Annotated in this window: 37 protein-coding genes, 9 tRNA genes and 6 rRNA genes (1 of these 52 only partly in view); all 52 read right to left on the reverse strand. The window is 36.8% G+C overall.

The genetic code is table 11. The annotated features are described in order from the left end of the window. Positions 1–917, reverse strand: a 23S ribosomal RNA gene (locus AAA453_RS13890); it reaches 2,009 nt to the left of the window's first position. Between the two features lie 195 nt (positions 918–1,112). Further along, positions 1,113–1,189, reverse strand: a tRNA-Ile gene (locus tag AAA453_RS13895). Between the two features lie 103 nt (positions 1,190–1,292). Continuing rightward, positions 1,293–2,845: ribosomal RNA gene (locus AAA453_RS13900) — 16S ribosomal RNA — on the reverse strand. A 250-nt stretch (positions 2,846–3,095) separates the two neighbouring features. Continuing rightward, a 5S ribosomal RNA gene (gene rrf / locus AAA453_RS13905) occupies positions 3,096–3,210 on the reverse strand. Between the two features lie 81 nt (positions 3,211–3,291). After that, positions 3,292–6,216, reverse strand: a 23S ribosomal RNA gene (locus AAA453_RS13910). A 289-nt stretch (positions 6,217–6,505) separates the two neighbouring features. Further along, positions 6,506–8,058, reverse strand: a 16S ribosomal RNA gene (locus AAA453_RS13915). 143 nt (positions 8,059–8,201) lie between these two features. Next, a tRNA-Ala gene (locus AAA453_RS13920) sits at positions 8,202–8,277 on the reverse strand. Positions 8,278–8,294: 17 nt separating this feature from the next. Further along, positions 8,295–8,368 (reverse strand) — tRNA-Pro (locus AAA453_RS13925). Positions 8,369–8,400: 32 nt separating this feature from the next. After that, positions 8,401–8,477 (reverse strand) — tRNA-Arg (locus AAA453_RS13930). A 17-nt stretch (positions 8,478–8,494) separates the two neighbouring features. Next, a tRNA-Leu gene (locus AAA453_RS13935) sits at positions 8,495–8,580 on the reverse strand. Between the two features lie 8 nt (positions 8,581–8,588). Continuing rightward, positions 8,589–8,663 (reverse strand) — tRNA-Gly (locus AAA453_RS13940). A 13-nt stretch (positions 8,664–8,676) separates the two neighbouring features. After that, positions 8,677–8,749 (reverse strand) — tRNA-Lys (locus AAA453_RS13945). Positions 8,750–8,755: 6 nt separating this feature from the next. Then, a tRNA-Thr gene (locus AAA453_RS13950) sits at positions 8,756–8,831 on the reverse strand. Between the two features lie 13 nt (positions 8,832–8,844). Then, positions 8,845–8,917 (reverse strand) — tRNA-Val (locus tag AAA453_RS13955). A gap of 18 nt (positions 8,918–8,935) precedes the next feature. After that, positions 8,936–9,050, reverse strand: a 5S ribosomal RNA gene (gene rrf / locus AAA453_RS13960). The 16S, 23S and 5S rRNA genes sit together here with 9 tRNA genes alongside, the layout of an rRNA operon. A gap of 520 nt (positions 9,051–9,570) precedes the next feature. After that, positions 9,571–11,058 (reverse strand): lysine--tRNA ligase, encoded by a 1,488-nt coding sequence (lysS, locus tag AAA453_RS13965; RefSeq protein WP_427705480.1) that lies wholly within the window; start codon positions 11,056–11,058, stop codon positions 9,571–9,573. 266 nt (positions 11,059–11,324) lie between these two features. Then, positions 11,325–11,804, reverse strand: a complete 480-nt coding sequence (gene folK, locus AAA453_RS13970) for a 2-amino-4-hydroxy-6-hydroxymethyldihydropteridine diphosphokinase (protein ID WP_427705482.1) — start codon at positions 11,802–11,804, stop codon at positions 11,325–11,327. Continuing rightward, positions 11,804–12,169: a dihydroneopterin aldolase gene (folB, locus tag AAA453_RS13975; RefSeq protein WP_427705485.1), complete on the reverse strand. Its 366-nt coding sequence runs from the start codon at positions 12,167–12,169 to the stop codon at positions 11,804–11,806. Before folB ends, folK begins: the two co-directional genes overlap by 1 nt. Next, a complete protein-coding gene (folP, locus tag AAA453_RS13980; protein WP_427705487.1) occupies positions 12,147–12,950 on the reverse strand; it encodes a dihydropteroate synthase in 804 nt (267 codons plus the stop codon). The genes folB and folP overlap by 23 nt, the downstream gene beginning before the upstream one ends. A 217-nt stretch (positions 12,951–13,167) precedes the next feature. Then, positions 13,168–14,100, reverse strand: a complete 933-nt coding sequence (cysK, locus tag AAA453_RS13985; protein WP_069818250.1) for a cysteine synthase A — start codon at positions 14,098–14,100, stop codon at positions 13,168–13,170. Positions 14,101–14,254: 154 nt separating this feature from the next. Continuing rightward, on the reverse strand, positions 14,255–15,136 hold the full coding sequence (gene hslO, locus AAA453_RS13990) for an Hsp33 family molecular chaperone HslO (RefSeq protein WP_069818251.1): 882 nt from the start codon (positions 15,134–15,136) through the stop codon (positions 14,255–14,257). A 220-nt stretch (positions 15,137–15,356) separates the two neighbouring features. Next, entirely contained in the window at positions 15,357–17,444 is a 2,088-nt protein-coding gene (gene ftsH, locus AAA453_RS13995) for an ATP-dependent zinc metalloprotease FtsH (RefSeq protein ID WP_427705490.1), read from the reverse strand. Positions 17,445–17,740: 296 nt separating this feature from the next. After that, positions 17,741–18,280: a hypoxanthine phosphoribosyltransferase gene (hpt, locus tag AAA453_RS14000; protein WP_002508753.1), complete on the reverse strand. Its 540-nt coding sequence runs from the start codon at positions 18,278–18,280 to the stop codon at positions 17,741–17,743. A gap of 4 nt (positions 18,281–18,284) precedes the next feature. Further along, positions 18,285–19,574 carry a tRNA lysidine(34) synthetase TilS gene (gene tilS, locus AAA453_RS14005; RefSeq protein ID WP_427705492.1) on the reverse strand — a complete coding sequence of 430 codons (1,290 nt, stop codon included), beginning with the start codon at positions 19,572–19,574 and terminating at the stop codon, positions 18,285–18,287. 212 nt (positions 19,575–19,786) lie between these two features. Continuing rightward, positions 19,787–20,185 (reverse strand): S1 domain-containing RNA-binding protein, encoded by a 399-nt coding sequence (locus AAA453_RS14010; RefSeq protein WP_002508751.1) that lies wholly within the window; start codon positions 20,183–20,185, stop codon positions 19,787–19,789. 99 nt (positions 20,186–20,284) lie between these two features. Further along, positions 20,285–20,683 carry an FtsB family cell division protein gene (locus AAA453_RS14015; protein WP_069818254.1) on the reverse strand — a complete coding sequence of 133 codons (399 nt, stop codon included), beginning with the start codon at positions 20,681–20,683 and terminating at the stop codon, positions 20,285–20,287. An 18-nt stretch (positions 20,684–20,701) separates the two neighbouring features. After that, positions 20,702–20,965, reverse strand: a complete 264-nt coding sequence (locus AAA453_RS14020) for an RNA-binding S4 domain-containing protein (protein ID WP_057511366.1) — start codon at positions 20,963–20,965, stop codon at positions 20,702–20,704. After that, complete coding sequence (locus AAA453_RS14025; protein ID WP_427705495.1) at positions 20,962–22,155, reverse strand: MazG nucleotide pyrophosphohydrolase domain-containing protein; 1,194 nt, start codon at positions 22,153–22,155, stop codon at positions 20,962–20,964. The genes AAA453_RS14020 and AAA453_RS14025 overlap by 4 nt, the downstream gene beginning before the upstream one ends. Further along, positions 22,155–23,702, reverse strand: coding sequence for an oligosaccharide flippase family protein (locus tag AAA453_RS14030; protein ID WP_427705498.1), 1,548 nt, complete (start codon positions 23,700–23,702; stop codon positions 22,155–22,157). The genes AAA453_RS14025 and AAA453_RS14030 overlap by 1 nt, the downstream gene beginning before the upstream one ends. Further along, a complete protein-coding gene (gene mfd / locus AAA453_RS14035) occupies positions 23,692–27,204 on the reverse strand; it encodes a transcription-repair coupling factor (protein WP_277575941.1) in 3,513 nt (1,170 codons plus the stop codon). Before mfd ends, AAA453_RS14030 begins: the two co-directional genes overlap by 11 nt. Then, a complete protein-coding gene (pth, locus tag AAA453_RS14040; RefSeq protein WP_427705501.1) occupies positions 27,201–27,773 on the reverse strand; it encodes an aminoacyl-tRNA hydrolase in 573 nt (190 codons plus the stop codon). Before pth ends, mfd begins: the two co-directional genes overlap by 4 nt. Before the next feature lie 207 nt (positions 27,774–27,980). Beyond that, positions 27,981–28,625 (reverse strand): 50S ribosomal protein L25/general stress protein Ctc, encoded by a 645-nt coding sequence (locus tag AAA453_RS14045; protein WP_069818259.1) that lies wholly within the window; start codon positions 28,623–28,625, stop codon positions 27,981–27,983. 128 nt (positions 28,626–28,753) lie between these two features. Further along, a complete protein-coding gene (locus AAA453_RS14050; protein WP_002508743.1) occupies positions 28,754–29,719 on the reverse strand; it encodes a ribose-phosphate diphosphokinase in 966 nt (321 codons plus the stop codon). Positions 29,720–29,872: 153 nt separating this feature from the next. Continuing rightward, positions 29,873–31,228, reverse strand: a complete 1,356-nt coding sequence (glmU, locus tag AAA453_RS14055; RefSeq protein ID WP_069818260.1) for a bifunctional UDP-N-acetylglucosamine diphosphorylase/glucosamine-1-phosphate N-acetyltransferase GlmU — start codon at positions 31,226–31,228, stop codon at positions 29,873–29,875. A 478-nt stretch (positions 31,229–31,706) separates the two neighbouring features. Continuing rightward, positions 31,707–32,015, reverse strand: a complete 309-nt coding sequence (gene spoVG / locus AAA453_RS14060) for a septation regulator SpoVG (protein ID WP_002508741.1) — start codon at positions 32,013–32,015, stop codon at positions 31,707–31,709. A gap of 65 nt (positions 32,016–32,080) precedes the next feature. Continuing rightward, complete coding sequence (locus tag AAA453_RS14065) at positions 32,081–32,455, reverse strand: RidA family protein (RefSeq protein WP_069818261.1); 375 nt, start codon at positions 32,453–32,455, stop codon at positions 32,081–32,083. 18 nt (positions 32,456–32,473) lie between these two features. Then, the gene (gene purR / locus AAA453_RS14070) at positions 32,474–33,298 is read right to left on the reverse strand and encodes a pur operon repressor (RefSeq protein ID WP_002508739.1); all 825 of its coding nucleotides are present in this window, start codon (positions 33,296–33,298) and stop codon (positions 32,474–32,476) included. 18 nt (positions 33,299–33,316) lie between these two features. Beyond that, positions 33,317–34,165, reverse strand: coding sequence for a 4-(cytidine 5'-diphospho)-2-C-methyl-D-erythritol kinase (ispE, locus tag AAA453_RS14075; protein WP_069818262.1), 849 nt, complete (start codon positions 34,163–34,165; stop codon positions 33,317–33,319). A gap of 344 nt (positions 34,166–34,509) precedes the next feature. Further along, positions 34,510–34,773: a biofilm formation stimulator Veg gene (veg, locus tag AAA453_RS14080; RefSeq protein ID WP_002508737.1), complete on the reverse strand. Its 264-nt coding sequence runs from the start codon at positions 34,771–34,773 to the stop codon at positions 34,510–34,512. 99 nt (positions 34,774–34,872) lie between these two features. Then, positions 34,873–35,763, reverse strand: a complete 891-nt coding sequence (rsmA, locus tag AAA453_RS14085; protein ID WP_069833241.1) for a 16S rRNA (adenine(1518)-N(6)/adenine(1519)-N(6))-dimethyltransferase RsmA — start codon at positions 35,761–35,763, stop codon at positions 34,873–34,875. A 3-nt stretch (positions 35,764–35,766) separates the two neighbouring features. After that, positions 35,767–36,315: a ribonuclease M5 gene (rnmV, locus tag AAA453_RS14090; RefSeq protein ID WP_069818264.1), complete on the reverse strand. Its 549-nt coding sequence runs from the start codon at positions 36,313–36,315 to the stop codon at positions 35,767–35,769. A gap of 138 nt (positions 36,316–36,453) precedes the next feature. Beyond that, entirely contained in the window at positions 36,454–37,227 is a 774-nt protein-coding gene (locus AAA453_RS14095) for a TatD family hydrolase (protein ID WP_069818265.1), read from the reverse strand. A 25-nt stretch (positions 37,228–37,252) separates the two neighbouring features. Beyond that, positions 37,253–39,235 (reverse strand): methionine--tRNA ligase, encoded by a 1,983-nt coding sequence (gene metG, locus AAA453_RS14100; RefSeq protein ID WP_069818266.1) that lies wholly within the window; start codon positions 39,233–39,235, stop codon positions 37,253–37,255. A 329-nt stretch (positions 39,236–39,564) separates the two neighbouring features. Beyond that, complete coding sequence (rsmI, locus tag AAA453_RS14105) at positions 39,565–40,407, reverse strand: 16S rRNA (cytidine(1402)-2'-O)-methyltransferase (RefSeq protein WP_069818267.1); 843 nt, start codon at positions 40,405–40,407, stop codon at positions 39,565–39,567. A 3-nt stretch (positions 40,408–40,410) separates the two neighbouring features. Further along, a complete protein-coding gene (locus AAA453_RS14110) occupies positions 40,411–40,659 on the reverse strand; it encodes a GIY-YIG nuclease family protein (RefSeq protein WP_002508731.1) in 249 nt (82 codons plus the stop codon). Next, positions 40,652–41,377 (reverse strand): tRNA1(Val) (adenine(37)-N6)-methyltransferase, encoded by a 726-nt coding sequence (locus AAA453_RS14115; protein WP_069818272.1) that lies wholly within the window; start codon positions 41,375–41,377, stop codon positions 40,652–40,654. Before AAA453_RS14115 ends, AAA453_RS14110 begins: the two co-directional genes overlap by 8 nt. 121 nt (positions 41,378–41,498) lie before the next feature. After that, positions 41,499–41,840 (reverse strand): DNA replication initiation control protein YabA, encoded by a 342-nt coding sequence (gene yabA, locus AAA453_RS14120; RefSeq protein ID WP_427705504.1) that lies wholly within the window; start codon positions 41,838–41,840, stop codon positions 41,499–41,501. A gap of 15 nt (positions 41,841–41,855) precedes the next feature. After that, entirely contained in the window at positions 41,856–42,659 is an 804-nt protein-coding gene (locus AAA453_RS14125; protein WP_069818268.1) for a PSP1 domain-containing protein, read from the reverse strand. Between the two features lie 2 nt (positions 42,660–42,661). Further along, positions 42,662–43,588: a DNA polymerase III subunit delta' C-terminal domain-containing protein gene (locus AAA453_RS14130; protein ID WP_069818269.1), complete on the reverse strand. Its 927-nt coding sequence runs from the start codon at positions 43,586–43,588 to the stop codon at positions 42,662–42,664. Positions 43,589–43,723: 135 nt separating this feature from the next. Further along, positions 43,724–44,053, reverse strand: coding sequence for a cyclic-di-AMP receptor (locus tag AAA453_RS14135; protein ID WP_002508726.1), 330 nt, complete (start codon positions 44,051–44,053; stop codon positions 43,724–43,726). 26 nt (positions 44,054–44,079) lie between these two features. Continuing rightward, a complete protein-coding gene (tmk, locus tag AAA453_RS14140) occupies positions 44,080–44,697 on the reverse strand; it encodes a dTMP kinase (protein ID WP_069818270.1) in 618 nt (205 codons plus the stop codon). Position 44,698: 1 nt separating this feature from the next. Next, positions 44,699–46,042, reverse strand: a complete 1,344-nt coding sequence (locus tag AAA453_RS14145) for a lysine decarboxylase (RefSeq protein ID WP_069818271.1) — start codon at positions 46,040–46,042, stop codon at positions 44,699–44,701. Between the last annotated feature and the right edge of the window lie 362 nt (positions 46,043–46,404).

Genomic DNA, 46,404 nt, shown 5'->3' on the forward strand with positions numbered 1-46,404 from the left:
AAACAGTGCTCTACCTCCAATAATCATTACTTAAGGCTAGCCCTAAAGCTATTTCGGAGAGAACCAGCTATCTCCAGGTTCGATTGGAATTTCTCCGCTACCCACAACTCATCCGCTCACTTTTCAACGTAAGTCGGTTCGGCCCTCCATTCAGTGTTACCTGAACTTCAGCCTGGTCATGGGTAGATCACCTGGTTTCGGGTCTACGACCAAATACTCAACGCCCTATTCAGACTCGCTTTCGCTACGGCTCCACATTAACTGCTTAACCTTGCATCAAATCGTAACTCGCCGGTTCATTCTACAAAAGGCACGCCATCACCCATTAACGGGCTCTGACTACTTGTAAGCACACGGTTTCAAGTTCTATTTCACTCCCCTTCCGGGGTACTTTTCACCTTTCCCTCACGGTACTGGTTCACTATCGGTCACTAGAGAGTATTTAGCCTTGGGAGATGGTCCTCCCGGATTCCGACGGAATTTCTCGTGTTCCGTCGTACTCAGGATCCACTCAAGAGTGAACAAACTTTCGACTACAGGATTATTACCTTCTTTGATTCATCTTTCCAGATGATTCGTCTAATTTGTTCTTTTGTAACTCCGTATAGAGTGTCCTACAACCCCAACAAGCAAGCTCGTTGGTTTGGGCTCTTCCCGTTTCGCTCGCCGCTACTCAGGGAATCGATTTTTCTTTCTCTTCCCGCGGGTACTAAGATGTTTCAGTTCCCCGCGTCTGCCTTCAGATATGCTATGTATTCACATATCGATAACACGACATAACTCGTGTTGGGTTTCCCCATTCGGAAATCTCTGGATCAAAGCTTACTTACAGCTCCCCAAAGCATATCGTCGTTAGTAACGTCCTTCGTAGGCTTCTAGTGCCAAGGCATCCACCGTGCGCCCTTAATAACTTAATCTTTTCGACCTTCAACACGAAAAAAATCGGTTGAAAACCTAAAATGTTATTAATCTGTGAGTGTTCTTTCGAACACTAGCGATTATTTCTATTTTTTTGAATTCAAGCTTTTTAAAACTCTAATTCACTCGGTTTTGCTTGGTAAAATCATAAATTTTACTTACATATCTAGTTTTCAATGTACAAAATAAAAAAATGGTGGGCCTAAGTGGACTCGAACCACCGACCTCACGCTTATCAGGCGTGCGCTCTAACCAGCTGAGCTATAGGCCCATTCATTTATAGAATACTCTAATGAGCATTCAAAACTGAATACAATATGTCAATGTTATTCTTTTTCATCTTCTCAAGGAAGATGTTCCGAATATATCCTTAGAAAGGAGGTGATCCAGCCGCACCTTCCGATACGGCTACCTTGTTACGACTTCACCCCAATCATTTGTCCCACCTTCGACGGCTAGCTCCATAAATGGTTACTCCACCGGCTTCGGGTGTTACAAACTCTCGTGGTGTGACGGGCGGTGTGTACAAGACCCGGGAACGTATTCACCGTAGCATGCTGATCTACGATTACTAGCGATTCCAGCTTCATGTAGTCGAGTTGCAGACTACAATCCGAACTGAGAACAACTTTATGGGATTTGCATGACCTCGCGGTTTAGCTGCCCTTTGTATTGTCCATTGTAGCACGTGTGTAGCCCAAATCATAAGGGGCATGATGATTTGACGTCATCCCCACCTTCCTCCGGTTTGTCACCGGCAGTCAACCTAGAGTGCCCAACTAAATGCCGGCAACTAAGTTTAAGGGTTGCGCTCGTTGCGGGACTTAACCCAACATCTCACGACACGAGCTGACGACAACCATGCACCACCTGTCACTTTGTCCCCCGAAGGGGAAGGCTCTATCTCTAGAGTTTTCAAAGGATGTCAAGATTTGGTAAGGTTCTTCGCGTTGCTTCGAATTAAACCACATGCTCCACCGCTTGTGCGGGTCCCCGTCAATTCCTTTGAGTTTCAACCTTGCGGTCGTACTCCCCAGGCGGAGTGCTTAATGCGTTAGCCGCAGCACTAAGGGGCGGAAACCCCCTAACACTTAGCACTCATCGTTTACGGCGTGGACTACCAGGGTATCTAATCCTGTTTGATCCCCACGCTTTCGCACATCAGCGTCAGTTACAGACCAGAAAGTCGCCTTCGCCACTGGTGTTCCTCCATATCTCTGCGCATTTCACCGCTACACATGGAATTCCACTTTCCTCTTCTGTACTCAAGTTTCCCAGTTTCCAATGACCCTCCACGGTTGAGCCGTGGGCTTTCACATCAGACTTAAGAAACCGCCTACGCGCGCTTTACGCCCAATAATTCCGGATAACGCTTGCCACCTACGTATTACCGCGGCTGCTGGCACGTAGTTAGCCGTGGCTTTCTGATTAGGTACCGTCAAGATGTGCACAGTTACTTACACATTTGTTCTTCCCTAATAACAGAGTTTTACGATCCGAAAACCTTCATCACTCACGCGGCGTTGCTCCGTCAGACTTTCGTCCATTGCGGAAGATTCCCTACTGCTGCCTCCCGTAGGAGTCTGGACCGTGTCTCAGTTCCAGTGTGGCCGATCACCCTCTCAGGTCGGCTACGTATCGTTGCCTTGGTAAGCCGTTACCTTACCAACTAGCTAATACGGCGCGGGTCCATCTATAAGTGATAGCAAAACCATCTTTTACTTTAGAACCATGCGGTTCCAAATGTTATCCGGCATTAGCTCCGGTTTCCCGAAGTTATTCCAGTCTTATAGGTAGGTTACCCACGTGTTACTCACCCGTCCGCCGCTAACTTCAAAGGAGCAAGCTCCTTATCCGTTCGCTCGACTTGCATGTATTAGGCACGCCGCCAGCGTTCATCCTGAGCCAGGATCAAACTCTCCATAAATGAATTATGATGTTTGATTAGCTCATAAAATACTAATTTGTGTGTTATCTCTAACACGTTTGAACCAACAATTTAATGTTGCGTTCGGAATTAACGTTGACATATTGCAATTCAGTTTTCAATGTTCATTTCTTAATCACAAGACTTAATTCTACAGGTTATGACTCATAAAGTCAAGAACTTTTTAAAATTAATTTTTGTTTTCTTTAATACTTCCATAAAAAAACGACCCAAAGGTCAAAATGGAATTGCCTGGCAACGTCCTACTCTTGCGGAACGTAAGTCCGACTACCATCGGCGCTAAGGAGCTTAACTACTGTGTTCGGCATGGGAACAGGTGTGACCTCCTTGCCATTGTCACCAGACAATGAACTGTATAAAAAATTATACATTCAAAACTAGATAGTAAGTAAAATTTGATAATGCCAAACAAAACACTTTTAAATTTGATTAAGTCTTCGATCGATTAGTATTCGTCAGCTCCACATATCGCTATGCTTCCACCTCGAACCTATTAACCTCATCATCTTTGAGGGATCTTATAACCGAAGTTGGGAAATCTCATCTTGAGGGGGGCTTCATGCTTAGATGCTTTCAGCACTTATCCCGTCCATACATAGCTACCCGGCGATGCCGTTGGCACGACAACTGGTACACCAGAGGTATGTCCATCCCGGTCCTCTCGTACTAAGGACAGCTCCTCTCAAATTTCCTGCGCCCACGACGGATAGGGACCGAACTGTCTCACGACGTTCTGAACCCGGCTCGCGTACCGCTTTAATGGGCGAACAGCCCAACCCTTGGGACCGACTACAGCCCCAGGATGCGATGAGCCGACATCGAGGTGCCAAACCTCCCCGTCGATGTGAACTCTTGGGGGAGATAAGCCTGTTATCCCCGGGGTAGCTTTTATCCGTTGAGCGATGGCCCTTCCATGCGGAACCACCGGATCACTAAGTCCGTCTTTCGACCCTGCTCGACTTGTAAGTCTCGCAGTCAAGCTTCCTTATGCCTTTACACTCTATGAATGATTTCCAACCATTCTGAGGAAACCTTTGAGCGCCTCCGTTACTCTTTAGGAGGCGACCGCCCCAGTCAAACTGTCCATCTGACACTGTCTCCCACCATGATAAATGGTGCGGGTTAGAAATCCAACACAGCAAGGGTAGTATCCCACCAACGCCTCGACGTAAGTCGGCGCTCACGTTTCAAAGGCTCCTACCTATCCTGTACAAGTTGTACCGAATTTCAATATCAGACTACAGTAAAGCTCCACGGGGTCTTTCCGTCCTGTCGCGGGTAACCCGCATCTTCACAGGTACTATGATTTCACCGAGTCTCTCGTTGAGACAGTGCCCAAATCGTTACGCCTTTCGTGCGGGTCGGAACTTACCCGACAAGGAATTTCGCTACCTTAGGACCGTTATAGTTACGGCCGCCGTTTACTGGGGCTTCGATTCGTAGCTTCGCCGAAGCTAACCACTCCTCTTAACCTTCCGAGCACCGGGCAGGCGTCAGCCCCTATACATCACCTTACGGTTTAGCAGAGACCTGTGTTTTTGATAAACAGTCGCTTGGGCCTATTCACTGCGGCTCTCCTGGGCGTTAACCCTAAAGAGCACCCCTTCTCCCGAAGTTACGGGGTCATTTTGCCGAGTTCCTTAACGAGAGTTCGCTCGCTCACCTTAGAATTCTCATCTTGACTACCTGTGTCGGTTTGCGGTACGGGCACCAAAATTCTAGCTAGAGGCTTTTCTTGGCAGTGTGAAATCAACGACTCGAGGAAACAATTTCCTCTCCCCATCACAACTTGACCTTAAGAGTGCCGGATTTGCCTAACACTCAGTCTCATTGCTTGGACGTACAATCCAATAGTACGCTTCGCCTATCCTACTGCGTCCCCCCATCGCTTAAAACGAAATTTGGTGGTACAGGAATATCAACCTGTTATCCATCGCCTACGCCTATCGGCCTCAGCTTAGGACCCGACTAACCCAGAGCGGACGAGCCTTCCTCTGGAAACCTTAGTCAATCGGTGGACGGGATTCTCACCCGTCTTTCGCTACTCACACCGGCATTCTCACTTCTAAGCGCTCCACATGTCCTTGCGATCATGCTTCAACGCCCTTAGAACGCTCTCCTACCACTGTCCTTACGGACAATCCACAGCTTCGGTAATATGTTTAGCCCCGGTACATTTTCGGCGCAGTGTCACTCGACTAGTGAGCTATTACGCACTCTTTAAATGATGGCTGCTTCTAAGCCAACATACTAGTTGTCTGGGCAACGCCACATCCTTTTCCACTTAACATATATTTTGGGACCTTAGCTGGTGGTCTGGGCTGTTTCCCTTTCGAACACGGACCTTATCACCCGCGTTCTAACTCCTAAGATAAAATTGATTGGCATTCGGAGTTTGTCTGAATTCGGTAACCCGATAAGGGCCCCTCGTCCAAACAGTGCTCTACCTCCAATAATCATTACTTAAGGCTAGCCCTAAAGCTATTTCGGAGAGAACCAGCTATCTCCAGGTTCGATTGGAATTTCTCCGCTACCCACAACTCATCCGCTCACTTTTCAACGTAAGTCGGTTCGGCCCTCCATTCAGTGTTACCTGAACTTCAGCCTGGTCATGGGTAGATCACCTGGTTTCGGGTCTACGACCAAATACTCAACGCCCTATTCAGACTCGCTTTCGCTACGGCTCCACATTAACTGCTTAACCTTGCATCAAATCGTAACTCGCCGGTTCATTCTACAAAAGGCACGCCATCACCCATTAACGGGCTCTGACTACTTGTAAGCACACGGTTTCAAGTTCTATTTCACTCCCCTTCCGGGGTACTTTTCACCTTTCCCTCACGGTACTGGTTCACTATCGGTCACTAGAGAGTATTTAGCCTTGGGAGATGGTCCTCCCGGATTCCGACGGAATTTCTCGTGTTCCGTCGTACTCAGGATCCACTCAAGAGTGAACAAACTTTCGACTACAGGATTATTACCTTCTTTGATTCATCTTTCCAGATGATTCGTCTAATTTGTTCTTTTGTAACTCCGTATAGAGTGTCCTACAACCCCAACAAGCAAGCTCGTTGGTTTGGGCTCTTCCCGTTTCGCTCGCCGCTACTCAGGGAATCGATTTTTCTTTCTCTTCCCGCGGGTACTAAGATGTTTCAGTTCCCCGCGTCTGCCTTCAGATATGCTATGTATTCACATATCGATAACACGACATAACTCGTGTTGGGTTTCCCCATTCGGAAATCTCTGGATCAAAGCTTACTTACAGCTCCCCAAAGCATATCGTCGTTAGTAACGTCCTTCGTAGGCTTCTAGTGCCAAGGCATCCACCGTGCGCCCTTAATAACTTAATCTTTTCGACCTTCAACACGAAAAAAATCGGTTGAAAACCTAAAATGTTATTAATCTGTGAGTGTTCTTTCGAACACTAGCGATTATTTCTATTTTTTTGAATTCAAGCTTTTTAAAACTCTAATTCACTCGGTTTTGCTTGGTAAAATCATAAATTTTACTTACATATCTAGTTTTCAATGTACAAAATAACGCAATGAATACTCGTAATGAGCATTCAAAACTGAATGCAATATGTCGATGTCATTCCTCTTCATCTTCTCAAGGAAGATGTTCCGAATATATCCTTAGAAAGGAGGTGATCCGACCGCACCTTCCGATACGGCTACCTTGTTACGACTTCACCCCAATCATTTGTCCCACCTTCGACGGCTAGCTCCATAAATGGTTACTCCACCGGCTTCGGGTGTTACAAACTCTCGTGGTGTGACGGGCGGTGTGTACAAGACCCGGGAACGTATTCACCGTAGCATGCTGATCTACGATTACTAGCGATTCCAGCTTCATGTAGTCGAGTTGCAGACTACAATCCGAACTGAGAACAACTTTATGGGATTTGCATGACCTCGCGGTTTAGCTGCCCTTTGTATTGTCCATTGTAGCACGTGTGTAGCCCAAATCATAAGGGGCATGATGATTTGACGTCATCCCCACCTTCCTCCGGTTTGTCACCGGCAGTCAACCTAGAGTGCCCAACTAAATGCTGGCAACTAAGTTTAAGGGTTGCGCTCGTTGCGGGACTTAACCCAACATCTCACGACACGAGCTGACGACAACCATGCACCACCTGTCACTTTGTCCCCCGAAGGGGAAGGCTCTATCTCTAGAGTTTTCAAAGGATGTCAAGATTTGGTAAGGTTCTTCGCGTTGCTTCGAATTAAACCACATGCTCCACCGCTTGTGCGGGTCCCCGTCAATTCCTTTGAGTTTCAACCTTGCGGTCGTACTCCCCAGGCGGAGTGCTTAATGCGTTAGCCGCAGCACTAAGGGGCGGAAACCCCCTAACACTTAGCACTCATCGTTTACGGCGTGGACTACCAGGGTATCTAATCCTGTTTGATCCCCACGCTTTCGCACATCAGCGTCAGTTACAGACCAGAAAGTCGCCTTCGCCACTGGTGTTCCTCCATATCTCTGCGCATTTCACCGCTACACATGGAATTCCACTTTCCTCTTCTGTACTCAAGTTTCCCAGTTTCCAATGACCCTCCACGGTTGAGCCGTGGGCTTTCACATCAGACTTAAGAAACCGCCTACGCGCGCTTTACGCCCAATAATTCCGGATAACGCTTGCCACCTACGTATTACCGCGGCTGCTGGCACGTAGTTAGCCGTGGCTTTCTGATTAGGTACCGTCAAGATGTGCACAGTTACTTACACATTTGTTCTTCCCTAATAACAGAGTTTTACGATCCGAAAACCTTCATCACTCACGCGGCGTTGCTCCGTCAGACTTTCGTCCATTGCGGAAGATTCCCTACTGCTGCCTCCCGTAGGAGTCTGGACCGTGTCTCAGTTCCAGTGTGGCCGATCACCCTCTCAGGTCGGCTACGTATCGTTGCCTTGGTAAGCCGTTACCTTACCAACTAGCTAATACGGCGCGGGTCCATCTATAAGTGATAGCAAAACCATCTTTTACTTTAGAACCATGCGGTTCCAAATGTTATCCGGCATTAGCTCCGGTTTCCCGAAGTTATTCCAGTCTTATAGGTAGGTTACCCACGTGTTACTCACCCGTCCGCCGCTAACTTCAAAGGAGCAAGCTCCTTATCCGTTCGCTCGACTTGCATGTATTAGGCACGCCGCCAGCGTTCATCCTGAGCCAGGATCAAACTCTCCATAAATGAATTATGATGTTTGATTAGCTCATAAAATACTAATTTGTGTGTTATCTCTAACACGTTTGAACCAACAATTTAATGTTGTGTTCGGAATTAACGTTGACATATTGCAATTCAGTTTTCAATGTTCATTTCAATAAATAATATGGTGGAGACTAGCGGGATCGAACCGCTGACCTCCTGCGTGCAAAGCAGGCGCTCTCCCATCTGAGCTAAGCCCCCATATGAATTTTAAAGAGTCGGGAAGACAGGATTCGAACCTGCGACCCCTTGGTCCCAAACCAAGTGCTCTACCAAGCTGAGCTACTTCCCGTACATAATTTAATTGATTAACACTTTTAAAGATGGTGCGCCCGACAGGGGTCGAACCTGTAACCTCTTGATTCGTAGTCAAGTACTCTATCCAGTTGAGCTACGGGCGCTATATTAAAAATGATAATGCCGAGAACCGGAATCGAACCGGTACGGTGATCTCTCACCGCAGGATTTTAAGTCCTGTGCGTCTGCCAGTTCCGCCACCCCGGCAAAAATAATGGAGCAGAAGACGGGATTCGAACCCGCGACCCCGACCTTGGCAAGGTCGTATTCTACCGCTGAACTACTTCTGCAAATAAAACTGTATGAGCCATAGTGGGCTCGAACCACTGACCCTCTGATTAAAAGTCAGATGCTCTACCAACTGAGCTAATGGCTCATGAAATGGTGCCGGCCAGAGGACTTGAACCCCCAACCTACTGATTACAAGTCAGTTGCTCTACCAGTTGAGCTAGGCCGGCTATCATGAAGTGATGGAGAATGACGGGTTCGAACCGCCGACCCTCTGCTTGTAAGGCAGATGCTCTCCCAGCTGAGCTAATTCTCCACATATTTTTAATATAAAGCCTGGCAACGTCCTACTCTTGCGGAACGTAAGTCCGACTACCATCGGCGCTAAAGAGCTTAACTACTGTGTTCGGCATGGGAACAGGTGTGACCTCTTTGCTATTGCCACCAGACAAATTAACTTACTCAATTAATAATACATTGTTTGTTAATCATTTGCAATAGTCAATTTTACACTATCTTAAAGATTTGTTTACAAGACTTTTACTTGAGTTATGTATGTAGTGCTTGTCGTTTTTGACGACTTTTATATATTAATTCATTTTCACTTTAAAGTCAATACTTTCCGAACATTTCTCGAAAATAAATATTTTAAATGTTTATGCATGTCTTGTTTCGTTTCCTTAACTCGACTTGAATAATCTTATCACATAGAATCTATCTTTACCATACCTTTTTTAGGATATTATTATATTTTAATAGCATTATAATACTTAATTGTATCTTATTACTAATTTAATTAATTTATTTAGACTTATTATCCTCTATTCTCTCTCATTTGTGGCCTGTCTATAGAAACCAAAAAGAAAAAAAGACCATATATTACGTCTCACCAATGTGAAATCGCAACATATGATCTAGATTAAATGACTAAATCAATTATTACTTAGCTTATACCCAGCTTTTAATAATTTATTTTTGTTTCATATAAGGGAATAACAATACATCACGGATAGAAGCAGAATCAGTAAGTAGCATAACTAATCTATCAATACCAATACCTAAACCACCTGTTGGAGGCATGCCGTACTCTAATGCTTCAATGAAATCTTCATCCATTTCATGTGCTTCATCATTACCTTCTTCTTTTTCTACTAATTGCGCTTCAAATCTTGCTCTTTGATCAATAGGATCATTTAATTCTGTGAATGCATTACCATGTTCTCTACCTACTATGAATAATTCAAAGCGATCCGTAAATCTTGGGTCCTCTGGATTTTTCTTAGCTAGTGGTGAGATTTCGATTGGATGCCCATAAATAAATGTTGGTTGAATTAATGTCTCTTCAACTTTTTGCTCAAAGAACTCATTTAAGATATGACCATATTTCATATTATCTGTTATTTCAATACCATGTTCTTTAGCTAATGATTTAGCTTCTTCGTCAGTTTGTACCTCGAAGAAGTCTACACCTGTTTCTTCTTTAACTGCATCAGCCATATGAACTCGTTTCCAATCAGACTCTAAATCTATAATCTCTTCGCCATAGTTTACTCTAGCAGTACCAAGTACTTTTTCAGAAATATGTCTAATCATATTCTCAGTTATATCCATGATATCGTGATAGTCAGCATACGCTTCATATAATTCAATCATAGTGAATTCTGGATTATGTCTCGTTGATACGCCTTCGTTTCTGAAAACACGTCCAATTTCATAAACTTTTTCTAATCCACCTACAATTAAACGTTTCAAATGTAATTCGATTGCAATTCGCATATATAATGTTGCGTCTAAAGCATTGTGATGTGTTTCGAAAGGACGCGCAGCAGCTCCACCAGGAATTTGGTGCATCATAGGCGTTTCTACTTCTAAAAATCCTCTTTGATTTAAGTAATTACGCATTTCTTGCAATATTTTACTGCGGTTAATAAATGTTTGCGTGCTATCTTGGTTTGTAATTAAGTCAAGGTAACGTTGACGATAACGCTGTTCGATGTCTTGTAAACCATGGAATTTATCAGGTAATGGACGTAATGCTTTAGTCAACAACGTGAACGCTTTAGCTTTAACAGACAATTCACCTGTATTCGTTTTGAACATTACACCTTCTATGCCTACAATGTCTCCAAGATCTGCAGAATTCCAAACTTCGAATTGTTCGTCTCCAACTTGATCTTTTCTTACGTAAATTTGTATTTGACCAGTTAAATCTTGAACATGGGCAAATCCAGCTTTACCTTTTCCACGTTTAGTCATTAGACGACCGGCGATACTTACGTTGCTTTCATCTTCTTTGTCATGTAATTCTTCTTTTGTATATGTGTCCCAATCTTCATGCAATGGGGCAGCTGTAGAAGTACGCTCAAATTTTTGACCAAAAGGATCGATACCTAAATCATATAATTCTTGTAATTTTTGACGGCGAACTTGCATTTGGTCGTTCATTTCTTCTGACATTACTTTCTCTCCTTTATGCTTCTTGTTCTATTTTTTATTCTACTTTAGCTTCTATTTTCACTTGGAACGTTTGATGGTTATCTATCATTTGTTGTTCTGTTTATTTCAAAGCTTTTCTAGTCTTACCATTTACATAAAGTACACATTTAGCCTACATCCATTTTGACTGTAAGCTGAAATGTAACTTTATCTACACTAGCCATAGGAGCAAGAACTACTCTATTATATATCTCTACGACTCCCATTTTCCACACATTTTATAACTATTAATCTTTATACATTTTGACTGAATCGTCTGCAGTCACTATACTTCCAATTTTTTTATTAGAATGAGGTTCTACACAATCAGATGCTATATCATTTAATGGTATAAGTACAAACGCACGCTCCAGCATACGTGGGTGCGGTACGCTTAAATCTTCTTCATCAATAATATGATTGCCAAATAATAAAATATCAACATCTAAAGTTCTAGGGCCCCAACGTATATCTCTTACTCGGTGTAACTGTTGTTCAGTATGCAGACATTCTTTTAATAAATCTTGTGGTGTTAATGATGTATAAATCTCAATACATTGATTTAAAAATTGTGGTTGGTCGACATAACCTACTGGCTCTGTTTCATATATCGGGGATTTTTGCGTTACTTGAATGCCCTCTGTATTATCTAATATACGGATTGCTTCATCAAGTTGTGCCGCTCTTTCTCCAACATTACTTCCTAATCCTAAATAAGCATATTCCATTAGAGATTCTCCCTCACTATTTCAACGCCCACACCGTCATAATGACCAGGTATAGGTGGATTTTCTTTAGTGATTCTAACTTTCGTTTCCATTACACGATTATAGTGTGAATTTATACGTTTTGCAATACGTTCAGCTAGATGCTCTAATAAATTTACAGGCTTACCTTCCATGATTGCTTTTACTTCTTCAAAAATTTCACCATAATGGACTGTATCTGTAACATCATCAGATTGCCCAGCCATACTCAAATCAACTTTCATTGTGACATCAACAATAAATATTTGTCCGATATCATTTTCAGCTGGAAGCGCACCATGATAACTATAGAATCTCATGCCATTAAGAAATATTGTGTCGCTCATCGTCATTCTCCTTTAAATAGTCCATGCTTTGCCCTAATCGAACATTTAATGCAACATTATGAACTCTTACCGCTTTTACGCCTTTCATTATACCATACGCAGTAGTGCCTGCCGTTGCTTCATCACGTTCAGTAGGTGTTGTTTCTGTGCCTATCATTTCTTTTATGAACCTTTTTCTACTTGTTGCTAATAGTACAGGATAACCCGTCGCTACAAGTTCATCTAAACATGACATCACTTCTTTTTCTTCTTCACGTGTTTTTGCAAAGCCAACACCCGGATCAATCCATACTTTATGTTGAGGTATACCTGCCATTTCCGCTTTATTCGCTTGTTTTAATAAATACAACAACATCTCATCCACTACAGGTTCTGTTCTTTGACCATCACCATTGTGCATGAGTACAATTTCACCATTGTATTTCGCTACTACGTTGAAAATACGTTCGTCATAGTGTCCTGCCCATTGATCATTAATCATCGTGGCGCCTAATTTCATTGCAGCTTCTGCCACTTCACTACGATAAGTATCTATAGATAGTTGTACATCTAATTCAGCCAACGCGCTTACAACAGGCACAACACGCTCCAACTCTTCCTCAACGCTTATCTCTTCAAAGCCTGGACGGGTAGATATCCCACCGACATCTATAATATCTACACCTTCGTCCATCATTTCTTTTGCTCTCTTAATCGCTTTTTCAACTGTATTATATTTACCACCATCGGAAAAAGAGTCAGGAGTTACATTTAATATGCCCATAATTTTTGTATGCGTCATAATTATTCTTCTTCCTTTCACTTTATAAATGATTTTTTCTTATGTATTTTATTTACTATTCTATAATAACGTTAATTTTCATTTTTTTCAGTAATCAAAACTTGAAATCAAATATACTAGTTTATTGTTTTTACTTTGCTTACTTATATTGCTTTATATACATACAAAAAACCGACTCACATGCAAATGTGGTCGGTAATTGTTAAATATATATCGCTTAGTCATCAAATGAATATAACGGTGTAGAAAGATAACGTTCACCATTACTTGGTAATACAGTAACAACTGTTTTACCTTTACCTAATGATTTTGCTTTTTCAATCGCTGCAACAATCGCTGCACCTGAAGAAATACCACCTAAGATACCTTCTTCTTTAGCAACTCTACGTGACATATCCATCGCAGCTTCATTACCTACTTTGATAATTTCATCATAAACGTTTGTATCTAAAGTATCTGGTACAAATCCTGCACCTAAACCTTGTAATTTATGGGGACCAGGTTCGCCACCACTTAAGATAGGTGAGTCTTCTGGTTCAATCGCTACAAGATTGATGTCTGGGTATTTTTCTTTTAATACTTTACCCGCACCACTGAGTGTTCCACCAGTACCTACACCAGCTAAGAATGAATCAATTGTTTTGCCTTCAAATTGTTCAACTAATTCTGGTCCAGTTGTTAATTCGTGTACACGAGGATTTGCTGGGTTTTCGAATTGTTGTGGTTCGTAATAACCAAATTCTTCTTTTAACTCTTTAGCTTTTTTGATTGCACCTTTCATTGCTTCTGATCCAGGTGTTAATACTAATTCTGCGCCGTATGCTTTTAATAAGTTACGACGTTCTTGACTCATTGTTTCAGGCATCGTAAATACTGCTTTATAACCTTTAGCTGCACAAACAAAAGCTAAGCCGATTCCTGTGTTACCACTTGTCGGTTCAACAATTGTATCGCCTGGTTTAATTTTACCTGCTTGTTCAGCTTCTTCAATCATTGCTAATGCAATACGGTCTTTTACAGAGCCACCTGGATTTTGATATTCAAGTTTCACATATACGTCTGCGGCATCTTCCCCCACAACGTTGTTTAACTTAACAACAGGTGTATTGCCAATTGCTTTTACGATATTGTCTACTGGTTTATTTGTCATTTAGTATTGCTCCTTTTCATTAAAAAGTTTAAAACCTACTTTTTCTCTCGGATATACTTTATATTTTATCAGATTTTTCAGCAAATACAACTATGAAGATTTGATGTAGCAATTTTTTTGTTCAATAGTATATTCTATATCTAGTTTATACCTTTTACTTACTATTTTCTATTAATCCATGTAACTCATCTTCTGAAAAATCATATTTATTTCTACAGAAATGACATTCAACTTCTGCGCCATGATCTTTATCAATCATATCTTGAATTTCAGCTTCTCCTAAACCTTTAATAGCAGTCAAGAATTTTTCATGACCACAATTACAATCGAAACGTGTAGGAAGATTTTCTAATAATTGTACGTTTTCTTCCCCTAGTATTTCGAAAAGAATTTCTTCAGGCGTTAAACCTTGATCAATCAGTTTCGAAACTGGAGTCATTTGATTGATTGCTTTTTCAAGTTTATCCACTGTTTCATCTTCTGCGCCTGGCATAACTTGTATTAAAAACCCACCTGCAGCTTTAATTGAATTGTCAGGATTAACTAATACGCCTAAACCTACTGATGATGGTACTTGTTCACTTTTAGCAAAGTAATAAGTGAAATCATCTCCTAATTCACCAGAAACGAGTTCACTAGAACCAGAAAAATAATCCTTCATTCCAACATCTTTTACAACTGTCAATGCGCCTTCTGAACCAACCGCACGGCTAACATCTAATTTACCAGCATCATTTAAAGGGAAATGTGTCTGAGGGTTTGAAACATAGCCTCTTATATTTCCTTTAGCATCAGCGTCAGCAATTATTTTACCAATTGGGCCTTTACCATCAACAGTAACTGTTAATTTTTGATCGCCTTTGAGCATTGCACCCATCATCACTGTTGCTGTCATCGTACGTCCAAGGGCTGCTGAAGCAGTCGGCCAAGTATAATGTCTTGTTTGTGCTTCTTGAACACTTTCAGTTGTTAACGCACTATAAGCGCGAATTTGTCCTCCAAAAGCTAATGCTTTAACTATATAATCGTTAGTCATTTTGTTTATTTCTCCTTTAATATCATCTAGTTTTGAAAATGTTTTTTATATCTTAACTCTAAGATTGTTTTTACACTTTTTATCAATGCAATTTATTGTAATCGTTCGAAGTAGAAAATGCGAAACATCTGTTTGGAAATTGTTCCATCATATCTTGTTATTAAAAAAAGCTTCTTTCTACTATCAATATGATAGCAGAAAGAAGCTTTAAGTTCAGTTATTAATTTCTGTTACTTGGATCATTCGGATCGCTTGGATTGCTAGGTTTATCGATATTAGGTGCTTGTTCATGACCTGTTTTTTCAGTGTCATCGCTGTCTTGTTGTTCATTTTCTTTATCGTTATCCTGTGTTTCATCATCTGAAGATAGTTGTTCTTTACGAACGTCCTCGTAAGATTTACCGTATTTTCCTTCTTCAAAGTTATCGTCTTTATGTTCCACAACTTTGGCGCTATCATAATCAACTTCTGGTAAGACACCATCGTTAAATAATGATTGGATTTGTTCGGCAACTAATGTTTCTTCAGTTAATAATGATTCAGCAATTAAATCTAACTGTGATTTATGCTCTAACAAGATAGTCTTACAACGCTCGTATTGTTCTTTAATGATACGTTGCACTTCTTTATCAATTTCATATGCAATTTGTCCTGAAAATTCAGTGTCACCTTGCATTTCTTTTCCTAAGAACACTTGGCCACCGTTGCTATTTGTGAATTGAACCGTTCCGATTTTTTCACTCATACCATATTCAGTAACCATTTGACGTGCAATTTGTGTTGCACGTTCAAAGTCGTTAGATGCACCTGTAGATACTTCATTAAAGGTAATATCCTCAGATACACGTCCACCAAGTAGACCACAAATTTTATCTAATAATTCTTTTTCTGTCATTAAGAAGCGATCTTGTTTTGGTAACATCATTGCGTAACCGCCAGCTTGTCCACGAGGTACGATTGTAACTTTATGAACAACTTCAGCTTCATCAAGTACCATACCAATAATTGTATGACCAGCTTCATGGTGTGCTACAATATTACGTTCTTTTTCAGAGATTACACGAGATTTTTTAGCTGGACCAGCGATAACGCGGTCTGTCGCTTCTTCAATATCACGCATATCAATTTTTTTCTTACCTTCACGTACAGCAACTAATGATGCTTCGTTTAATAAGTTTTCTAAATCTGCACCAGAGAAACCTGGTGTTCTTTCTGAAACTGCTTTTAAGTCAACTGTTTCATCAAATGGTTTGTCCTTCGCATGAACATGAAGAATTGCTTCACGACCTTTAGCATCTGGGCGACCTACTTGAATTTGTCTGTCGAAACGACCTGGACGTAATAACGCTGGGTCTAAAATGTCTGGGCGGTTTGTAGCAGCGATCATAATGATACCTTCATTGTCACCAAATCCATCCATTTCAACGAGTAATTGGTTCAATGTTTGCTCACGCTCATCATGGCCACCACCTACACCGGCACCACGTTGACGACCAACTGCATCGATTTCATCAATAAAGATGATACAAGGCGCGTTTTTCTTAGCATTTTCGAACAAGTCACGTACACGGCTTGCACCAACACCCACAAACATCTCAACGAAGTCTGAACCACTAATTGAGAAGAACGGCGTACCGGCTTCACCAGCAACTGCACGAGCTAATAATGTTTTACCTGTACCAGGAGGGCCAACTAAAAGAACACCTTTAGGAATTCTAGAACCCATTTGTTTAAATTGTTTATTGTCTTTTAAGAAATCGACTATTTCAATTAATTCTTGTTTCTCTTCATCTGCACCAGCTACATCAGTGAAGCGTACACGTTTTTGTTGATTATCGTACGTTTTCGCTTTGGATTTACCAAAGTTCATCATACGATTACCACCGCCACCGCCGCCACCTTGGGCTTGGCTGAGGAAGAATATAAATAAGAGTGCGATAATTAATACAGGAATTAATGTTGTTAATATACTTACAAATACACTTTGTTTTTCTTCTTCTTTAACTGTAAATTTCAATCCGTCTTGACTTTGTGCTTTATCAGTTATTTTTTCTAGCTCTTTATCGTTGTTATATAAAATAGTTGAAGAATACTCTTCATCTTTATCTGTTTTACCACTTACCATATATACATTTTGTTCAGGTTGAATTTCAAGTGATTTTAACTCACCTTTATCTAACTGCTTAACAAATTGATTATATGTAAGCTGTTTTGGCATATTCCCATTTCCGTTAAGCCACGAAAACAAGCCAAAAATAATAACGCCAATGATTGCGATAACTAGCACGTTACGAAAGGCTTTCTGCATGCGTCGTTTCCTCCTACTTCAATTATAAAACTAACAAAAATTGTAACACAACACTCGAGTTTTCGGCTACTATTTCAACTTTTGCATTATGTTTACAATTCTTATTGTTTTACCCTTTAGTTTTATTTTTCTATTATGCTTAAAGTTAAATGAATATTATATATTGTCACGTACCTACAAGTTTATGTATTAAATTTCAAATGATTTAAGTCTAACCCTACTTTTCACATTCACTAACTTAATTCGACTGTAACTTACAGTATATAACAACTTTTTCTATGAATAAATTGTACTGCTTATTTTGAATAGATTTCTGGTTTCAATGTACCAATGTAAGGTAAATTTCTATAATGTTCAGCATAATCTAAACCATAGCCTACTACAAATTCATCAGGTATCTTTTTACCTACGTATTTTGCTTCAATGTTTGCTTTACGACGGTTAGGTTTATCAAGTAGCGTAACAATTTCAAGTGAGTTAACACGACGTGATTCAAGTAATTCAGTAATTGATTTTAAAGTAGTACCCGTTTCTAGAATGTCTTCAATAATTAAAACATCTTTATTTTCAATAGATCCACTTAAGTCTTTCAAGATTTTTACTTCTCCTGTTGATTCAGTGCCTCCGTGATAACTAGAAACATCCATGAAGTCGATAGCTAAATGCGTATCAATATATTTAATTAAATCTGCCATAAACATAACAGAACCTTTTAATATGCCAATACATACAAGTGGTTTCCCTTTGTATTCCTCTGTTATTTTCTTACCTAGCTCTTCACAAATTTGGTGTATATCTTCCTCTGACAATAAAATGTCTTTTAAATCATCTCGCATATTTTCATTCCTCTCCCATATTTCGTATAAAAATTGATTGATTGTATTTACGCTTTAAATATAATGTGCCAACAGCAATAATCTCATTGTATGCATTAACTATAACTGGCATTTGGTTACGTTCAGTTTGTATAACCTTTTTATCAATAAGCAGTCTACTTATTTTTTTATGCCCTTTCATACCATTCAGTTCAAATTTGTCGCCGTCTTTTCTTGTACGGATAACTATAGGATACTCGAATGTAGGAAATTCATTAGTAATATCAATGCTATAGCGACCATAGTTGTATGCACCTGGTTGATCAATCTTAGTCGGAGCTAGTTTTTCCTTACAATTTGCCATTATTATAAATTTATCATAAGCGATGTGAATTATCCATTCATGTGTCGCATATAATGTGCATTGTGTTACATTTTCTGTAAGTTGTTGAAACCATTCGTTGTAAGTTTTCTCAGTAAACGACTTATCTAGTGGTAAATCAGCAAAAAGTTTATCTAAGACTGCCATTTTGACACTATGTCGTAAATTTAAAAACTGCTTTCTTGAAAAAGTAACTTCACTGCCATCATTACAAAAATCAACAAATGCCGAGATAAATGTTGTAGCTTCATGTCGCACAACTGATAATTGTTCATCATGCCAGTCTTGTAATTTTAGCAATTGTTCTGTAGATAAGTGTTTATTACTTTCTATATCAGGTAATATGCGGTTGCGAATATCATTTCTGACATAATGATTTTCTGCATTCGATTCATCTTCATAATATGGAACATTATGTTTTGTTTGATAGTTACGTATTTCTGATTTCGTGACTTCTAAAAATGGTTTACATAAATTATAATGGCCTCTTGAAGAAAGATATGTCATCCCCAAGCTACTTCTCGTAGAGCGTCCAGTCATAAGTCGATAAAATATCGTTTCAATCTGATCATCTTGATGGTGTGCCGTAAGTAATACATCTGCATTTAACTCAGTCATCATATCATCAAACCAATGATAACGTTCGGCTCTCGCTTCACTTTCAATACTATTACCTTTTTCAATCACAGCAGACAAATCCAGATGTTGTATATGCAATGGGATTTGATGTTTATCACAATACGCTTTAATAAATTGTTCTTCTGCTGCTGCAACAGGACGGATATTGTGATTTACATGGAGACAAGTCAACTTAGTATATGAATCAGCTAAACGTGTAATCAATTGATGTAAAAGCACCATACTATCTACACCTGTAGAAACTGCCAATACAATATGATTACTTTTATCCCAGCCTTCAGTATTTACTCTCAACTTATCTACCTCCTTGCCCTTAATATTACCTTAACACTGCAAATGCTCGTAATATTATGACTTATATACAACAAAAAAGAGACTGTTTCCTCAAGTAAGAAAACAGTCTTAGATTGTTACAATCAAACTTAATTTTGGAAAAAATTATTGTACTTTGTTTTCAAGTCATTAAATTAATTCCTGTGTCAACAGTCTTACGATATATATATTGATTAACGTTTCGCGCCTTTTCCACCACGTCTAGATTCTGTTTGACGTTTAATAGATGTTAATTTATCTTCACTATCTTTCAAGAAATCTGTTAATTTCTTTTCAAAGTCCTCACCTTTTGGTTGAGGTTTTTTATAATTGGGTTTACTTTGAGGTCTACGTGGACGATCTTTTGCTTTTTTAATTGATAAACTAATTTTACCATCATCAGCGATTGAAAGCACTTTAACTTCAACTACATCTCCAACAGATAAATGATCTTCTACGTTTTCCACGTAATTATCTGCAACTTCACTTATGTGAACTAAGCCACTCTTTCCTTCAGGAAGTTCGACGAAAGCGCCAAACTTTTTAATACCAGTGACTTTACCTTTAAGCTTGTTTCCTACTTCGATTGACATATTGTAAATAAATCCTCCCGATTTGTTTCGATTTTAACCCTATTATATGCCTGTTTGCATAAATTAACAATGGTATTGTGACTTAAATGACAAATTTCACTATTTATCCTCTTTTGATGATTTAGAATCTTCCTCGGATTTCTCTCCAGGCAACTTGAAAATCACTTCTCCATCATTGCTCAAATAGTAATCATCTCGCGCAACTTTCTCTATATAACTTTTATCATTGAGATTGTTTAATTGTTCTTTTAATGCGAGTTCTTCATCTTGTTGCTTTTGATATTGTTGTTCTTTTTCTTGACGCTCAGCTGCGTCATCTATATTACTTTGTTTTTGAGTGACAAGCATTACAGTTAAAATAATAATGAGGATAAGTAATATGCCACCAAATAAAGTTATACGTTTACGTACGACTCGTCTTCTCATTTTTTGCTGTTGTTTCTTTTTATTTTCAGCAGAAGTGAACGTATTCCCTATGTTCTCAACTTTTTTACTCATTGCTTGTCACCTCCTTTTTTAGTCTCCACTAACCTTTTCTTCTTTGACTAATTCATACATACCTTTCGCATTTTCCTTAGTCGCATGTTCACTTAAACCAGTAACTTCAATTGTGATTACTTTTTGTCCAAATCGGATTACAAGTTCATCTGTTACTTTTACGTCAGTGCCTGCTTTCGCTACTGAACCATTGACGGCAATACGTCCTTGATCACTAATTTCTTTAGCTAAAGTACGACGTTTCACTAACCGTGATACTTTGAGATATTTATCTAATCTCATGATTTGTTTCCTCCTTGCTCTAAAATTTTTCTTAAAGCATCTGCGTCTAACGACATATTTTTTGTTTTATCATACAACTTCAAGAAATGCTCTGCAAATACTTTTTCAAATTTAACACGTTTCGTTTTACCTTCTTTTGCTTTTGCTTCTGACCATATATGTTTTAAGTCTTCTTCAGTTTCCGCTTCAGCGTCACCAAAAATGTGTGGATGTCTACGTATCATTTTTTCTGAAAGACTTTGAAGCACTTCATTTATATCAAGGAACCCATCTTTTTTACCAATGCTTGTATGCAATAGTACTTGTAAAAGTATGTCCCCCAATTCTTCAATGATGTGCCAATCATCTTCGTTATCTATTGCTTCAAACAATTCAAACGTTTCTTCTAATAGATAACGTTTTAATGTGTGGTGTGTTTGAACTTTATCCCAAGGACAGCCTGTTTCGTCATCGACAAGTTGATCTATAATGTTCGCAGCAAAATAGAAATCACTATAATACGCTTCTTCTTTTTCTACTTTCGGAACGAATACACTCGACAAATTACTGAAAACAGATGCATGATGGTCTAATTCATAAAGCGGTGTTTCTATTACATTTGCAGCGTTATTTTGTGCGCCGTCGACGATAAATACTGTTTGCTCATCATGATAACGTTCCATCAACGTCACTTTTAAATCGCCTGCCGTCATAGGGCTATAAACTTGAGTAATGAGCGTATGGGTACGAATATTTAACTGCTCTTTTTTTATCGCTGTCGCATCGAGTAATGTAAACCCATCGTTAGGGTCTATCTTTACCGCTTCAAATATATCATCGATAAAGCTTTTGCCTCCCAAAACTTCAACCTGAACATCATTATGCTTTTGTGCATAAGCTTCTAATTTTACAGTTGTCGTTTCAGCTACACGCGGATGCCCAGGTACTGTATAAATGACATTATCACTTTGGGCCGCTTCCATGAGTTGTGACACAATACGTTCATAAACGCCCTCAAATGATGCTTGTGCCTCGTATTCACTATCAAAACTTTTGAATTGTATATTTTCTGCGGTTAACTCTTTAATTACAGGATGATCCAATGTACGTGTGTAAACCATTGTTTGTTTTTTAAGAAATTTGTAGATACCTAAAGGTAAATCATCAATACCGTAGTTACCTAATCCAACAATTGTTATTTTACCTGACATTAATGTTCCCCTCTTTTCATATGATAAAGTTTATCGCCCAATGGTAAATGTTTTAATTCTCTATAACTCAATAAATGCATACGTACAATAGCGAAAATGATTACCAATACACCAATCACTGCTGCAATGACTAATTCAATCAAACCTGTGATTCTACTTTGTGTAGGTACAAGCCACATTCCTATTTGAACAGCCACTGACAGCATCACCATCGTAGCAACCAATTTAATCACAAATTTATTCATCATCTGGAATTTATAGTGTTTTAGTACGTGATAATGTAGTACGAGTGTAAATATAATAAGTGAAATTACAGTGCTGATACTACCACCTAGCATTAATAGTTGTGGTATTAATATCACATTGAGTATTACTTTACTGACCACACCAATGATAAATGCATAAAGCACAGGGCGAACTTGGTTTTTCACTTGTAATAAAGCAATGTCCATCATAATGAGCGAAACACATATAACTGTCAGCATATAGATAGATAACGTACCAGTCAGACTATCATTTTTAAAAAACACACTATTCATGACCGGTAGTAAATTAATTAATCCAATACCAGCTGCTACACTAAACATAACTGTAATCTTGATAGAGGCATTCGCATATCTATTAACCAGAACGTTATTTCGCGCTTTAATCGCATCGGTAAGCATTGGTATAAGAACAAAACAAAATGTCGTTGTCACAATTAAGCCCATTTGTATAAATGAAGCCCCACGATCAAAGATACCTTTTTGCGTGGTTGCTTCTTGAAAATTTAAGCCTGCATTCTGAAGTGCATGTATGACCGTAAAGCTATCTATCACTTGCCAAACAATGACGATAAGCTGACTTACAGCAAAGATGATAATGGCCAATGATAACTTTTTCCACTCTACTATGGCTTTGTCATTTAGTTTATTCGCTTGCTTGAGCTTAAAAGGCTTGCCCTGCATTAGGAATATACTGGATGCTAAAAATCCTACTGCTGAACCGATGATAGCTACTGTACCAGCAGTATAAACAGACCATTGTTGTGTCATAAATAATACAATAGCAATGATGATAATTACAACGCGTATGACTTGCTCTATGACTTGTGATATCGCTGGAACAGTCATATGTTGATGCGCTTGATAATAACCTCTATACACTCCCAATATACCAACAAACAAGAAACTAAAACTTGCTGCTCTTAACATTGGCGTGAGATTAGTGTCACCCATTAGGAGTGCGATCCACTGCGCACCTATGAAAATAATCAAGAAAAAAACAGTACTAATGAGTTGTAACCTCAGCAACACTTTAGTGTATTGTCTTGATTGCCCTTGTGTGCCAAACGTTTGTGTGACTGCACTTGGAATTGCATTCATTGTTAAAATAACACCTAAAGCAACAATCGGATATATTTGTTGATAAGCATATAATCCTTCGTCTCCAAGTATATTTTGATATGGGACACGATAAATTGCGCTTAATATTTTAACAATAACAAGTGCGATTGTAAGAACAACTACGCCGTTGAAGGCCGTATTCTTATCGTCCTTAGATTTCATCTGATATAACCATACTTTCTTCTAAACATTTCGCTAAGAATTTCAAACTATCTAACCAATTACTTACTTTATTTAAAGTTACTTTCATTTTACCATCTTGAACGCCAACTTTCATTGCACGGCCTAATGGTTGGGTTTGTTTAAATAACGTTTCTCCGTTAATATCTGTCGTTCCTTTTTCAGACAGATAAACTTCCACCTTTTTGCCTACATCTTTAATAAGCGCCACTCCGGCATTTAAAGCGTGAACTTTTATCTCCATCATATCCAACAGTCTTTCTACTTCTACTGGGTAATCATTGAAACGATCTATTAATTCATCTTTTACATCCATAAGTTGTGCTTCAGTTTCAATCTTACGTAATTTTTTATAGATTTCTATTTTAGACTGTTCATTTTGAATATATTCAGCAGGTAAATAAGCATCAATGTTGAGTTCAATTTCAATTTCAGGTGCATCTTGTTTCTCATCTTTAACACCACGTTTTTCATTCACCGCTTCTTCTAGCATTTGTGAGTAAAGGTCGAAACCGACAGAATCAATAAATCCATGTTGTTGTTTACCTAAGAGGTTGCCTGCGCCTCGAATATTCAAATCACGCATTGCAATTTTAAATCCTGAGCCTAACTCAGTAAATTCTTTAATTGCTTGCAAACGGTCTTCAGCTGTTTCTGACAATACTTTATTCGTAGGGTGTAAGAAATAAGCATAGCCAATACGGCTCGAACGTCCGACACGACCTCTTAATTGGTATAACTGACTGAGTCCGAAACGGTCCGCATCTTCGATAATGAGTGTGTTGGCATTTGGAACATCAACCCCAGTTTCGATGATTGTAGTCGTCACAAGAATATCGTATTCATGATTAATGAAACTTAGCATTGTTTCTTCTAAGTCTCCTTCTTTCATCTGTCCATGTGCAATACCAATATTCGCTTCTGGCATTAACATTTGTAATTGCTCTCGTTTTTCATAAATAGACTGCACTTTATTATATAAATAAAAGACTTGCCCTTCTCTAGATAATTCTCTTTCTAGTGCTTCTTTAATAAAATTCGTATTCTGTTCTAATACGTAAGTTTGTACTGGAAAACGATTTTCTGGTGGTGTTTCAATCACTGATAAATCACGAACACCCAACATACTCATGTGCAATGTACGTGGTATAGGCGTAGCCGTCAGTGTTAAAACGTCCACATTCGTTTTTAATGATTTAATTCTTTCTTTATGACGTACGCCAAATCGCTGTTCTTCATCCACGATTAATAATCCTAAATCTTTATAATGAATATCTTTACTTAATAATTTATGAGTACCTACGACGATATCAACAAAGCCTGATTTTAATCGTTCTTTTGTTTCTTTAACTTCTTTAGTACTTCTAAATCGACTAATGAGTTGGACTTCGATTGGAAAATCCTGCATACGCTCAATTAATGTTTCATAGTGCTGTTGTGCCAAAATTGTAGTTGGAACTAAGAAGGCAACTTGCTTTCCTTCCATAACAGCTTTAAAGGCTGCACGTACTGCCACTTCTGTCTTACCATAACCTACATCACCACATAACAATCGATCCATTGGGCGTTCAATTTCCATGTCCTGCTTAATTTCTTCAATTGATTTACCTTGGTCTGGCGTTAATTCGTAAGGGAAATCTATCTCAAATTCGTTTTGTTCTGCCGTATCTGGACCATATTTATAGCCAACAGACATTTCGCGTTCTTTATATAGATCGATTAATTCATCAGCCATGTCTTCAACACTTTGTTGTACTTTAGCTTTTGTTTTTTTCCATTCCGTACCACCAAGTTTATTTAACCTAGGTGTCTTATCCTCTGATGCCACATATTTTTGAACTTGGTCCATCTGATCAACTGGTACAAACAATTGGTCTGTCCCTTTATATTGAAGTTTAATATAGTCTTTATGTACGCCACCGACATCAAGTGTTTCAACACCTAAATATCTACCAACACCGTGGTGCACGTGAACGACATAGTCGCCTACTTTTAAATCTTGATATGATTTAATTTTTTCAGCATTTGTTAGTGTCTTTTGTTGTTTTGGTTTTTTCTTTTGTTTGGATTTGAATAGTTCGCGTTCCGTCACAACGACAAGTTGCATATATGGTAGCTCAAAGCCTTCTGATAAACTACCCTCAGTAATGATTGCATTGCCTCCATCGTTTCGTTGACTTGGCGTATCGATAAATGTTGGAATATGCATTTCATTGAGCATAGATTGAATACGTTCTTTTCTCACTTCAGTTTCAGCAAGCACAACGACAGTATAATCATTTTGAATAAAGCGCTGAAATTCTGAGCGCATAATATCATATTGACCATAAAATTGTTGTACGGGCTTACATGAAAACTTGATGATTTCATTGAGTTGAACAGGCATTGTCGCTGTGAATAACGTGAAATACGTCACTGGATAATGTTTCAACAATGCTTCGAATCCATCATATTGCAAGAAGTTTTGATCAATAAATCCTTTACCACTTTCTATCAGGTTTTGCATAAATTCATCAACTTCAGTTATAAGTGTTTGTTCAGTTTCTTTAATTCTATTATGTTCATCAACTGCAACAATAGCGTCATCTTTAAAATAATCCATAATAGTTGCTGGCTGTTCATACATAAATGACACAAGTCGACGTAATACTTGATGGTCAAACATCGTTGATTCAAAAAGTTCGAAACTTTCGTAAGTTTCTTTCAAATCATTACGAGCTGATTTTTCAATTTTTGGACGTGTATTTTCGTAAGCTTCTTTTAATTTTAACTTTGTATGTTTAAGTACATCGTCTGTGATAATATAATCACTTGCTGTTGTAATATTGACTTCTTCTATATTCTCTTTTGATCTTTGTGTCTCCACATCAAAATCACGAATCGAATCCACTTCAGTATCGAATAGTTCAATTCTTACTGGTTGACCAATTAAAGGGTAAATATCAACAATGCCTCCACGTAATGAAAACTCACCTATATGTGACACTACACTTTCTCTGCGATAACCCATATTTACTAATTTATTTAAAAATTCATCAATTTCAATATCGTCACCTACAGATAGTGTTAACTGATGGGATTTCCACATTTCAACTGGAGTGAGCCATTTTTTCAAACCGTTTAATGGTACGATAAATAACCCTCTCTTTTCTTGAGCAAGTGCCGTTAGTGTACGTACACGCTCGCTCATAAATTGAGGGCTTTGTGTTGAGAATTCTTCTGTCATGATATCTTGCATTGGATATTTGTAGACCTCGTCTGCATCTACAAATTGCAATAAATCACTTTCCAATTTATCTGCTTGATATAAATTATTTGTAACAACTAGTAATTGTTTAGTACTATGCAAATATTTTTCGGCTATAATCGTTGATTTAGCTGCGCCAGATAGGCCAGTGACCAGTACATTTTCTTTACCAAATACGTCGTTTAATTCTTGGTATCGTTTGTCTTCATTTATATATTGTGTAATTATTGATTTCACTTGACTTCACCATTATATTCATTCATCACACGGTCAAAACGAGAACTTTCTATATAAGCCTCAACTGCACGCGCAGAATGTTCTATTACTTTATTCATTATTTGCATTTCTTGTTTTGAAAATTTTTGTAACACATAATCGACAATTGACATACCATTTGAAGGTCTATCTACACCGATTCTAATGCGTTTGAATTGGTCCGTACCTAGTACTTGAATCATTGATTTAATACCATTATGTCCACCAGCACTGCCTTTTTGTCTTAGGCGAATCTCTCCTTGTGGTAAATCTAAATCATCATATAAAACAACTAAATCATCTATATCTATATCATAATATTTCATTAACGGGCCTACCGCTTCGCCTGACAAATTCATCATTGTTAGTGGTTCAATAAACATGACTTTTTCTCCAGCCATACGTTCAATCGTATAGGCACCTTTAAATTTTTGTTTATCTAATGAGAATTGATTTTGATCTAACATGTAATCTATAACTTCAAAACCAATATTATGTTTTGTTTGTTCAAAACGTTTACCTATATTGCCTAGGCCTACAATACATTTCATTATGTTACCTCCAATTGTTGTTGTCACTTAACTATATATATCATTTTCATGTATTTGAATTAATAAACAATTAAAAATTATTTTTTCATATCATTGACTATAATAACATAAAAAAGCACCTGCTTAACGTATTAAGCACGGTGCTTTTTATAAGATATTACAATGTTGGTATCATCAACTTATGTTGACAATGAAGCATGAAGTATATTATTTTTCTTCGTCTTCTTTAGATTCGCCTACAACTTCTGGTTCTTGCGTTTGTGCTTCGCCTTCCATTGCTTCGATTTCTTCTTCAGTTGGCTCTTCAGTTGGAGCTACTACTGTAACTACTGAATCAGTAGCTTCGTTTTCGATAGTAAAATCGCCTGATACTTTAATATCTTCAACTGAAATGCTGTCATTGATTTCTAATTCGCTGATTTCAACTTCGATTGCTTCAGGAATATTGTCTGGAGTAGCTGTAACTTCAAGGTTGAATAATGGTTGTTCAACCACGCCACCTTCTTTAGCACCTGCTGCTTCACCAATTAAATGAACAGGTACTTCAACAGTACGTTCTTCAGTCATATTGATTGCTAAGAAATCAATGTGAGTGATTTGGTTTTTAAGTGGGTCGAATTGGTAGTCTGAAACCATTACTTTAATTGTTTTAGAACCTACGCCTAATTCGATAACACCGTTACGTCCAACTTCACGGATAACTTTAATAAATGCTACTTCGTCTACTTTAACAGAAGTATTTTTTGTACCATAACCGTAAACGATTGCAGGTACTTTACCAGTATTTCTTAGTGTTTTAAGGTCTGAACGTGTTTGTTTACCTTGACGAATAATTGACTTTAATGCAGTCATATTCATTTTCCACCTTTCGTTTTGCTCAAATATGAGCCCCTCACTTGCCCATCAACATAATGTTGCTTGCAAGCGTTTATTTTGCTCGTGAATTCACGAACGAAACCATTATACATTCATATAATATATTAGTCAAATAGCACACTAACAGATTCGCGTTCGTAAACACGGATAATTGCTTGTGCTAATAAACCAGCTACAGATAACTCTTTCGTATTGCTTGGTTTACGTGTTTCATCTAATTGAATTGAATTTGTTACGATTAGTTCTTTGATTGCTGAATTTTCAATACGTTCTTTAGCTGGACCTGATAATACAGGGTGTGTACAACAAGCATATACATCTTTAGCACCTTTATCTTTTAATGCTTGAGCTGCCAATGTGATTGTCCCTGCTGTATCAATGATATCATCAATAATAATAGCCGTACGTCCTTCTATTTCACCAACAATGTTCATCACTTCTGCAACATTTGGTTTTGGACGACGTTTATCAATAATAGCAATCGGTGATTTAAGTATATCTGCAAGTTTACGTGCTCTTGTTACGCCACCGTGGTCTGGAGAGACTACAACACACTCTTCAAGATCAATACCTGACTCATTCTTGAAGTATTCTGCTAAGATTGGCACGCCCATCAAGTGGTCAATTGGCATATCGAAGAAACCTTGGATTTGAGGTGCATGTAAATCTAACGCTATCATACGATCTGCGCCTGCAGTTTCGATTAAGTTTGCTACAAGTTTAGCTGTAATTGGTTCACGACTACGTGCTTTTCTGTCTTGGCGCGCATAACCATAATACGGGACAACTATATTAATGTTAGCTGCTGATGCACGTCTACAAGCATCAACCATAATTAATAATTCCATTAAGTGTAAATTTACAGGATTCGATGTAGGTTGAATAATAAATACGTCACAACCACGAATACTTTCCTCTATGTTGATTTGAATTTCTCCATCGCTGAAACGTTTTACTGAACATTTTCCTAGTTCGATTCCAACATGATCTGCTACTTCTTGGGCTAAAGGTTCATTACCTTTTAAAGAAAATATTTTCAAAGCAGAATTCTTATACTCATTGTTTAACATTTATAGTCCTCCAATTAATTCATTCAATTAGTTTTCATTTAAATACAAGCGCAAACTTACATTGTTTTTCAATATAAAGCATTTTGTGGTTAACAAGTTACTCAATTACATTAAGTTTAACAGTTCAAGCATGCATGTCTAAACATACACCTTTTATTTTTTCAAATAACCTTCTTTGGTTGTTTGTCTAGCTCTCGCTAATGCTAAACTGTCTTCTGGTACACTATCAGTAATCGTAGAGCCAGCAGCAATTAAAGAACGTTCGCCTAACGTAATAGGTGCTACCAGATTCGTATTGCACCCTATAAACGAATCATTACCAATAACCGTCTTGAATTTGTTAATACCATCATAGTTTACTGTGATTGAACCACAGCCAAGATTCACACGTTCTCCTATTTCTGCATCACCAATATAACTCAAGTGAGGTAATTTAGCTCCCGCTTTTACGACTGATTTTTTAACTTCAACAAAGTTGCCGACTTTCACTTTTTTGCCTAAGTCTGTACCTGGACGAAGTTGTGCAAACGGTCCAATTATCGCATAATCATCAACCATTGCTTCATTGATCACTGAATGTTTAATTGTAACATTATCACCTATTTTACTATTCGTGATTTCCGTATATTGTCCTACAACTGTCTCTTCTCCAATTTCACTATGTCCTGCAAGTTTAACTCCAGGTTCTATAATTGTGTCTTCTCCAATAGTTACATCTGCACCGATATAAGTATTTGATGGATCCACGATTGTTACACCATTTCTCATATGAAATTCGTTGATGCGTTTTCTAAATGCTTTTTCCGCTTCACTCAACATCACTCGGTCATTTACACCCATAATTTCTTCAAAATCATTTGTATGGTAAATACCTACTGTGCCTTTATCTTCTAAAATTAATGAAAGTACATCAGGCAAGTAGTATTCGCCTTGTACATTATTGTTATTCACTAACTCTAACTTTTCAAATAGCATTTGATTGTCAAATGCGAAAATACCTGAACTAATTTCATTAATTTGTTGTTCTGTATCTGTTGCATCTTTTTGTTCGACTATTTTAACTAATTGATTGTCTGCATCACGTATAATTCGGCCATAACCATATGGGTTTGCTGCTGTAGCTGTTAATACAGTAGCTTGTGCTTGGTTATTTTCGTGATGTTCAATTAAAGATTTAAGTGTTTCTGTCGTAATTAATGGTGTATCTCCACAAACTACTAACGTTGTGCCCTGTTTATCATTTAAATGTTCACTAGCCGTTTTAACGGCATGAGCAGTACCTAATTGTTCTTCTTGAAAACTATAAAGCGATGCATCGCCTAATGTTTCTTTCACGCTTTCTGCGCCATGACCTACGATTGTTACTAGCTGTTCTACGCCAGATTGTTTAACGTTATCCACGACATGTTCAATCATTGATTTGCCAGCGACATCATGTAGTACTTTGTATTTCTTTGATTTCATACGTGTACCCTTACCAGCTGCGAGTACTATTGCATGTCTTTGCATGTATGTTAACCCTCCATTAAAATATACACTTCTTTATTATTATAATTTAACGCTAGTCACACTTTCAAGGCTCAAAGTGCCAATGTTTTTTATTAACGCGTTTTTTATTACAATTGTTATAAATAAAGTGCATAGTATTTGTCATCTATTTAGGTTTTGAAAGCCGCTTCATTTTCTACAGTAACTTTTCTTATTATCGATAATTTCTAACATATTATTATGAATGAAACATACGGTGTCACTTCTTTAGACATTTGTTTCATTCATAATAATATAGTTAAGTAAAAACATGTAAGTTTTGGTTATTTATTATAAATTTCAAAATTATAATTTTTGTCACCTTTACATTTTGTAAATAATTTTAATATTTTATGTTTTAGTCACGCTTACATAAATAAAGAAGATTGAATTTCCCAGTTTTAGAAATTCAATCTTCTTTAAAACGATATTAAATTCACTATAATCTCAAATAATTAAATTAAGCTTCCTCATTAGTATCTTCTGATGATTGAGCATTTTTATCAGGGATGACCTCATCAGTTTCTTCATATACTTTCATCACAGCATCCTGTATTTCTTGTCTCATTTCTGAATTGATTGGATGTGCGATATCTCGGAATTCACCATCTGGTGTACGTTTACTTGGCATTGCGACGAATAGACCTGTGTTGCCTTCAATAACGCGTAAATCATGTACCACAAATGATTCATCTAAAGTGATTGAAACAAGCGCTTTCATTCTTCCGTCTGTTTGTATTTTTCTAAGTCTTACATCTGTCACTTTCATGTAGTGAGCCCCCCATAGTATCTCTTTGTTAGAAGCTTAACAATTTTATTAAAAATTATAAATCCTTACTTCACTTGTGCAATTACTTCTATTTCTACTTTAACATCTTTAGGTAGTCTCGCTACCTCAACGCAACTTCTCGCAGGTTGATGATGCTCAAAATATTTGCCATAAACTTCATTTATATTTTGAAATTCATTCATATCAGCAATAAAAATAGTAGCTTTTATAACCGAATCTATATCTGATCCAGCTTGGTCTAGTACAACTTTTAAATTTTCTAAGACTTGTGTCGTCTGTTCTTTTACATCATCGCTAACAATCTCTCCATTTAAATTTAATGGGATTTGTCCAGATGTGAATACTAGACCATTTACTTCTGTTGCATGTGAGTATGGCCCTAACGCTTCCGGTGCTTTGGTTGTATTAATCGTTTTCATGATGCCGTAATCGCTCCTTTAAGAAAATTTAGTTAAACTGTTGCCTTTCTCCACTTTAAATTCCTGATTGTATTCATCTACATCAGATAATCTAACTAAGGAAGTATAATCTTCAATTAATCTTTGTTTAACTTCTTTTGATTCTACTAGTACCGATACCCCTTTCACATGTGCTTTAAACTCGTTCATTAAATTCATCACACCATTGATGGATCCACCTGCGCGCATAAAATCATCTACTACAAGGACATTAGAATTTTCTGGTAATGTTCTCTTGGATAACACCATAGTTTCAATTTTTCGAGAAGATCCAGACACATAATTAATTGATACCGTAGAACCTTCAGTCACTTTGTTATCTTTTCGAATGACAACTACTGGTAAATTCAATACGTTAGCTACTGAGTTGGCAAGAGAAATACCTTTCGTAGCAATCGTAACGATTGCATCTAATTCTTCATCCATATAAAGTGTAGCGATCAGTTTTCCGACACGGTTAAGTAACGTCGGGTCTCCCATTAAATCAGACAAGAATAAATACCCACCTGGTAGCAAACGATTCTTCTCTTGGAGTTGTGCGATAACGTCATCAATGACTTCACTCGCTTCTTCTTTACTCATTTCAGGTTTATACGTCACACCGCCACTAGCCCCAGCTGTGGTAATCACTGTCCCTAATTTTTCTTTTTGGAATGTGGTTTTAATAATTTGAACATCTTCACTTATAGATGATTTCGCTTGTTTAAATTTTTGTACGAAATAAGTTAATGGTATCAATTTATTAGGGTTATTCATCAAGTATTGTGTCATATAAACAATTCGTTCGCTTCTTTTATAGCGCATTTAACTCATCCCTTCTCACTAGCCTAATAATCTTACTATATACACTTCATTACAACAGCCATTGACTGCATTGTAAACATGTCTTGCCTGGCGTTCTTTTTGTGTTAGTCCATAAACAGATGGGCCACTTCCGCTCATAACAGCACCATCCGCACCATTTTCTAACATATTTTCTTTTATTTTTAAAATCTCAGTATGCATCTTACCCGAGACAGGTTCCAATCGGTTTGAAAGACTTTTGCAAAGTAATTCATAATCTCCTGAAATTAAAGCTGATTTACAAGTTGTCGTATCCACATGATGCGGCTTATTTAAGTCTAATTTTTTGAAAATACTCGGAGAAGATATACCTAAATTTGGTTTTGCTACAACAACCCATGCTGATGGAGGTTTATTCAGAAACGTAATACGTTCACCTTTACCTCTACATAATGCTGTTTTACCAAAAATACAAAAAGGGATATCTGTGCCTATCTTAATACCGAGCTCACACAACTCATTTAACGGTCTATTTAGCTCATACAGGCGATTCATCCCTCTCATTGTAGCTGCAGCGTCAGTAGAGCCTCCTGCAAGCCCTGCTGACACAGGTATGTTCTTATCTATAGTGATTGTGACACCTTGCTTTAAATTATAATTTCTTTTCATTAATTCTGCAGCTTTATACGCCAAATTTTTATTATCGGAGGGAACGTAAGTTTGCTCTACATCAACAACTATTTTTTTGTCGTTGCGTAGTTCAAATGACAAGCGATCATTTAAATCAATCGTCGTCATAATCATTTCAACTTCATGAAAACCATCATCTCGTTTAAAGAGTGTATCCAGCGTTAAATTAATCTTTGCCGGAGCTGTTTCATAAATCATATTCCCACCCTCTTCCAATTCGATATGGTAATAAAATGATTTTAACATATTGTTATAGTTGCATTGTCTGTTTTTTAAAACTTATTTTCGATATTTTGATAAATATTTTTATAAATATACATTTAACTATATTGGACAATAAATCATTTCTTAATTTACTATTCTACAATATAGTACGCTTCTATTAAAATTATATCCATTTCCTACACCATAAATTGTGGCACAGAAAAAGGTATGTTGGCGAAGTTACACCAACATACCTTTTCATTTAATGATCTTAATATTAAAGTTTAAATTAAAAAGTATGACTCCTAAGAGACGAACTTTATTTAAATCACTTTTATTTAGTGTGCAATTGCTTCTTGCTGATTATCATCTTCAAAAGAAACTTGTACGTTTTCAGTTAAAACGTCAGCGTATGTATAAGATACACGCTCAAAGTTGTAAATTTCTTGATCTAGCTCGACAATGAAAACAGAAGGGTACGTTTCTTTTAACACACCACTACGCTCAATTGTTTTCTTACGACCACCATTCGCTTTAAGTACGATTCGGTTTCCTAATTGACAATCAAGTGAATTTTTGATGTCTCCAATAGATTTTGGCATATTGCTCCACCTCGCTACAAGTTGTATAATAACACAAATCGCGAGCTTTTGTCAAACAAAACATCAATTTTAGCAATGTAACTCAAGCTTGTCAATAATTTAAAATGCTAATTCTGTGAAATTTTTCAATTCATTGTATAATTTTGCAAATTCTTTTATTGAAAGCGTTTCTCCACGTCTTCTTGGATCTATATCGCTAGTTTCCAACCATTTTTTAATAATTTCTTTGTTCGCTTTACCATCTACAAACAAACTTTGATAGTTATTGTTGATTGTTTTTCGTCTTTGGCTAAATGCAGCTTTTGTCATTTTGAAAAATCTATCCTCGTCATCTATATCTACCTCCGGCGTCTGACGCTTCATCAATTTCACAACAATTGAATCTACATTTGGCGGTGGTAAGAAGACTGTCTTCGGCACTGTTAACACTTTACTTGTTTCAGTATAATATTGGGTAACAATTGATAGTGATCCATAAGCTTTTGTTCCAACTTGGGCATTCAATCTTTCACCGACTTCTTTTTGCATCATAACTACGTACCCATCGATAGGTAAAGTTTGTTGCATTAGATTCAATAATATCGGTGTTGTAATATAATATGGCAAGTTAGCGACCACCATGATATTGTCACAATCTGCTAAATGCTCCGTGACATAATGTGCAATATCAGCTTTTAATATATCTTCGTTTATAATTTCCACGTTTTCATAAGGTCCCATTGTATCTTTCAATACCGGTATCAAACGTTGATCAATTTCAAACGCCACAACTTTCTTTGCCTTTTTAGCTAATTGCTCTGTAAGTGAACCCATACCAGGTCCTATTTCTATAATACCTGTATTTTCACCTATATCACTCGCATCGATAATTTTTTGTATAATGTTAACGTCAATCAAGAAGTTTTGTCCTAAACTTTTTTTGAAATTAAAACCATACTGATTGAGCAATGCTTTCGTACGCGATGGTGTAGCAACATCTTTAATATCCACTTATCATTCACTTCCTTCGTTATCACTTAATGCATTTCTAACATCTGCTTCAGTATAGCCAAACGCATTGAGCTTATTTATTAATTGTTTGCCATTAGAATGTCCTATATGTAGCTTACGCCCAAGTATTTCTCTTTTTCTGCGTGCATCTTTGCCAATTATTAATCCTAAATCAATTAACACTGATTTACTGATTGTTTCGTGTCCTTCTTCAAATGGTGTACTTACATTCATTAAGGCATCTTTAATATCTGCAAGTTGTGCATGTTCTACACCAATCTTGCCTCGTTTACTTTTGGCTTTTTCTCTGTCGATATATGCGTGTTTTACGCCTGGTATATGTTTTTGAATAGTATTACGTATTTTATCACCCGGGAAATCAGGATCTGTTAATACAATTACACCTCTTGTTTCAAATGCCTGTGCTATAACAGTTAAAGTTTGCTCGTTAATCGCACTCCCATTTGTTTCAATCGTATCACATTCTACCGCTCTTTTAACACGTTCCGTATCGTCTCTACCTTCTACTACAATAAATTCGTTAATCTTCATTTATTGTTACACCTTTCATCACTTTAATTCGATTTTAGATAAAAATAAAAAAGGTATCGTCGCAAATAATGGTTACTACTTAGCATTTACTCTATGAACTAAGCCCTATTTCAGACCGATACCTTTTTTGTAATGTGTCTATCCTTCTAATTTAAATAAACGTTCTGCATTTTCAGTTGTTTGTTTGCAAACTTCCTCATAGCTAACACCGCGTAATTCAGCAATTTGTTCTGCAACCAATGTCACACGGACAGGTTCATTTCTTTTGCCTCTATATGGATGTGGTGATAAGAATGGTGCATCTGTCTCAACTAATAATCGATCAAATGGAACATGTTTCGCTACTTCTTTAGGTTGTTTCGCATTTTTAAAAGTGACTGGACCACCTAAAGATACATAGAAATTCAATTTATTAATTACATCATCTGCAATTTCAGGAGAAGCGCTGAAGCTGTGCATGATACCACCAATTTCTTCAGCATGCTCCTCTTTAAGAATATCTATACAATCTTGCGTTGCTTCCCTATTGTGAATAATAATTGGTAAATTGACGCGTTTAGCCAATGCGATTTGTTTTCTAAATAATGTTTGTTGCACATCTTTAGGCGACTTGTCCCAATGATAATCTAATCCCGTTTCACCTATACCAATCACTTTAGGGTGTGCTGCAAGCTTTTCTATCCATTCTAATCGTTCTTCTGTACAATCAACCGCATCTACAGGGTGCCATCCAATAATGCCATAGATAAATTCGTATTGGTCAATGAGTTCCATCGTACGCTCGACTGTTGGTGTATCAAACCCAACAACAAACATGCGATCTACACCATTGTCTCTTGCACGTTCAATGACCGCTTCTAAATCTTCATCATATTGTTCTGCATTTAAATGAACATGTGTATCGATAAGCATATTATATCGCTCCCTTAATTTGTGATTACTTAATTATTGCACCATTTGGAATTGCGTTTGGTAAACTTACAAGTGTCAGTACGCCGTCTTTTTCAGCAGATAAAATCATACCTTCTGATTTTCTACCCATCAATTTAGCAGGTTTTAAATTTGTTACAACTGCAACTTTTTTACCTATAATATCTTCTGGTTGATAGTATTTTGCAATGCCTGAGACGATTTGACGTTGTTCGCTATCTAAATCGACTTGGATTTTCAATAATTTATCAGATTTTTTAACTTGTTCAGCATCCGTAATCGTAGCAGCTTTAATTTCTACCTTATCAAAGTCTTTGATATCAATTTGTGGCTTACTAGGTACTTCTTCAGTTTCTTCTGAAACTTCTGCCGCTTTTTCTGGCTGCATAGATTGTTTAATATAATCAATTTCTGCATCACTATCTAAGCGTGGGAAGATAGGTTGTGGTTTATCAATAACAACAATTGGTGCAGTTAAAACACCATATTGTTTCACGCTATCAAATTCATATAATTCAGGTGAATTAATATTCAACTGTTCAAAAATTTGTTTTGGTGCATGCGTAAGGAATGGTCTTAATAACACTGCTATAATACGAATGTTTTCTACTAAATGCGCCATAACATTACTTAGCATGTCTTTTTGACTCTCATCTTTTGCTAATACCCACGGCGATGTTTCGTCAATATATTTATTAGTACGGCTGATTAACTTCCAAACCGTTGAAAGTGCTACTGAGAATTGTAAATCGTCCATATTCTCATGGAACGTCTTCACTGTGTCTATCGCCATTTGCTCCATATCTTCATCCAACTCATGTTTTGGACCTTGATATGCTGGTAATTCGCCATCGAAATACTTATTAACCATAGAAATCGTACGATTAACTAAATTACCTAAGTCATTCGCTAAATCATAATTTGTACGTTCAACGAAACCTTCAGGCGTAAAGACACCATCTGAACCAAATGGTAATTCACGCATTAAATAATAACGCGTAGCATCTAGTCCATAACGATCTATAAGTACATTAGGATCGACCACATTACCTTTAGATTTACTCATTTTGCCATCTTTCATAAGAATCCAGCCATGAGCAAAGACTTTCTTAGGTAGTGGAACATCTAATGCCATCAACAAGATTGGCCAGATAATTGAATGGAAACGCACAATTTCCTTCGCCATGATATGAATATCTGCCGGCCAATATTTTTTGAATAAGCTATCATCATCTGATAAATAACCTAATGAAGAAATGTAGTTCACAAGCGCATCAATCCACACGTAAACAACGTGTTTAGGATTTGATTTCACATGGATGCCCCAATCGAATGATGTACGTGAAACTGCTAAATCTTCCAACCCTGGTTTGATGAAATTATTAATCATTTCATTTTTACGTGAAGGTGGTTGAATAAAATCAGGATTTTCATCGTAAAATTCTAATAAACGATCTGTATATTTAGATAAATTGAAGAAATAACTTTCCTCTTTAACTAATTCTACTTCGTGACCTGAGTCTGGACTTTTACCGCCAACGATTTCACCATTTTCAAATATCGGATCCACTAATTGCGTCTCCGTATAATAAGTTTCATCTGGTACAGAATACCAACCTTCATATTCACCAAGATAAATATCTTCTTGCTTTAATAAACGTTCAAAAATTTGTTGTACCACTTCTTTATGTCGTGCTTCTGTTGTACGAATAAAATCATCATTTGAGATTTCTAATTTATTCCATAAATCTTTAATGCCTGCTATCATTTCATCCAAATATTCTAATTCAGATTTTCCAGCTTTTTGTGCTTTTTCCTGTATTTTTTGACCATGTTCATCCGTACCTGTTAAATAACGAACATCATAGCCTTGCATTCTTTTATAACGTGCGATTACATCACCAGCTGTTGTTGTATATGCATGACCGATATGTAAATTCCCACTTGGATAATATATTGGTGTAGTGATATAAAATGTTTCTTTCGCCATCAATGTTCCTCCTCGTTTCCTACGCTTTAAATATATCTAAATTCATTTTTCCCTCAATGAAACAGATGTATGTTTTTTATTTCGTTTTCTAATTTAGCCACTTTTAAAATGATATGGATAGATTACTATTCACATCGGACTTTTCATGACTTAATTTTGCTAAAATTTTAATATGATTAATAATCTCTATCTTGTCTACATTACCATAAATCACGCGTGTTATGGGAGTTTTTCAACTCATTTCTCTTGATTAAACGTGATTTTATCCTGTAAAAGTTCTTCGTTTTATCTTAGAAACTTTATCCTAAGAATAATCCATCTGACTTAGATTAATTATTGGAAACCTCATGATAAATATCATAAACTTCGCCAGTCTTCATATGACGCATTTCAGCAACTTGTTTAATTGCAGATTTAGGTTTCATATTTTCATTTATATAGTAATCCACATGTGCTTGTATCGACATATCTTCAAACCATGACGTATCTTCTTCAGCTATCGCACCTTCAATGACTACAACAAATTCACCTTTAGTTGGAATTCGATTTTCATTAAGCTGGTTTAGTAATTCTCCAACTTCTCCTGTGACAATTTGCTCAAACTTTTTAGTTAATTCTCTACCTAGTGAAACTTTTCTAGTTTCATCTACTTTTTGAATTGTTTTCAACGTCTCTTTCACACGATGTGGCGATTCATAAATAATTAGCGTACTATCTTCAAACATCCGCTGCTCTAAAATATCTAATTTCTGCTTTTCTTTTCGTGGTAAAAACCCTAAAAACGTATAAGTAAATGAGGGTAAGCCACTCGCCATCAGTGCCGTCAATCCAGCATTAGGACCTGGCACTGTTTCCACTCTAATTTCATTTGCTCTCGCTGCAACAACAAGTTCGTAACCCGGATCACTAATCAATGGTAAGCCTGCATCTGATACAAGCGCTATGCTAACATCCTGCTGCAGTTGTTCTATTAGGTAATCCGTTTGTTGTTCCTTATTGTGGTCATGATAGGATTTCAGGGGTGCTTGAACATCATAATGTGCACATAACTTTTTAGTCACTCTTGTATCTTCACAAGCAATCAAATCCACCGACCTTAAAATATCTACAGCTCTATATGTAATATCTGCTAAATTCCCTATGGGTGTTCCTACTAAATATAGTGTCGCCATTAGTTATCCCTCACTTATTAATACTAATTTTTGTTGCCTAGAATACGTTTTTATTTCATATTCTCGTTTTAAAGCTTCTGATTTCGTATCAAACATTTCTTGATAAACTAACTCTACTGGACGTCTTATTTTAGTATATTTGGCGCCTTGTCCCTTATTATGCTTTTCTACCCTTTTTTCTATATCTTTTGCATAACCAGTATATAAACTTCCATCTTTACACTTAACAATATATATATAATGTTTATCCATAATATATTTCTCTCATTTCTTTAGTATACGTTCCATCATTATTGTATATGTAAAATGGCGTTTGGATGTCTAGCCCTTGATTACCACCTTTTCTACCTTCAACAACAATTGTTTGCGCAACTTTGCCTTGCTTACTATAGATGAAATAAAGTTTCTTAGGTTCAATCTGGTATGCTCTCATATAGCTTAAGACATCCATAAGACGTTCTGCTCGATGTACCATCACAAAGCGTCCACCTTGTTTCAGTAAATGTCTTGCTGCAAAACAACAATCCTCTAATGTACACATAATCTCATGTCGTGCGATCTTATGTGCTTCTTTCTGATGTTGGAACGCTTGATTCTCTTTAAAGTACGGTGGATTACAAGTAATAAGACTATATTTCGCTGGATTAAACTGTTTGTGTGCCTCTTTCAAATCCATATGATGCATCTGAATTCTATTTTCTAGATGGTTATGTACGATACTGCGTTGTGCCATATCTACGAGTTGTTGTTGTATTTCAATTCCATCTATAGCCTGCTGTCCTTTATCAGAAAGTAATAAAGGTATCACGCCATTACCCGAACACAAATCCATGATTGTATCCTGTTTTTTTAATTTTGTGAAATGTGCAAGTAGTAAAGCATCTGTTGAAAAAGAAAACACATCATCATTTTGAATAATTTCTAGTTTTTCTTTAATTAAATAATCTAATCTTTCATTTTCCATATGCATATTCATTATATCCTCCAAAAAAAGGACGAGACTGCGATGCTTAATAACCAAGCCTATCGCTACATCTCATCCTCAATCACATTTCCTCCATATTGTTTTATAGGCAATTTTGTTCTTTCAATTATTCACTCAGCACTTCCAAACAAAATAAACAGTCGTCACCTTTTCTATGTTTGCCGAATAACTCACCATTACAAATATGAAAACCCTCTTTATAAAGCATCGCTAAATTATCTTTACTGCGAAGTGGTCGCTTATATTGTGCTTTATGACCACTTTCTATTTTTTTAGGTTTTTCTTCTTTATCTATTAAAGTTTTTAGATTTTCATTCTCTATTTGTAAGGCTACATTTTCTTCTATGAGTTCGACAGTAAGATTTTTCAAATTAACCATATCACCGTTGATTTGATTAATATTTTCTTCTAATTGTGCTAACTTTTCAAATATCTCGCTTCGATTCAATGTTGCAACGGCCTCCTAATTAAACGTTTCTAATTCTTCCATTTTATATTCTAGTGGTTGCTCTAGGCCTTCCACTTTAATTTGCATGGAAATGTCTAAAATATTTAACCCTATCACTTTACCGTTACCTTCTGGTGTTTCAATCGGATCACCAACATCAGGTAATTGTGCACGTGCTTCCTCATAATAATCATTTTCATACTTGAGACAACACATCAAACGTCCACATGCTCCCGAAATTTTAGTTGGATTTAAAGATAAGTTTTGGTCCTTAGCCATTTTTATAGATACTGGTTCAAAATCACCTAAAAATGTTGAACAACATAAAGAACGTCCACATGGTCCAATGCCACCCAATAATTTTGCTTCGTCTCTAACACCTATCTGTCTTAACTCAATACGTGTTTTCAACTTCTGTGCCAAGACTTTTACGAGTTTTCTAAAATCAACACGTTCATCTGAAGTAAAATTAAATATTACTTTTGATTTATCTAATGTGAATTCACAGTTAACCAAACGCATTTCTAATTGTTGTTGTTGAATCGTATCTTTACACAATTCCAAAGCTTCTTTTGCAGCTTGCTCATTTTGTTCATATCTAACTAAATCTTCTTCAGTTGCAATACGTACGATTTCTTTTAATGGTAGCGTTACATCTTGATCCGCAACATTTAATGGTTCGTATTTTACACGCCCCATCTCTAAGCCTCTTTTAGACTCTACTACCACCCAGTCTCCTACAGCTAAATTAAAGTGTTGAGGCGAATAATACTCCATTTTTCCTGACTTTTGAAAATCAATGCCTACTACATTTTGCATAACTAATTCACCCCTTTTATTACGATTTGCTCAAACACTAAAGTTGGATTCACATTTTGATTCAACTTTTTATGTGCTTCTGTTATTTGATCATACATCAAAATAATTTGATTATATGTTAGTTTTTTCGTATATTCTTGTACATCGACTTGTAAATCTTGATATATCATATCATCAGTCATCCCTACTTTAGCATGCATAACATCTTGAAAGAAACCATTAACTGCAGCTAATGTGACCATTTGTAACCTTCTGTTTTTAGCCTGTTTCAATAAATCTACAATAGCAATCAATGCCATAGGTCGATTTGTTAAAAGTAATTGGCACCATTTAATAATACTTTTACGTAGCGCCATTAAATCTGCTTCTTCATTTAGCGTAACTGCCGTTTCAATTTGCGTAGTATATGTACTTAGTAATTCAGCTACTGGACGCGAAATATCACGCTCTACTAATCTATTTATAAAATTAGCTTTATTAATAGGTTTAAAATAAACATGCTGACATCTCGAATGTATTGTGTCTAAGATTTGCTCGGGTTTCGTAGTTAATAAGATGGCGATGGTATTTTCAGGAGGTTCCTCTAAAAATTTCAAAATGCTATTTTCACCTTGAATTGTTAACTTTTCAAAGGATTCAATAATATATACTTTATAGTCACCTTCTATTGGTAATTGATTCATATGATGTAATAACTGTTCTATTTGATCTTTCTTTATTGTAGTCTCTTCAGAGGATATATACATAAAATCAGGATGATTAAATGTTTCTACCTTTAACTGACATTGATTGTCTTGATTACATAAAATAAGTTTCGTAAAATCAATAGCGACTTGTTGCATTGTCTGACCATCATCACCCTCAAATAAATAAGCATGTGACAATTTATTTGATTGATAGGCTTTCGTCAGTCTTTCTCGTTCATCCATTATAAAGTTACTCCTTTATATAAAAAGGCTGCTTATATATAGTTGCTCTACAAAAAACATTCTAAAGATCACCATAGGTAAATCTCTTTAGCTAAAATGTAATTTGAGAGGCTACTATATTAAGCAACCATGATTTTAGAATTGATGGAAAGTTTCAACAGGCATTACAAATACCGTTGCTCCTCCAACTTCTACTTCAACCGGATACGGTATATAAGAATCTGCACTACCACCCATCGGTGTAATAGGTGAGACAAGTTGCTCTCTGTTACCACAAGTATCATTGATAACTTTCAACATCTCATCCACGCGATCATCTTCAACACCAGATAAGAACGTAGTATTACCAGCTCTTAAAAATCCACCAGTGGTTGCAAGTTTTGTTGCTCTAAAATTATGCTTAACAAGTTTATCCGACAGTTCCTGACTATCCTGGTCTTGTACAATTGCTATAATCATTTTCATACTAAACACCTCTTCCAAATATTATATCACAATTTTTCTAAGTATTTGCTGATAGATTTATACGTCGCATTTACTACTTCTTCTAAACTTCGATTTGCATCAATCACAATAAAACGTTTAGACTCATTATGAATAATTTTCCTATAACCTTCAACTACTTTTTCGTGAAATATTACATCTTCTTGATCTAAGCGATTTTGATTTCGCTGATTTTTTTGTATACGGTCACGACCTACCTCCACGCTCACATCAAGGTAAATGGTTCTATCTGGATATAAACCATTGATAGCAAATTCATTAATAGATTTCACTTCTTCTATTCCTATACCCCGTGCATAACCTTGATAAGCTAATGAACTATCTATATAACGATCACATAATACTAACTTGCCCTCATCTAATGATGGTATAACTTTACCAACAAGATGTTCTCGCCTTGACGCCGCAAATAATAAGGCTTCAGTGCGCTCATCCATATCGTCACCTTCAAGTAATACTTCACGTATTTGCTCTCCAGTTTTAACACCACCAGGTTCTCTAGTAAGTACAACATCATACTCTGTTTCTAACCGTTCTGCCACTTGTTGAATGACTGTAGTTTTACCTGAACCTTCTGGGCCCTCAAAAGTTATAAAAGCTGACATTTTATTCATCCTTAATTTCTATTTTATAATTTTTAATTCCTTCTACTCTTATATTATTATCATACCAATAATTCATTAATTTTATCATATTTTCTGTAATTTTTTCTCCTTTAAACATAACAGGGATGCCAGGAGGATATGGAACGATATTTGTTGCTAAAACTTTAGATTCAGCATGACTAATATTGATACTTTTTGTATCAACTATATCGCCCGCTTGGTATGTACCTTCTTCAGTTCTAAACGCGGACTGAGCAGGTGATTGTGTGTCTCTCTCTTCCAACTCAATCTGTCGTATTCTTTCTATTAATAAATCAAATGGATATGTATCTTCCTTATGCCATAAAGGCAAAACGAACAATACCTGATGTTCATCAGCAAGTTCAACGTAAATATCTTTAGTTTCAAAATGCTTTTGTAATTCAAAACCAGTATAACCATTACAACGTATATTCAATTTCAGTGGATCTTCAACTTTAACGATTTCAGCTCCAATTTCTTTTAACTCTTGAATTAATTGACCTCTTTTTTCAAAAAAGAGATGACTGTTATAATCTTTATAAAACTGATGCGCTAATTCCAAACTCGTCATTAATAGATAGGAAGGGCTTGAAGATTGAAAATAGGACAAATATTTAATAACCTTTTCCCGTCTCGGTGCATTCTTATGAATAAATATAATAGAACTCATTGTTAGTGCTGGTAATGATTTATGATACGATTGCACTACGTAATCCGCACCCATATTTAAAGTGGAATTGGGAAAGCCTTCTAAATCAAAATGAGCACCATGTGCTTCATCTATCAATACAGGTATATTGTGCTCTTTTAGACCTTTGATAGCAATAGATACATCAAAACACTCACCATAATAATTAGGATATGTAAGAATTGCTAATTTAGTTTGTTCTATTTGAGAAAAAAATGCATCCAAATTCGGACCTAAATATTGGTTCGTTTTTTCACTCATTTTCATTTCCAATAATTGACACTGCTCTGATGTTAAATCCAAAGCATGAAATACAGATTTATGTGCATTCCGAACTATGGAATAATGCCCCTCTTGTCCTGAAAATCCTTGGATTACTGATAAAATCCCAGACGTAGTCCCATTGACTAAATAATATGCATCATAGTCAGGATGTTTCTCTAAACCTTCCATACTTTGTGCTATCACTTCATCAGGGTGATGTAAATCATCTAATTCTGTAATCTCAGTCATATCCATTTTAAAATTTAATTGTTCTAAATAACCGATTGTCATATTTTTATGCCCAGGTACATGCATCGAAATCGGATTTCTATTTAATATATCATTAAGTTTATTAGTTAATGGTAATTTCATATGTATCCTCGCTTTTCAAACAATAATTCCAACTCCTATAGTTCATTATATTTTAACATATAGAGAGTGGAATATGTGTTTGTCCCTACCTCTAATCCTAAATGTACTGCATATAAAAAACTTTGTCTTTAATCAAGCTTCACTAATTTTTCACTCAAAAAAAAGACACTTACTCACTTACCGCTTGTAAGCTCGTCGCGTCTTTCGCTGAGTTCGTCAGCTTCTAAAGAACTACTTCCCAATCTCATTGGGATTAGTAGTTCTTACACATGAGCTTCAGCTTATGTGTTCATATTTTAAACCAGTTGTTTTTGGTAGTTAAGCTCTTTTTCTCCATAAAAAAAAGACCCTTTCGGGTCCTT

This window comes from Staphylococcus parequorum, assembly GCF_039237145.1.
Classification (GTDB): Bacteria; Bacillota; Bacilli; order Staphylococcales; family Staphylococcaceae; genus Staphylococcus; species Staphylococcus equorum_A.

Coding starts and splice junctions, on each gene's coding strand:
- lysS (WP_427705480.1), bottom strand. CDS start 11,058: ATGTCAGAAGAAATGAACGACCAAATGCAAGTTCGCCGTCAAAAATTA.
- folK (WP_427705482.1), bottom strand. CDS start 11,804: ATGGAATATGCTTATTTAGGATTAGGAAGTAATGTTGGAGAAAGAGCG.
- folB (WP_427705485.1), bottom strand. CDS start 12,169: ATGAGCGACACAATATTTCTTAATGGCATGAGATTCTATAGTTATCAT.
- folP (WP_427705487.1), bottom strand. CDS start 12,950: ATGACGCATACAAAAATTATGGGCATATTAAATGTAACTCCTGACTCT.
- cysK (WP_069818250.1), bottom strand. CDS start 14,100: ATGACAAATAAACCAGTAGACAATATCGTAAAAGCAATTGGCAATACA.
- hslO (WP_069818251.1), bottom strand. CDS start 15,136: ATGACTAACGATTATATAGTTAAAGCATTAGCTTTTGGAGGACAAATT.
- ftsH (WP_427705490.1), bottom strand. CDS start 17,444: ATGCAGAAAGCCTTTCGTAACGTGCTAGTTATCGCAATCATTGGCGTT.
- hpt (WP_002508753.1), bottom strand. CDS start 18,280: ATGCGAGATGATTTAAAAGACATTTTATTGTCAGAGGAAGATATACAC.
- AAA453_RS14010 (WP_002508751.1), bottom strand. CDS start 20,185: ATGTCAATCGAAGTAGGAAACAAGCTTAAAGGTAAAGTCACTGGTATT.
- AAA453_RS14015 (WP_069818254.1), bottom strand. CDS start 20,683: ATGAGTAAAAAAGTTGAGAACATAGGGAATACGTTCACTTCTGCTGAA.
- AAA453_RS14020 (WP_057511366.1), bottom strand. CDS start 20,965: ATGAGATTAGATAAATATCTCAAAGTATCACGGTTAGTGAAACGTCGT.
- AAA453_RS14025 (WP_427705495.1), bottom strand. CDS start 22,155: ATGTCAGGTAAAATAACAATTGTTGGATTAGGTAACTACGGTATTGAT.
- AAA453_RS14030 (WP_427705498.1), bottom strand. CDS start 23,702: ATGAAATCTAAGGACGATAAGAATACGGCCTTCAACGGCGTAGTTGTT.
- pth (WP_427705501.1), bottom strand. CDS start 27,773: ATGAAATGTATTGTAGGCCTAGGCAATATAGGTAAACGTTTTGAACAA.
- AAA453_RS14045 (WP_069818259.1), bottom strand. CDS start 28,625: ATGACTGCATTAAAGTCAATTATTCGTCAAGGTAAACAAACACGTTCA.
- AAA453_RS14050 (WP_002508743.1), bottom strand. CDS start 29,719: ATGTTAAACAATGAGTATAAGAATTCTGCTTTGAAAATATTTTCTTTA.
- glmU (WP_069818260.1), bottom strand. CDS start 31,228: ATGCAAAGACATGCAATAGTACTCGCAGCTGGTAAGGGTACACGTATG.
- spoVG (WP_002508741.1), bottom strand. CDS start 32,015: ATGAAAGTGACAGATGTAAGACTTAGAAAAATACAAACAGACGGAAGA.
- AAA453_RS14065 (WP_069818261.1), bottom strand. CDS start 32,455: ATGAAAACGATTAATACAACCAAAGCACCGGAAGCGTTAGGGCCATAC.
- purR (WP_002508739.1), bottom strand. CDS start 33,298: ATGCGCTATAAAAGAAGCGAACGAATTGTTTATATGACACAATACTTG.
- ispE (WP_069818262.1), bottom strand. CDS start 34,165: ATGATTTATGAAACAGCTCCGGCAAAGATTAATTTAACGCTGGATACA.
- veg (WP_002508737.1), bottom strand. CDS start 34,773: ATGCCAAAATCTATTGGAGACATCAAAAATTCACTTGATTGTCAATTA.
- rnmV (WP_069818264.1), bottom strand. CDS start 36,315: ATGAAGATTAACGAATTTATTGTAGTAGAAGGTAGAGACGATACGGAA.
- AAA453_RS14095 (WP_069818265.1), bottom strand. CDS start 37,227: ATGCTTATCGATACACATGTTCATTTAAATGCAGAACAATATGATGAA.
- metG (WP_069818266.1), bottom strand. CDS start 39,235: ATGGCGAAAGAAACATTTTATATCACTACACCAATATATTATCCAAGT.
- rsmI (WP_069818267.1), bottom strand. CDS start 40,407: ATGGCGACACTATATTTAGTAGGAACACCCATAGGGAATTTAGCAGAT.
- AAA453_RS14110 (WP_002508731.1), bottom strand. CDS start 40,659: ATGGATAAACATTATATATATATTGTTAAGTGTAAAGATGGAAGTTTA.
- AAA453_RS14115 (WP_069818272.1), bottom strand. CDS start 41,377: ATGCATATGGAAAATGAAAGATTAGATTATTTAATTAAAGAAAAACTA.
- AAA453_RS14125 (WP_069818268.1), bottom strand. CDS start 42,659: ATGCAAAATGTAGTAGGCATTGATTTTCAAAAGTCAGGAAAAATGGAG.
- AAA453_RS14130 (WP_069818269.1), bottom strand. CDS start 43,588: ATGGATGAACGAGAAAGACTGACGAAAGCCTATCAATCAAATAAATTG.
- AAA453_RS14135 (WP_002508726.1), bottom strand. CDS start 44,053: ATGAAAATGATTATAGCAATTGTACAAGACCAGGATAGTCAGGAACTG.
- tmk (WP_069818270.1), bottom strand. CDS start 44,697: ATGTCAGCTTTTATAACTTTTGAGGGCCCAGAAGGTTCAGGTAAAACT.
- AAA453_RS14145 (WP_069818271.1), bottom strand. CDS start 46,042: ATGAAATTACCATTAACTAATAAACTTAATGATATATTAAATAGAAAT.